The organism is Bradyrhizobium sp. SEMIA (genome assembly GCF_014844175.1).
Taxonomy (GTDB): domain Bacteria; phylum Pseudomonadota; class Alphaproteobacteria; order Rhizobiales; family Xanthobacteraceae; genus Bradyrhizobium; species Bradyrhizobium arachidis.
Genome location: NZ_CP046601.1, coordinates 8,648,072 through 8,705,742, shown reverse-complemented (window position 1 = coordinate 8,705,742; position 57,671 = coordinate 8,648,072). Strand labels below are relative to the sequence as shown.

Genomic DNA, 57,671 nt, shown 5'->3' with positions numbered 1-57,671 from the left:
GACCAGCTCGACGTGCTGCGCGATGGCCGCGAGATCACCATTGTCACCTCGGCGCGCTCGTTCCTGCACAGCCAGGTCCGTTCGATGGTGGGCTCGCTGGTCTGGGTCGGCGATGGCCGCTGGACCGCGGACGACCTCTCCGCAGCTCTCGCCGCCCGCAACCGCGCCGCCTGCGGCATCGTGGCCCCGGCGGAGGGGCTGTATCTGATGAAGGTGGATTATTAGCGCGCAGGCGCGCGCTCTCGCGTCACCCGCGGTGTCATGCCCCGCGAAGGCGGGGCATCCAGTACGCCGCGGCCCCTCGGTTCTATCGCTGCTGTCTCGGAGTACTGGATCGCCCGCCTTCGCGGGCGATCCAGTGGTGTGCTGGGCGAGAGCAGCGCCTACCCAAAATACCGCGTCAAAATCCCGCGATAGACCTGCGTCAGCTTCTCCAGATCCGTCACCGGCACGCGCTCGTCGACCTGGTGCATGGTCTGGCCGACCAAGCCGAACTCGATCACCGGGCAATAGCTCGAGATGAACCGTGCATCCGACGTCCCACCGCTCGTCGACAGCTCCGGCTTGCGTCCCGTCACCTCCTCGATCGCGGACACCGCAAGATCGGTGAACGGGCCGGGCTTGGTCACGAACACGTTGGAGTTCGAGGGCTCCCAGACGATGCGGGCCTTGATGCGGTTGCCGCAGGCCTTGGCGAGGCGCGTCTCGACCAGCTCGCGCAGGCTCGCCTGGGTGTGGTTGTCGTTATAGCGGATGTTGAATTTGGCACGGGCCTCGCCGGGGATGACGTTGCTCGCCTTGTTGCCGACGTCCACTGAAGTGAATTCGAGATTGGAGGCCTGGAACTGCGCGCTGCCATGGTCGAGCGGCTCGTCGGAGATCGCGACGATCAAGCGCGAGATATCCGGCACCGGATTGGAGGCGCGGTGCGGATAGGCGACATGGCCCTGCACGCCGTCGACATAAAGCGTGCCGGATTGCGAGCCGCGGCGGCCGACCTTGATGGTGTCGCCGAGCGTCTCGACGTTGGAGGGCTCGCCGAGCACGCAATGATCGAATTTCTCGCCGCGCTCGGCCGCCCACTTGAGCAGCTTGATGGTGCCGTTGATCGAGGCGTCTTCCTCGTCGCCCGTGATCAGGAACGAGATCGAGCCCGTCCCGTCCGTGCGCAGCTTGCCGGCATTGGCAGCGAGATGCTCCAGCACAGCTGCGACCGAGCAGGCGATGCCGCCCTTCATGTCGACCGCGCCGCGGCCGTGCAGATAGCCGTTCTTCACCTCGCCGGAAAACGCGCCGACGCTCCATGCACTTTCGTCGCCCGGCGGCACCACGTCGGTATGGCCGGCGAAGGTGATGTGCGGCCCTTCTGTGCCGATCCGCGCATAGAGATTGTCGACGTCGGCGGTGCCTTCTTCGCTGAACGTCACGCGGTGGCAGGTAAAGCCGGCGGCGGTGAGGGCTCTTTCAAGCACCCCCAGCGCACCGGCGTCGGCCGGGGTTACCGAGGGACAGCGGATGAGATCGCGGGCAATCGAGAGAGCATCGGTCATGCGTTCCGCTTAACATGCATGCCGCCGGGTGGGCTAGCGCTGGGCGGCACGAATTCGAGCTCGCTCTGCTGGTCCCAGCTTTTTGCAGGGGTGGCGGGTGCGAGGCTCTCCTCCTCGTGCTGGGCAAGTGGATCGGGGCCGAACCGGTTGTCGCCCGAAGTGCCGGGCATAATGAACATCTCTACGAGGCCCCACAGCCACAGCGCGTGGACGGCCCAGTCGAACGGCACGAACCAGCTGGCGGCAGGCAGCCGATCCGAGAAATAGAACAGCAGGTTGGGGATGAAGGCGAATGGGATGATCCACCAGCCGCTTCGGTCGCGATCGTGCAGTCGCTTGATCGCGGTCGCAAGGGAGATCCACAGGAACAGCGATGCGCCGAGAATCCGTAAGGTCAGGCTCGCGCGCTCGGTGGATGACAGCAGTCGATGGCGTCGTGGGTCGATGATTTCGAACAGGCCGTCGAAGCCAAAGTCGAAATCGAAGTCGACATTGAACTTGAATTTAACGGATTTGGCCCCGTCCGGGATACTGATGGCCTGATCGACGATCCCCAGCAACGCAGCCAGCAGCGCGACGATCAGCAGCGCCTGCCATAGCAGCGCACGGTTGATGCGGCCGTCGAAGCGGAAGAAGTACCAGGTCCAGTCCATGCGAGAGGCTCCGGGCGGAAGTAGCCGCCCGGATGTTGGTCGCGATGGGGGGAGAGAGGGTTCGACTACCAGTCCCGCCATCCTGAGGTGCGAGGCCTGCGGTGCAGCGCACCGCAGGGGGAGCCTCGAAGGATGAGCGGCCGGAATGTAGCCGGCAGCCAGGCCGTCGCCCTTCGAGGGCCGCCGAAGAGGCGGCCACCTCAGGGTGACGGTGAGAGAATGGTGCGCGTGGCCCGATTAATCCCGCAGCAGCTCGTTGATGCTGGTCTTGGAGCGCGTGCGCTCGTCGACGCGCTTGACGATCACGGCGCAGGCGGTGCTCGGGCCGATCTGACCGTTCTTCATCGGCTTGCCGGGCAGGGCGCCCGGCACCACCACCGAATACTCCGGCACCTCGCCCATGAAGACCTCGCCGGTCTCGCGGTCGACGATCTTGGTCGAGGCGCCCAGGAACACGCCCATCGCCAGCACCGCGCCCTTGCGCACGATCACGCCCTCGGCGACCTCGCTGCGCGCGCCGATGAAGCAGTCGTCCTCGATGATGACGGGCTCGGCCTGCAGCGGCTCGAGCACGCCGCCGATGCCGGCACCGCCGGAGATGTGCACGCGCTTGCCGATCTGCGCGCAGGAGCCGACGGTGGCCCAGGTGTCGACCATGGTGCTCTCATCGACGTAAGCGCCGAGATTGACGAAGGACGGCATCAGCACGACGTTCTTGGCGATGAAGGCCGAGCGACGGACGACGGCGCCGGGCACCGCGCGAAAGCCCGCATCGCGAAACCGGTTCGGGCCCCAGCCTTCGAACTTCGAGGGCACCTTGTCCCACCAGCTGGCCTTGCCCGGACCGCCGGGAATCACGTCCATGTCGTTGAGGCGGAAGGAGAGCAGCACCGCCTTCTTCAGCCACTGATTGACCTTCCACTTGCCGTCGGCGCCGCGCTCGGCGACGCGGGCCTCGCCCTTGTCCAGCGTCTCCAGCGCCTGGTCCACGGCCTCGCGCACCTCGCCCTTGGTCGAGGTCGAGATGCCGTCACGCGCGTCGAAGGCGCTGTTGATGGTGGATTCGAGGGCGGACAGGGACATCGGGCTTTCCTCTTCGGATCAGGGAATTTTTGAGGGATTGGGGCGCTTTTTCGGGATTTGGCGGGGGAGAGTCAAGGCATACTCCGCTGTCGTCCCGGGGCGCGCGAAGCGCGAGCCCGGGACCCATAGCCACAGGCCGTCGTTTGGCGAAGATTCGGAGTTGCCAGTTTCGCGCCACAACCACTCCCTGTGGTTATGGGTCCCGGGCTCGCTTCGCGCCCCGGGACGACAGCGTTAGCGTGGTGACAACCGCCCCAAAAACCCTGTCAAATCATCCGTGACGTGATCGACATGGGCGGCGTCCCGGCCCTCCAGCTCCCAATCCTCGCGCACCACCTCCTTGGTGCCGTCAGGCACCACCAGCACCGTGGTCATGCCGAGCGCGTGGGGAACGGTGAGGTTGCGGGCGAGGTCCTCGAACATCGCCGCCCGGGTCGGATCGACCGCATGGTCGTCGAGGAATTTCCGATAGGTCTGCGGCGCCGGTTTCGGCTCGAAGCCGGCCGCGATGATGTCGAACACGCCGTCGAAATGGCCGGCAAGGCCGAGGCGCGCCAGCACGGCATCGACATGGTCGACCGAGCCGTTGGTCAGGATCAGCTTTCGTCCCGGCAGCTTTGCGATGGCTTCGCCAAGCTGCGGATTTGGCTCCAGCGGCGAGTGGTCGATCTTGTGCACATAGGCGAGATAGTCGTCGGCGCGCACGCCGTGCAGGGTCATCATGCCGCGCATCGTGGTGCCGAAGCGCCGGTAATAGTCCTTCTGGATGCTGCGCGCTTCCTCCGGGCCGACATTCAGCCAGTTGCACACGAACTCGCCGATGCGTGCATCGACCTGCTGCCACAGATTGACGTGATGCGGATAGAGCGTGTTGTCGAGGTCGAACACCCAGGTGTCGACGTGGGTGAAGGCGCGGGGGGAAGTCATATCAAATCTCTATCTGCTGAGCACAAGCGCTGCTCCACTCTCTGTCGTCGTCCCGGACAAGCGCAGCGAAGCGGAGCGCAGATCCGGGACCCATAACCACAGGGAGTGGTTTGGCGAAATGCGCAAGATGGCTCCCCATTGCCGAGCGGGACCGGTCCTCTCCAGGTCATTTCCAGCGAAGCGGAGCGCAGATCCGGGACCCATAACCACAGGGAGTGGTTTGGCGAAGACTGGCAACCACCATCGTGCGCCACACTGCTCCCTGGGGTTATGGGTCCCCGCGTTCGCGGGGACGACGGCGGAGTTTGCGGCCCCAGTGCCCTGATCCTCAATCACAGCAATACCATCACGGCATCGCAAAGCGCAGCGTCTTGCCGCCGCTGCTCATATCCACCGCGCCGAACCCCGTCGTCGCAAACCCGCGCGCGGGCAATCGGTCTGCTCAACGGTCTCGAACTTGGTCTCGCGCGTGCAGAGCTGCTTGTCGCCGCCCCAGTTCAGCGGCTTGTCCTTCAGCTTGATGACACGGTTGTCGGCATCGATCGCTTCCGCGAAGCTGAAGATCTGCTTCGGCGTGCCTGTTACATCCGGGTGCAGGCAGGTCTTGGGATCGATGCGATACCAGCCGCGGCTCGTCACCGACTTGCCGTCGTCGGTGGCGACTGCCGCCATCACCTTGTGCGGCGTGTCGTTGCACCAGGTCAGGCCGCTCGACGACGGCGTCTGCGTCGCATCGACCATGGTCTTGAACAAATTCGGCGACGATACGGTGTCGGACGGCAGCCCGCGGCTCTTCAGGAATGCGGCGAGCGCTGCCTGCGTCTTCGGCCCGTCGACGCCGTCGATGGCGCCGACGTCATAGCCGATGATCACTAGGAGGCGCTGGATGCCGGCAAGGCGCGCCTGTTCGTCGTCATATTCGGAATCCTCGGCAAGGTAGGCGACGGCATTGCCGTCGTCGCCGCGCGTCGGCGTCACTTGCGTGAAGGGGACCTGCGTCTGGCCGCTGCGGCACTGCCGCGCAGCGGCGATGACGAAATTGTCCTGCGCCACGCACAGCATGTCGCTGCCGCTCTGCGGGATCGGGGAGGCGCCGTAGATGCCGAGCGCGCGCGCGTTGAGCAGAATACGGTCGGCGGTCAGCGTGCCCTGCACCACCACGCGGCAGGTGGCGGGATCGATCCTGAACCAGCCGCGCGTCGCCGTCGCCGCCTTGTCGTCAATGCCGATCGCGGCCTCGACGACATAGGACATGCGGTTGCAGATCTTGAGGTCGGCGAAGGCCGGCGCGGAGGAGAAGAAGAACGAGACGGCGGCCGCCGGGAGCGTCATCAGGACGCGGGTGAGGGGGGAGCGGCGGGGGCGCTGAACTCTCCGCTCGTCATGCCCGGGCTTGTCCCGGGCATCCACGTTTTCGCCGCGAGAAAGAGCGTGGATGGCCGGGACAAGCCCGGCCATGACGTTCTTTCGTCGCGGCGTCCAGCTCATCACTTGTGGATCAGCGTGCCCGTGCCCTGGTTGGTGAAGAGCTCGAGCAGCACCGCGTGCTGCATCTTGCCGTCGATGATGACGACGCCCTCGACGCCCTGCTCGAGCGCGTAGATGCAGGTCTCGACCTTCGGGATCATGCCGCCGGAAATGGTGCCGTCGGCGATCAGTTTTCGCGCGTCTTTCACCGACAGCTGCGGAATCAGCTTCTTCGACTTGTCGAGCACGCCGGGCACGTCGGTGAGCAGCAATAGGCGCTTGGCCTTCAGCGCGCCTGCGACGGCGCCGGCAAAGGTGTCGCCATTGACGTTGAGCGTCTGGCCGTCCTTGGAGGTCGCGAGCGGCGCCAGCACCGGGATCAGCTCATAGCCGATCAGCTGGTTGAGCAGCGTGAGGTCGACCTTCTCGGGATCGCCGACGAAGCCGAGATCGACCGCCTTCTCGATATGCGAGTCCGGATCGACGATGGTGCGCGTCGTCTTCGTCGCCTTCACCATGTTGCCGTCCTTGCCGGACAGGCCCACGGCTCTGCCGCCGGCATCGTTGATGTAGCCGACGATCTGCTTGTTGACGGAGCCGGCCAGCACCATCTCGACGATCTCGATGGTCGCAGCATCGGTGATGCGCAGGCCAGCGGCGAATTCCGAGACGATGCCGAGGCGCTTCAGCATGGTCGCGATCTGCGGCCCGCCGCCGTGCACCACCACCGGATTGATCGCGGTCTGCTCCAGCAGCACGATGTCGCGGGCAAAGTTCTTCGCGGTCTCCTCGTCGCCCATGGCATGGCCGCCATATTTGATGACGATGGTTTCCTCGTCATACTGCTGCATGTGCGGCAGCGCTTCGGACAGGATGCGGGCCTGGTCGAGCGGGGAGATGTCGGTCATGGGGCGGATCTCGCTGGCGGGACTGTCGGTGCGCGTTCTATCCGATTGGCGGGCGCGGCGCAAAGCGCTCTTCTTCCCCTCTCCCCCTGTGGGAGAGGGTGCCTCGCGAAGCGAGGCGGGTGAGGGGTCTCTCTCCGCGAGCACCCCTGTAGAGACAGACCCCTCATCCGGCGCTTCGCGCCACCTTCTCGAGCAAGGGGAGAAGAGAACGCTACTTCCTCGCCACCACCGCCGCGAGCGTCACGGCGAGCCAGCCCAAAATCATCACCGTTCCACCCGTCGGCGCCGCCATGGGAAACAGCGAGTGCCCGGCATATTGCCGCAAGGTGAGGTCGCCCGCGAACAGCGCCGCGCCGAGCACGAAGCCGAATGCGGCAATGAGCCCAATTCCGCCATGCAGAAGGCCGCGCGCGAGCAACCCAGTCACCGCAAGTATGGCAGTCGCATGAAACAGCAGCATGGCGCTGGCGGAGGCGAGGCGGCTGGCATCGGCGCCGTGGGCGGAGGCGGCGGCCAGCGCAACGGCGGCGGCGCCCATCAAACCGGCAAGCCCGATCAAGAGGCGATGCGCCACCATCACGACGCCCGCTCTTCCAGCAGCTTTGCCATCGCGGCGCGCAGCTCGGCCATGCCAGTCGAGCTGCGCGAGGAGGTCGCGAGCACGTTCGGGAAAGCGGCCGGATGTTTGGCGAGTGCAGTCTCGGTCTCGGCGATGCGTGATTGCAGCTCGGAGGCCTTCACTTGGTCGGCCTTGGTCAGCACGATCTGGTAGCTGACCGCCGAGCGGTCGAGCGTCTTCAGGACTTCGAGATCGACGTCCTTGAGGCCATGCCGCGCGTCGATGAGCACGTAGACGCGCGCGAGCGAGGCGCGGCCCAGCAGGAATGTGTGGATCAGCTCGGTCCAGGACGCGACCTGGCTCTTCGGCGCTTGGCATAGCCGTAGCCGGGCATGTCGACGAGGCGTAGGTCGCTTTTCCCGGGGACCTCGAAAAAGATCAGCTCCTGGGTGCGGCCCGGCGTATGCGAGGTGCGCGCCAGCGCATTGCGACCGGTCAGCGCGTTGATCAGGCTGGACTTGCCGACATTGGACCGCCCGGCAAAGGCGATCTCCAGCCCCGCCATCGGCGGCAGCGTTTGAATCGACGGCGAGGCCCAGATGAACTGCCAGTCGCGCGCGAAAAGCTTGCGTCCCGCTTCGATCAGCTTCGCATCATTGGCGTCGGTCATGCGAAGCTCTTTGCTCGCTGTCATTCCGGGATGGTCCGAAGGACCAGACCCGGAATCTCGAGATTCCGGGTTCGATGCTTCGCATCGCCCCGGAATGACGGGTGCTACGTCGCCTTCCGCGCGAACGTCGCCTTGAGATTGTCGAACAGCTCCACCTTCACGCCGTTGCGGCGCATGATGAAGCTCTGCTGGAGCACCGAGAGCAAATTGTTCCAGGCCCAGTAGATGACGAGGCCCGCCGGGAAGCCGGCCAGCATGAAGGTGAAGATCAGCGGCATCCAGTTGAAGATGATCTGCTGCGTCGGATCCGGCGGCGTCGGGTTCAGCTTCATCTGGAACCACATCGTGATGCCCATGATGATCGGCCAGATGCCGAGCGCGAGGTAATGGCCGAACACCGGAATCGTGGTCGGATCGAACGGGATCAATCCGAACAGCGTGAACAGGTTGGTCGGATCCGGCGCGGAGAGGTCCTTGATCCAGCCGAAGAACGGCGCGTGCCGCATCTCGATGGTGACGAACAGCACCTTGTAGAGCGAGAAGAACACCGGGATCTGGATCACCACGGGAAGACAGCCGGCGACCGGATTGATCTTCTCCTTGCGGTAGATCTCCATCATCTCCTGCTGCTGCTTCACCTTGTCATCGGGAAAGCGCTCCTTCAGCGCCTGCAGCTGCGGCTGGATCGACTTCATCTTCGCCATCGAGGCGTAGGACTTGTTCGCCAGCGGGAAGAACAACAGCTTCACGATCACGGTGACGAGCAGGATCGAGATGCCGAAATTGCCGAAGAAGCGGTAGAAGAAGTCGAGGCCGAGGAACATCGGCTTGGTGATGAAGTAGAACCAGCCCCAATCGATCAACAGATCGAAATGGTTGAGGCCGAGCTCCTTGTTGTAGCCGCCGAGGCCGGCGAACGGGAACACGCCGACCACGCCGGCTTCCTTGGCGCCAGCGAACAGCCGCGCGTTCGCGGTGGCTGTGCCGCCGATCGCGACGGTGACGGGATCGAGCAGATAGTCGGTCTGGTAGGTGTGGACGTTGCCGGTCGGGTTCGACGAGAAGCGCGCCTGCAGCTGCGCATTGGTGTCCGGCAGCAGCGCCGAAGCCCAGTACTTGTCGGTGATGCCGAGCCAGCCATTGGTGGCCTTGAAGTTCACCGTCTTGGCTTCGTCGATTTTTTTGTAGGCATATTCCTGCAGGCCATCGAGATAGCCGATCAGGCCTTCATGCAGGATGTAATAGCCCGAGACCTGCGGCGTGCCGTGGCGCGAGATCAGCGCGAACGGATAGAGCGTAACCGGCGCGTTGCCGACATTGCTCACCTCGTCCTTGATGGTGAAGAGGTAGTGGTCGTCGACCGAGATGGTGCGGCGGAAGGTGAGGCCCTCGCCATTGTCCCATTTCAGCACCACCGGCGTCGTCGGCGTCAGGCTGCCGCTGCCGTCCTGCTGCCAGATGGTCTGGGCATCCGGCATCTTCGCGGTCACGCCCGTGGCGGCCACCCAGCCGAACTCGGCGTAATAGGGTTCGGCCGTGCCCGAGGGCGAATAGAGGATGATCGGCGGCGATTTCGGGTCGACCGTCTCGCGATATTGCACCAGCGCGAGGTCGTCGATGCGGCCGCCCTTCAGCGAGACGCTGCCGGAAAGCCGCGGCGTGTCGATCTTCACGCGCGGGCTGCTGGCGGCCTTTTTGGCGCGATTACAGGTTTTTTTTGTCCCATTTTGCGTTTGGCGGCCTGCGGTGTCGCGCCCGGCGTTGCCGAGGCGGTCGGCTGCGGCGTGTTCTTCTGGAGCTCGGCCTGCACCTGCTGCTGGGCGCGCTGCTTCTCCATCTGCGGGACGTTGTAGAAATATTGCCAGGCAATCAGGACGAGGCCCGACAGAATGACGGCGAGGATGGTATTGCGATTGTCGGTCATCTCTAATGTCTCGTCATCAATCCGGTTTGCGGCTGGCAGGGGCAGCGCCCGGCTTTTCGCCGCGCCGCTTCGCAGATCCCTTGTCGGATCCCTTGTCGGATCCCCTGGCCGTATGCCGCGCGGGCTTCGTGAACGCTATGCGCAGATCGTCGAGCATGGTGGCGAAGTCGCGCGAGAGCGCGTCCCTTCGGCCGACCAGTACATAATCATGATGGGGCTGCATCGACACCGGATCGAGCCGCTTCACCAATTCGCGAAGTCGGCGCCGGATGCGATTGCGCTCGGGGGCGTTGCCGTTCTTTTTGGTGACGGTGAAGCCGACCCGGATCGGGCCAGAATCGTCGCGGCGGCGGCTTTGCAGGACGAACGCGGGACTATTCGCCCGCGCGCCATTGGCAACGGCGAGGAAATCCGCCCGCTGCCTCAGCCGATCCATGATGAAATCCCAAAAATGGGGGTCCGGCTCAGGCGCTCAGACGCTTGCGGCCGCGGGCGCGGCGGGCGGCGAGGACCTTGCGGCCGCCGGCAGTGGCGAGACGGGCACGGAAACCGTGACGGCGCTTGCGCACCAGTTTGCTGGGTTGATAAGTCCGCTTCACGGGTTTTTCTCCGCTGACCGGGCAATTTGCCTGTAGAATTGATGGTAAAGTCCGGAAGATGCGGCCCAAAACGGGCCTTTTTCGGCCCCAAGAGAGCCGCTCCCGGCGTCACACCGGGTCATCGCGGACAATTTGCGCGGCTTATAAGGGAGCGTCTTGTTTTCGTCAACGCCGCAAGAGCGCGCTGTTCCGGTGAATATCGCTGTTTGTGCGGGGTTTTTAACCCTTGAGGTAGCGACTCGCCGCGTCCGTGATTACATCCCACCTTGGCAGATTAGCGATCTGTAATTTGACCGGGCGGGGGGCGGACCGCATCCTTCCTCAGCCAGATCGTTCACCAAGCAAGTTGTTCACTCGGCAAGGCAGCGAGGACGAATTTCGTGGCAGCGACAGACCTCCAGCCGATCCAGGATGCGGATCAGCGGGACCCGGCGGCGACGCGGCCGCGGGGGCCTGCCGGGCTTGGGCTGTCGGGCAAGCTGCTGCTGCTCACTGTGCCCCTGGTGATGATCGCGGCCATCCTGCTCTACGTGCCAGCCATCGCCAACTTCTGGGTCAACCGCCTCAACGACCGCGTCGCGGCGGCCAACACGGCAGCACTGGTGCTGGATGCGGCTCCGCTCGGCATGGTCCCCGATTCGCTCTCGCGCGAGATCCTGAAGAGCATCAATGCCCGCGCCGTTGCCATCAAGATGGGCCAGCAGCGCCGTCTGCTCGCCAGCGACAATTTGCCTACCACGATCGAGCATGACGTCGACCTGCGCGACATGAGCGTGTGGGAAGCGATCACCGGCTCGTTCCAGATGATGCTGGAGACCGGCAACCAGCCGATCCGCATCGTCGGGCCCGGCGTCGGCAATGCCCAATTCGTCGAGATCGTGACCGACGAATTGCCGCTGCGGCAGTCGATGTACCGCTTCTCCCGCAACGTCGTGGTGGTGGCGCTGATCATCGGCGTCCTGACCGCGGGTCTCGTCTATCTCGCGCTCCATTATCTGTTCGTGCGGCCGATGCGGCGGCTGACCGCGAGCCTGGTCGGCTTCCACGAGAACCCGGAGAGCTCGGCGCGCATCATCGTGCCGAGCCAGCGCAGCGACGAGATCGGCGTCGCAGAACGCGAATTGTCGGACATGCAGCGCGATCTGATGTCGATGCTGAATCAGAAGAGCCGGCTCGCCGCGCTCGGTCTCGCCGTGTCCAAGATCAATCACGATCTGCGCAATCTGCTCGCCTCCGCGCAGCTGCTGTCCGACCAGCTCGCCAGCGTGCCCGATCCGCGGGTGCAGCGCTTTGCGCCGAAGCTGGTGCGCTCGCTCGAGCGCGCCATCGCCTTCTGCCAGTCGACACTTTCTTATGGCCGCGCCCAGGAGGCCGCGCCCGACCGCCGCATGATCCTGATCGAGCCCGTGGTGCTCGAGGTGCGCGAGACGGCGGGGCTTGCCAGCGACGCCTCGATCGCCTGGGTCGCCGCGATCGAGCGCGGGCTCGCCATCGATGCCGATCCCGATCAGCTGTTCCGCGTGCTGCTCAACCTCGTCCGCAACGCCGCCCAGGCGCTGGAAAGCCATTCCTCGGGCGATGGCGGCGCGCAGCAGATCCGGATCACGGGAAAGCGCGAAGGCGCCGTCGCGATTTTGGAGGTCTCCGATACCGGCCCCGGCGTGCCTCAGAAGACCCGCGAGCATCTGTTCGAGGCGTTCCAGACCTCCGGCCGCCCCGGCGGCAGCGGTCTCGGCCTGGCGATCGCCGCCGAGCTGGTCCGCGCCCATGGCGGCGACATTCACCTCGTCGAAGGCACCATCGGCGCCACCTTCCGGATCGTCATCCCCGACCGCCCCGTGGAACTCCTCTCCGTTCGCAACGAGCGGCAGAGGGCGTAGGTCGGCCAGAGGCCGAGTGAACCTGTCATTCCGGGGCGGCGCAAAGCGCCGAACCCGGAATCCAGAGGTTTTGGGCGCGAGATTCCGGGTTCTCGCTTCGCGAGCCCCGGAATGACCGGGTGGAGATCGTCATCTCCCTGCAAAATCTCCCCAACCCGGACCTTGCCAATCGGGACAAGAGCGGTTAGTCAGAGCGCTCTTTCGCACCCCTCCGGCGCTGTCCGGAGGCTGCGTGTGGGCTAAAGCCCGCACCATCAGCGAAAAACGCGCCCGTAGCTCAGCTGGATAGAGCATCAGACTACGAATCTGAGGGTCGGACGTTCGAATCGTTCCGGGCGCGCCATTTTCCGTCCTTTGGCGGTGATATCTCCCCATCCCTTGGTGCGAATGGGTGTGCCGGACAGGCTCGGCATCGCCGCGACCCGCATTCATCGGGAAGCTCACAAAGCGCTGCCGGGCAAGGACGAAACCTTTTGCCGGACGGGCGAAGCCAGCCGGAAACAAACCAAGCCTAGCCTCGCCCAAGCTGCCCCGTCCAACCCGATTTAAGGGAGGGTCTCATGAAAGCAGCACTGTTGGCACTATTGCTTCTTGGCCAGCCCGCGATCCCGATTTCAGACCGAGTGCCCATATTCAACGTGGAAGCCCTCTGCAGGGATGTTTCCGCTGACGACAAAGCGTCAGGGCTCGCCCTGGCGCAGGATGCCGGCGAATGCATGCGTGACGAGACACTGGCGCAGCAACAGCTCGGTTCGGCCTGGCTGACTGTTCCGGGGCCCGCGCGTGAGAGTTGCGAAGGCGAGGCTTCGGCAGATGGAATCCAAAGCTATGTCGATCTGCTGACCTGTCTGCAGATGTCAGGCTGGGCGAATCCGGCTTCCCCGCCGGCGACCCCGCTCAGGGGCGCGAGCAAGATGCGGAACGCCAAGCGATGAGATGAGGCTTGATTGCCGCAACGACGGAGGTGCGCTGCCTGTCGCGCACCGGCCCCCGACTCGTCAGTGAAGCTCGCACCATGTTTTCCATGTGCCGATCCATCGGCGACACACCACGGACATAGGCTTTCACATAGTTCTTCTGCTGCGTACACCGGGCCAATGTAGACATACCCTCGTGCTTGCCCGCAACATATGCACTGGACGTCAGATTTCTGAACGCTGCCGGTCGCGACAGGGTCCGGGTGATACTTGAAGCTTGGAAGGTTGCTCACCGATTGCCCTGTGAGAATAGCGGACTTGGCGATCGTAAAGTCCAAAATGGCCTGATCGCAAGCAACTCTGACCGATTAGGATGACTTGGTAAGTCAGCTCCAAAGCGTTGCCGGGATGGCTCTATCAGCCTTCGAGCATCTCTGCAAAAGCGGGAATTGCTCAGGGCCGACCGCGGCCTTGGATCGGAATTCTTGCCGCAACGTCTGGCCGGTTTCTCGAGCCAGGCTATGGCCTCCGGTCCGTCGACGACACACTCGAAGGTTTCCCAGGCTGGATCCTCGATGGTGTCGGGTTGCAGGCGTTTCGCCGCATACTCGACCAGTTCATGCAGGCCCTCGTATCCTCGTCGGCGTTCGAGGGAGTCCGCAATCGCCGGGCTGGCCCAGCCGCGTTGGGCCAGATCGACAATGCTCGGACCGTCAGCCTCGCTGAACCAGGGCGTGGCATCGAACTCGAGACAGAGGATGTTATCGGCGGTATGGCAAGTCGCGTGGATCATCATCGGATTCCTCCGTCTTGCGCTAGCATTGCACGTCGCTCATCGCTGTCTCGCACGCCCTCAGGCTTTGACCAGGTCCCCCAGCAGGTTCGCCGCCACCATCAGCTTGGCGAGCGTCAGGCCGCCGGCGGCAATCTCCTCGACGGCACGACGGATACGCGTCGCCTCGGGATGAGCTGCAAGCCAGGTCTCCGCCGCCTGCTGACCGGATTGGCCGATCGTCAGCATATCTGCGGCCAGGCGTCTTTCGGCAGCCGCGATCAGGTCGACGGCGCGGTCGATGGCGAGGCGTTCGAAATGATCGCTGGCCGGCACGTTGCGCGCAGCGGCGGTGATGCGGTCGAGACGGAAATTGGCCTCGGCGGCAAAGAACGTCGCGGCGGCATCACCGATGCTGCGGCTGGTGCGCTCGGCCACCGTTACGATGTCAGGCGCCGGGACCAGGGCATCGAGATCGGCCAGTTCGCCGGCGAGGCCGGACGGGACGCCGGCATCGGTCAGGTCCTGCCGGCGCTTGCTGCGTGCGGCCTGCATGTCCGCTGGAAGGGCCGTGTCGAGCGAGGCCGCGATCTCGCGGACCGCAGGGCCAAACCGGGCAATGACCGCGCCCAAGCCATCCCCAAAATCGACATTGCGCACATACCAGACCATGCGGGAGAGCAGGAGATCCTGGATCGCCGCGTAGAGGCTGAGCTGCAACTGCCCGTCGATTCGATTGTCGAGCGCGTCGATCGCGTCATTGAGTCGCCTGAGCTCGTAGATCGCATCCACCGCCACCTGGGCCATGACGATGGTCGAGATATCGGCGTCGGTCTCGTCGGTCAGGCGTACGATGCAGGCCGGGCCCCCGCGGTTGATCACGGCATTGACGAGACTGGTCGCGATGATCTCGCGTCGGAGTCGATGGAGCTCGACCGCGGCCGGGAATTTGTCGAGAACCTCGCGCGGAAAATACAGGGACAGTCTGCGGGCGAGATAAGGATCGTCAGGCACGCCGGTTTCGAGCAGGTCACTGTAGAGCGTCAGCTTGGCGTAGGCGAGCAACACCGCGAGCTCGGGCCGTGTCAGGGACTGCCCGCGCCTGGTCCGTTCGGCGATCGCGGCGTCGTCAGGCAGGAATTCGACGGCGCGGCTGAGCAGGCTGCGCTGCTCGAGCGACTGCATCAGGCGCGTGAGGAAGCCGGTCTCGGCCATGCCCTTGCGTTCGGCGAGCGAGAGCGCCAGCGTCTGCAGATAGTTGTTGCGCAGGACCAGCGCACCGACTTCGTCGGTCATCGCGGCAAGCAGGGTGTTGCGGTCAACCGGGCTGAGGCGTCCCTCGCGCTCGGGGCGCGCCAATGCGATCTTGATGTTGACCTCGACGTCGGACGTATTCACGCCGGCCGAATTGTCGATCGCATCGGTGTTGAGCTTGACGCCCTTCTGCGCCGCTTCGATGCGCCCGCGCTGGGTGAGGCCGAGATTGGCGCCTTCGCCGATCACCCTGGCGCGAACGTCGGTCCCGCTGATGCGGATCGGATCATTGGCGCGGTCGCCGGCCTGATCGTCGCTCTCCGCCGAGGCCCGGACATAGGTGCCGATGCCGCCGAACCACAAGAGGTCCGCGCGCGCCTTCAGGATTGCCGTCATCACCTCGAAGGGCGTTGCCTGCTCCTTGTCGAGATCGAGCAGGGTGCGCACTTCCGGGGCGAGCGGAATCGCCTTGAGCGAGCGCGAGAACACGCCGCCTCCTTCCGAGATCAGAGATTTGTCGTAGTCCTGCCAGCTCGATCGCGGCAGGTCGAACAGGCGCTTGCGCTCAGTGAAGCTGATCGCCGGGTCGGGGGAGGGATCGATGAAGATGTCGCGGTGATCGAACGCCGCAACGAGCCTCGTCGCCGGCGAGAGCAGCATGCCGTTGCCGAAGACGTCGCCCGACATGTCGCCGACGCCGACCACGGTGAAAGGCATGGTCTGAATGTCGGTGCCGAGCTCGCGGAAGTGGCGCTTGACCGCCTCCCAGGCGCCGCGCGCCGTGATCCCCATCTTCTTGTGGTCGTAGCCCTGGCTGCCGCCGGAGGCGAAGGCATCGCCGAGCCAATGGTCCTTCTCGGCCGAGATCGCGTTGGCGACGTCGGAGAAGGTGGCGGTGCCCTTGTCGGCGGCGACGACCAGATAGGGATCGTCGCCGTCATGCCGCACGGTCAAGTCGGGCGGCACCACGATGTCGCCGTCGAGATTGTCGGTGAGTTCGAGCAGCGAGCGCACGAAGATGCGATAGGCCTCGGTGCCCTCCGCGAGCCACGCCTCGCGATCGGAGGGCGGCGGCAGGCGCTTGGGCACGAAGCCGCCCTTGGCGCCGACCGGCACGATCACGGCGTTCTTGACTTGCTGCGCTTTCACGAGGCCGAGGATCTCGGTGCGGAAATCCTGCGGCCGGTCGGACCAGCGCAGGCCGCCGCGCGCGACCTTGCCGAAGCGCAGGTGAATGCCTTCGACACGCGGTGAGTAGACGAAGATCTCGTAGAGCGGTCGGGGAGGGGGCAGATCCTCGATCTTGCGCGCGTCGAACTTGAAGGAGATCACCGGGCGCGGATGTCCGTCCGGGCCAACCTGCCACAAATTGCTGCGGATGGTCGACTGCACCAGATTGGTGAAACGGCGCAGGATGCGGTCTTCATCGAGCGAGGCGACGGATTTGAGCTGCTCCTCGATCTCGGCAAGGAGAATTATCTCGCGTGCCGAACGCTCGCGATCGGTCAGGACGAGGCGCGGATCGCTGCGGGCCTGGAACAGCGCGACGAGGTTGGCCGTGATCGCGGCGTTCTTGCGCAAGGTCTCCCACATATAGTCCTGGGTGAAGGGTGCGCGGATCTGGTGCAAATAACGCGACAGCGCCCGGATGGTCGAGACTTCCCGCCAGCCCAGGGCCGTGCGCAGGATCAAGGCATTGTACCCGTCGGATTCGGCGCGATCGGTGACCACCGCCATGATCGAGGCCTCCAGGCGATGGCTGAAGTCCCGGCTGATCTCGATCGGCTGGCCGTCGCTGGTCTCGATCGTCATGTCGTGCAGCCAGACCGGCTCGGGCCTGTTGCCGGGCACGATCTGATAGGTGCGTTCGTTGACCACGCGCAGGCCGTGATTTTCGATCACCGGCACGCGGTAGGACAGCGACAGCGGCGCGGCATCCGAAAACACCTTCAGGCCGAAGCGCCTGGGATCGTCCTCCTCGAAGCGGTGAACCGAAATCGTCACCGGGCGGGCTGGCGTGAGCCTCTCGACGGTGGCGATATCGGCGATCGCCTGTTCTGCCGTGGAAGCCTCGGTATAGCCGCCGCTGAAGGCTTGAGCGTAGCGATTTGCGAGCATGCGCGCCCGCATGCCGTCGGTCGACGCAGCCAGCGCGGCCTTCAGCTTGTCGGCCCAGGTCGCGGCAATGGCGCTGATCCCGGCTTCCAGCGTAGCGCGCTCGACGGCGGGAGTCTTACCTTCATAGCGTCCGATGATGTAGTGGACGCGCGCCAATGCTCCTTCGGGGAAGGACACGTAGGAGGCCGACAGTGTCCCCTTGTAGCTCTGCGACAGGAAGGCGCCGACGCGCATGCGCACGTCGGTGTCGTATTTGTCGCGCGGAATGAACACGAGGATGGAAACGAAGCGGTCGAACTTGTCGACCCGCGCCAGCGCCCGGACGCGGGGGCGCTCATAGAGGATCAGGATCTCCATGACGAAATCGAAGAGGGTATCGACGTCGATCTGGAACAGCTCGTCGCGCGGATATTCCTCGAGAATATGCTGGAGAGCTTTGCCGGAATGGCTGTTCGGGTCGAAGCCGGCGCGCTGGAGCACCCGCGATACCTTGTGGCGAACATAGGGGATCTGTCGTGCCGAGCGCGTATAGGCACCCGAGGTGAACAGGCCGACGACGCGCAATTCACCCTCGAGCCGGCCGTCGGGCGTATAGAGCTTGATGCCGACATAATCCATCCGGATGCGGCGATGGACGCGGCTGCTCACATTGGCCTTGATGACGATGAGCAGGGTCGGCTCGCGCATGAACTCGCGAATCTCCGACGTCATCACCACCATTTCGCTGCCGCGGCGCAGGACCTTTACGTCGGGATCGCGGAGGATGCCGAGGCCCTCCGCGGTCGCGATGTCGTCCGACGCATCGCGGCCGGGCGAGAAGCGATATTCGCGCACGCCGAGAAAGGTGAAATTGTCCGCGCACAGCCATTGCAGGAACTGGTTGGCCTCGGCGACCTCGTCGATCGGCAGCGGCGGCGGATTGGACGAGAACGTCTTGACCGCGTCCTCGACGCGGTCGCGCATGGCGCGCCAGTCCGCGACGCAGGCGCGCACGTCGCCCAACGCCCTGGTGAGGCCGTCAATCAGCCTCTCGCGGTCCGCGTCGGCGTCCAGGCGGGTGATGTGGAGGTGAATCAGGCTCTCGCGCGCGCCCTTTGCCCCTTCCGGCAGTGCCTCGCCGTAGAAGCGCAGGAGCTTGCCCTGGTCATCGCGCTCCACCGCGATGATGGGGTGAGCAACGAGAGTGACTTCGATGCCCTGCTCGGTGAGCTCCGCCATGGTGGAATCGAACAGGAAGGGCATGTTGTCGTTGAGGATTTCGAGCACGGAGATCTCGCGCCCGTCCGGCATCAGCGGATTGACGACGCGGATATCGGCACGCCCCGCCGTACGCCGCTGCACATGCTCCCAGGCTTGCTCGGCCAGGAAGGCAAGCGAGGAGGCATCGTGACTGGCGAGATCCTCGACATTGGTGAAGGCGAACAGAAGCTCCGCAAAGCTTGGGGGGGCCTTTCCCGGCTGCACGCTTCCGGCTGCCTCGCGGATCAGGGTTGCCCGGGCCTTGTCGTCGCGCCATGCCATAGCGTCCTCCATGTCCCAGCCGACGAACCGCAATTACGGTCGGGCGTTGTTCTTGGAGTGCGCCTCTTCGAGCGCATCTTGTTGACCGCGTTTCAATCGCCTTGGCGAAATCGTCGGTCTTGCGGCTCGACGATATTAGCACTCCGCGGCCGTCATGGCGCGCGGAGTTGTGAGGCGCGCTTTGCGGGCGGAAAACCGGTGCCAACGACCATCGCGCCGTTGGGTGCCCTGCAAAATGACGAGGAATTTCAATTGTGTAAATGCTTTCTCGGGTCGAGCCGCACGAGGCTACTTCATGCGGTGCCGCTGCAGTAATGTGCCGACAAACATTTACGCCCCCGATGGCCCGGTGCGACACCGTCGCCCTTATCTAGCCGTCCTAATGGTCGTCTACCGCAGAGGTTCAAGTGTCGGACTTTCACTGATCAACTGATCCGTGGTTGCAACACGAATTGACCGGTTGGTGAGAAGACCGCTCCACACCCAGTTATGATGCTCGATGACTGCTGAGGCGCCGAGGTGAGGTCGGTCGCTAAGAGTATGACCATCGGCGACCACAACGACATCATGACCAAGCGAGATAGCGGACCGGACTGTCGCATCGACGCAGAAGTCGGTAGCCCAACCTGCGACAAGTATGCGGTCGGGTGCGAGCTGAGCCAAGGTCTCTTTGAGAGGAGTTCCTACGAACGGATCGTTCAGCGTCTTCTCAATAACAATGTCGTCTTGCTTGCGAACCAACTCCGGAAGGAATTCCCAGCCTTTGGCGCCTCGCTCGAAGCCATCCCCTCGTTTGCCGCAGTGCCGAATCCATACGACCCTGCCAGATCGCCCGCGGACCATTTCCGTGACCATATTGATGCGCTCGATCACCCCGTACAAATCGCGCTTGGGCGCTCCGTCTAACAACCCAACTTGCATATCGACGACAACAACCATGTCCATTATCGCCTCTCAAAGTTTCAAGCTGACGCCCCGCGCCCGCCGTCGGTAGAGGTCCCGTGGGGGGTGACATCATAGTGCCACGGCGAAAGAGTAGTGCCCATCTTTATCAGCCGTGGCGCGTCACTTAGACTAGGTACTCGCCAGAGACGCCTGGACATGTCGGTGAATACGGGGATGGCCCATGAAACTCGCGCATGACGGCATCCAGCTGTCCTTCGACATCGCCGGGGCGGGACCGCTTCAATTCCTGTTCGTCCATGGCCTCGGCGGGGATCGCACGCATTTCGCGCCGCAGATGGAATATTTCGCCCGTCAAGGTCGGGCGTTGAATGCCGAGCTGCGGGGACATGGTGAGAGCGACAAGCCGCAACAGGCGTATTCGATCGAAGGCTTCGCCGAAGATCTGGTCTTTCTGTGCAACCGACAGCAGATCACCAAGCCGGTCATCGTGGGTCAAAGCATGGGTGGCAACATGGCGCTCGAAATCGCCGCCCGCTATCCGGACTTTCCTGCAGGCCTGGTGCTGCTCGATTCAGGGGTGCTCTTCCCTGCCTCGGCAGGGACGGTGTTCGCCGGGTATCTGGAGGGCTTGAAGGGCGCGAATTTTGCGGACGAGGCGCGGAAGATCGTGGCGGACTCCTGTCTGCCGACCGACAGATGCCGCGCCCATGTCGAACAGACCTTTCTGGCGACGCCGCAGCATGTGCTGGTGTCCACGTTTACAAGCCTGTTCCCCTGGGATGTGCATCGGGCGCGTGAGTGCGCCCAGGCGTGCCGGGTCCCGGTGCTCTACATCGAGGCGGCCCATAGGCTCGCGGATCTGGATCGTTTTGCGGCGCTGTGCCCGCAACTGGTCACGGCCAAGGCCGTCGGCTCCGGGCATTTCCTGTCGCTGGAAGTGCCGGAGCAGATCAACCCGATGATCGACCGGTTCATCTCGCTCTACGTGCGAAGCCCCGGGTAAGCTTCGTCGCGGCGGGATAGCCGTACGCGAACCCGCAAGATTCATCATGGTGCCACGGCGAAAGAGTAGTGCCCATCGTCATCGACCATGGCGCGCCATTTGCGGTAGTTAGTACTCCCATGCCTCTTATCGATCGTCTGTTCTCCTGCCTCGTCCTGTTCCTTGCATTCGCAGCCGTTCCGGTGCTTCCCGCGCGCGCGGCAGAGACCTGCACGTTCATCAGCGCCCGGGAGCTCGCCGGCGCGATGCCGGCGCTCAAATGGTCGCTGATTTCAAATCAGGACGGCCGCGGCTGCATCTACCAGGCCGGGCGCGGCGACACGATGATGCTGACCGTGTTCCGCAATCCTGACAAGGACCGCGCTAGGGAATTGTACGCGACCTTCGTCAAGACGCTCGGCGAGCGCATGCAGCTTAACGCAGTCGCGGGGATCGGCGACGAAGGCCAGGGCGGGACAAGCGCCGCCGGGGCAGAGCGCCAGGAGGCTTCGGTCGTCGCCTTGTCCGGCGATACCATCCTGCAGATCAGCGTCTATCCGACCGGTCGCCGTGCCGACGACGCGCTGCTCGGACCGCTCACCGAAACAGCGCGCGTTGCCATCGCCAATGTGAGCAAGAGCAGCGAGCGGTTCGGCGATTGCGAGTGGCTCACGGCCGCGGATGCCGATGGCTTTCTCGACAAGAGCACGCTGACGGTGCAGCGGACCGGCGCGGGCAGCTGCATGATGTTCGATCGCGAGGCCAACACCATGACCGCCGCGGTGATCGCGACCTCGCGCGACACGGCGATCGGCATGATGAAACGCGCGGGCCCCTGCAAGCACGTGGCGATACCCGAGCTCGGCGGTGAAGCGTTCGGCGAGCATTCCTGCACCAAGGGCAACGGCAGTGCCGTCAACATCTATGTCTGGAAGAACGGCAGGCAGGCTTCGATCCTGTTCGCACCGGTCAAGCCGCATCCCGAATCCGGCTCGGTCGAGCGCCTGAAGGCGGTCGCCGCGCGAGTCTATGGAAAACTGTAACGGCGCCGCGTGACATTGCGGCCGCATGCGGCCCGCAGCTCAGCTGGATGGAGCGTCGGACTGCGTCCGTTCAATACGGGTCGGCCGTAGCGCCAAGTTAGTCGTCAGATTTCTGGGGCGGTCACGAGACGGGCAACACCGACAGGTCCGGTTGGTCACTTGCGTACGCGGATCTCCGACGGTGGCACGCCGTAGACGCGGCGAAAGGTGCGATTGAAGTACGAGATGTCGTTGAAGCCGGATTGATGTGCGATCTCACTGATTGATCGGCCTGCAAGGTTGGGGTCTGTCAGCATCTTGTAGGTCAAGGCGAGTCGATGATTCAGAACGAATTCCGTAAAACTCGTGCCTTCGACCTCGAAGAGCCTGCGGACGTAGGACTTCGAGATGCCCTGCTTCGCGGCGACGGCAGCCAGGCTGAAATCAGGGGTACCTGCCTGGGCGCGGATATGCGCCTTTATGCTCCGCATGCGGGCCGCTGCAACGCCGCGCAAGTCGGCCATTTCAGCCGCATCGGGAGTCGCGCCGAGCAAGAGGGCGCCTAGATCGAGCATATGGGTCACCACGGCCCGCCGCATTTCCGGCTTAGCGAGCGTCTGCCTCTCATTGACTATGCCGAGGTAATCCAGGAAGAAAGCAAGTGCTGGATTGTGCCTATCGAGAGGTTTTCCCACGGCTTGATCAAAATTCTTTACCAGCGGCGCGATCAGCGTGCGGCTGATGCGCCAGTTGATCACACGGTTCGCGCCGTGACTAATCGATGTCCCCGGTAGGCCATTGGTGGTGAGCATCGCATCGCCGGGACCGAGACGTGTCTCATGGCCGTTCTGCCTGTAGGTCGCAGTCCCCTCGAGATTAAGCACTATCACCGGATCATCGTTGTCGATCATCGACGTGGTATGGCGACAGACGATCGGAGAAACGCTCGCCATGGCTACGGACATTCCGGGCAAAGCGCGCAGGTTCATATCGACCTGGAGCGTCGTCTCGGGCAGAGGTTCGATATCCAGCTTCAGAATTTCGCGGCCATAGACCTCGTGAAAAGCTTCGGTCCTGTCTCGTTCGGCGAACGCCGAGCTGGAAAGCTCCAACGCAATCAATTCGTCGCCAATAACCAACGATCGCTCCATTGAGAGTGAGATATCCCGGCGCCCATTTGTCGCAGGAAATTGCGCGGCGTTCAAAGGCCTTTGATGGTGGCTTGCAATCGGAAGCGCCTGGATTTCAAACACGGCCGGATGCGACCATGCCATCGGATCAACGCGCCGGCTCATGTGGCAAGGCGACCACAGTGATTTGCAATCGCGAAGATTGTAGCGATCAGTCCTAGTCGGTGTAGCGCATATTCCAAGCCAGCGTGCCCCGCCCCCAGTAAAGCTCCTTTTTCAGACGCGCGCATCGGCAGAGGGGCGATGACTATCACCGGAAGACTTATTTGGGCAGTTACGCTTGGTCTTGTGTTGACGCAAGCGGCTTCCGCCGCGGATTTCCCAGTCAAGGCGACTGCGTATGAGGCAGTCTACGACTGGACGGGCTTCTATGCCGGTGTAAATGCTGGCGGAGGCTGGGGTCGTTCAAGCGTTGACGCCAGCTTCGATCCGCGCAGCCGTTTCGACACGGCCGTCGTGAACTCCACGTCGGGACGCATTAGCGGCGGGCTTGGCGGGTTGCAGGCCGGATACAATCTGCAGGTCAATCGGCTGGTCTTCGGTGTCGAGACCGACGTCCAGGCTACCGGCCAGCAGGGTAAGGGACAGTCCATCGTTTCGCTTACCTCGCTGAATCAATGTCTTGCGCCCTGCGTGCCGCCGCCACCGACAGTGACCAAAGCGCCGATCAACCATTCACAATCGCTTCCCTGGTTCGGCACCTTGCGCGGACGAATCGGGTTTATGCCATCGGACCGGTCGTTGTTCTATGTGACGGGCGGACTTGCTTTTGGGGAGATAGACGCTAGCACTACCTTGACTGTCGCACCGCAAGTCTGTCTGGCGCCGTGTACGCCTAACCCGGGTGGCTCGGTCACCAGCAATTTCGGTCAAGCCAAGTTGGGATGGGTGGCTGGTGCCGGATTCGAATCCGCCCTTGTCGGCGGATGGACCGGCAAGATCGAGTACCTTCACCTCGATTTTGGCTCGATTAGCAGCGGCCTCACCCAGGTCGCCATCCTGCCATTCGTCGGCACATTGCAAGCAAGCAGTCGCCTCACCGACGACATCGTGCGCGTCGGCATAAACTATCGTTTTGGCAATGCCGCGGTCGCAAAATATTGAGGGTGCGCCCAGAGAGGCTTTTCCTTCTCGAGAGATGCTCCTCGGCGCACCAGCCGGGCAGCCGCCGTCGGCCGACGATCGGCACGTCTGATCGTCATGGAGGATATGGGTGTCTCTTGGCCGTGGATTGTCAGCCAGACGACCAGGAGTAAGCCTTGCAAAGGATCATTTTCGACTCCTCTGCCTTGGCGGGTGAGGAAAGGTCACGGAAGGACCTTTGGATTTCGACCCTGTCGTCGGGGTACGTGCGGCTGAACGCCGACCCGGCGGCCAACCGGCCCTTCCAGGGCCAGCTCAAGATCGCAGTGATCGACAAAACGTCTGTTGGTACGATCTATGGAACGGTCAAGACGATAGCGCGGTCGGCGCGCGAGGTCGCGGCCGAGAATACCGACAATGTCGTGCTGCTCTGCAATTCCGGCACGCGTCGGATTTGCATCGAGCAGAAGGGCGTTGCCATTGACCTCGATGCCGGCGACCCGGTCCTGATCGAACAATGTGCGCCGTCCTGGATCAGGGTCGACCACGCAAACTGCAATCTGCTTGCGATCCAGGCGCCGCGTGCGCACGTGGCCGCGCTTCTACCGGAGTTAAACGATCGCTTCATGCTGCGTGCGCCCGCCCGATCAACGGCAATGGCGCTGATGAACGCATATGTCTCGGTGCTGCTGTCTCCGCAGGAGCCGGCGGGACCATTGGCGCTTCGATTTGCGTCAAGGCACATTGCCGACTTCATTGCCGCCGCCGTCGAACCAGCGGCCGCGCACACCAGCCAGGAGCATGACGGTTTGCGCGCCGGACGCATGGCCGCGATCTATCGTGCATTGGAGCAACATGCCGCGGAGGCCGATTTCTCGCTGCCCGTGCTCGGGCGCCGGCTCGGGATCACCCCCCGCTATGTGCAACGCCTGCTGGCCGAGATGGGAACATCTTTTACCGAGGAAGTGACGCGCCGCCGGCTCAACCGCGCGCGGGATATGCTCATCTCGCCGCGCTATCGGCGTCTCAATGTCACCGACATAGCCCTGGAATGCGGCTTCTCCACCGTCTCTCACTTCCATCGCCTGTTCCAGAGAGAGTTCGGAACGACGCCAGGCGCCTTGCGCTCTGTCGCGTTGAACCGGGACGAGTAGGCCGGCGGCCGGTGTCGAGGTCACGCCTCTGTTGCAACCGAAGCACATTCGGCAGCTTTTCGATGTCGCTGCGCCAGGTGGTCGCGAAAGCGCATCGCAAAGTTCGCAATCCGCGACGACGGTGCAATCGCGTCCCCCTAGGGTTTCGTTCTCTGCGCAAAATCTCTCGAGGGGTTGATGTTTCGGAAATTGATTTGGGTGCTAGCGCCCGCGGCTTTCACGTGGGTGACCGCCCCGGCTCACGCTGCGTGCGATCAGTCGGGCACCAGCGTTACCTGCAGCGGCACCGCCACGGCCGGTTTCGGCGACGGCACGCAGAATGGCTATGCCGTGACCGTTCAGCCGGACGCATCGATTGCGCTTGGCACGGGTGTTAACGGGATTTGGCTCAATCAGAACAACACCGTCACAAACAATGGCGCGATTACGACGGGCGACAGCTCTTTCGCTATTCGGGGAGAGGGCGACGGCAACATCGTGACGAATAACGGCTCGATCTCTCTCGGGGCGCAATCAAGCGCCATTCTAGTGAATGGCGTTGGAAACACGGTGACGAACAACGGTACCATTTCCTCGAGTTCTTTCCACACATACGGTCTTGACCTTTCGAGTGACGGGAGCGTTGCCACAAATACCGGCACGATCACGCTGACCGGCTCGTCGAGTAACGGCATCAATATTTTCGGAAGCGGCAACACCGTCTTCAATTCCGGAACGGTCACGGTTGGGAACAGCGCTTCGACCAACAATGTCGGAGTCTTTCTGTACATAGGCAACACGTTTACCAACACGGGTACGATCAATGCCTTGGGCAACAATTCGGTCGGCGTTGATGTGTCCGGCGACGGCAACGCCATCGTCAACAAAGGTGTGATCCGTGGCACTTCGGGGCTCTCGATCATCGGCATGAACGAGACGATCGTCAACGATGGCACCATCATCTCTTCGTCCGCCGGAGGCTCGATCATCGGTCTCATGGTCCAGAGCTCGCTGACCAACAACGGAACGATCGACGGCCGGCTGTTTGTGAACGACGTCTTCAACACGAACACGTTCACCAACGCGGGGCTCGTCACCATTACCGACCCGAACACGCCGGTGGGCACCGCTCACCTGTTTCAAGGAACGTTCAACCAGACCGCGACAGGCGTCCTGGCGCTTCGGGTGAACGCGGCGGGTGCTGCGGACACGTTCGTCGCCACGACCGCCAATCTCGGCGGCACGTTGCGTGCGGTGGTCCAGCCAGGGACCTATGCGTCGAACACGTTCTACAGCGGCATCGTCGCAGCGACCAATCCGCTCAGCGGCCGGTTTGACCAGGTCACCACTTCATCGGCGTTCTACAACGCGGTCGCCACCTACAACAGCACCAGCGTCGACCTGACTTTGACCCGCTCCGGCTTTGGTGGGGTTGTGGGGGAAACGGCGAACCAGCGCGCGGTCGGCAATGCGCTCGAAGCCGGCTATTCGCCGTCGCTCACCGGTGCGGCCGCGACGTTCTATTCCAATCTGTTGCAGGCTGGCTCGGTCCGCGTGCTCGACCAGCTTTCCGGCGAGGGCACCAGCGGCACGCAAAACAGCGCCTTTGCCGCCGGCAACCTGTTCGGTCAGACCATGGACGGCCAGATGGATGCGTGGCGCGCGGGCCATCGCGCCGATGCTGCGGGCTCGGGCGCGCTCGGTTACGCCTCGGAGCGCCCGGTGACCTCGGCCTTCAATGCTCTGAAGGCGCCGCCGCGGGTCGAGCCGCAGTGGCACGCCTGGGCGTCAGGCTTCGGCGCCGGTCAGTCGCTGTCGGGCGATGCCACGGTCGGCAGCGCCGGCTTCAGCGGCCGCACCGCGGGCGGCGCAGTCGGTGTCGATCATCTCATCGGGCCCGATCTGCTGGTCGGCATCGCCGCGGGCGGCTCCAGCGCGACGTTCAATGTCGATGATCGCTTGACCTCCGGCAGGCTCGACGGCGCCCATCTCGGCGGCTATGCGATGGCACGCTTCGGCGCGACCTACCTCTCGGGCCAACTCGCCTACGGCCATTTCAACAATTCGACGACACGCACCATCACCGGCATCGGCGCTGACGAGGTCGCCAAGGGTTCGTTCGGCAGCGACCAGCTCGGTGGACGCCTTGAGGTCGGCCGCACCTACGATTTCGGCACGGTCACGGCCACGCCGTTCGCAGCGCTGCAGGCCGCAGAGCTGTGGCAGGCGGGCTATACCGAGACCAGCGTCACCGGCGCTGGTCCGGGCGTACTCGGCCTCAGCTACGCCTCGCGCCGCGTCTCCTCGCTGCCGACCTTCCTTGGCAGCAAGTTCGACGCTCGCTTCGATCTCGGCAATGGCATGATCTGGATGCCGTTCGGAAGCCTCGCCTGGGTGCACGAGTTCTTGCCGAACCGCGACGTCACGGCATCGTTGATCTCGATGCCGGTCCCGGCCTTCACCGTCGAGGGTGCGCGTGCCGCGAGCGATTCGGCACGGATCGAACTCGGCTCGCGCCTGGTCCTGAACCGCTGGTCGGAACTGTCCGCGCGCTTCAGCGGCGAGTTCTCGAGCGCAGGCCAGAGCTACACTGGGATGGGCTCGCTCAGGGTCAATTGGTGAGGGCGGGATCCGAGAGCTTGGAAATCGGCGATGCTCTGCGTTGCGCCTTGAGCGTGGGCGCGGCCGTAGCGGGCTAGGCCCACCGCCGCGTGTGACCGCCGTTCCCATGGCGGCATCACCGGCCCGCCAGCGCCTCCTTGCATTTGGCCGCAAAGGCGTTGAGGTACGAACCGATCTCGCTCGCCAGCGCGTCGGAGCGGTCGACATTTTGCAGGCTCATGTTGAGTGCGTAGACCGGAAGCCCCTCCAGCACGATGGGCGTCGCGACGGCGAGAACGCCGGGCTGCCACGACACCGCGCAATAGCCGTCGCGTTCGACGGAGCGGATCGATGTCCTGACGTCCGCAAGCAGCGCCTTGGTGGCAGCAGTGCTGCGCCGCTTGAACAGTCTCAGCAATCGCTCGCGCTCGGTGTCTGCAATGCCGGCGAGGTAAGCGCGACCGAGCGACGTCAGCTCCATCGGGACCTGCTGGCCGGCGACCACGTTGCGCAGCGCCGCGCGCGGGCTGTAGCGGATCGACTCCAGGTAAACCATCATGGTCCTATCAGCTGCAGCCAGCCCGACGTTCAGCCGGCGCTTGGCCGACTCCGCCCGCATCATCGGGCCGATCGCGTTGAGCAGGGGTGATCCCGTCCGCATGGCGTGGCCGATGCTGATGACGGACGCGGCAAGGCGGTAGGTTCGCTCGGTGCGGACTTCGTCGAGCATCCCGGAATTGACCAGCGTGCGTGTCAGCCGGCTGACCGTCGATCGCGGCAATCCTGTTCGCTCCGCGATCTCGCCGTTGCCCAGCGTGTCGACGCCGGGCCGGAACGCCCTGAGGATCTCGATGCCCCTTTCGAGCGACCGGTTGCCGTCGACGCCGCCCGCATATCTGCGCACCTGTGCCAAATCCACCCCCTCCCGGCATTTCCACTAAGTGGAATAGGGGGATGTTCTGGGCGGTGCAAGCCGCGATACGTTCGAAACAAGGCGAATATTTCCGCCGCGCACGCCAACCACGGGCCTTGCCATGTCCTATCAGCTCATCGAATTTTCCGTCGAGAACGGCGTCGCGACCATTGCATTCAACCGTCCCGAACGGCGCAACGCCATGAGCGACGAGATGCGCGCCGAATTCGCAGGCGCGCTCGAAACCGTTGCGCGTGACAAGGCCATCAGGGCCCTGGTGCTGACGGGGCGTGGCAACGCCTTCTGTGCCGGGGGGGATATCAGCGGAATGAAGCGCCGGCTCGCCGCGCCGCAGGGCGAGGTTGCGTTCAACGGCTGGAGCCGTCAGCAGGGCGTGCATCACGTGCAGTCGTTCCTGCTGGGCCTGCCGAAGCCGACGATTGCCGCCGTCAACGGCGCCGCGGCGGGGCTTGGTGCGGACACCGCGCTCGCCTGCGACTTCGTGATGGGAACGGAGCGATCGAAATTCACCTGGTCCTACATCAAGCGCGGCCTCATCCCCGATGGCGGCGGGCTGTATTTCCTGCCGCGCCGGGTCGGACTTCCCAAGGCGAAAGAGCTGATCTTCACCGGCCGCGTCGTCGAGGCGACGAAGCGCTCGCGCTCGGCATCGTCGATCGCAAGGTGGCCTCGGCCGAGCTTCTGCCGGCGGCGCAGGCCTGGGCGGCCGAGCTGGCGCAGGGCTCTCCCACCGCGCTGGCGCTGGGCAAGAAGATCCTGAACGAGACCTTCGAGCATTCCGCGCACGATATCTTCAGCCTCGGCAGCCAGGCGCAGGCGATCTGCTACACCAGCACCGAGCATCGCGACGCCGTGACGGCGTTCCTCGCGCAATCCGCGTCGAAGGATTGAGCCATGGATGCGATCGAACGCCTGATCCGGCCGCGCAGTGTCGCGATCATCGGCGCATCCGCGGACCCGACCAAGACGTCGGGGCGGCCGGTCGCCTATCTCCAGAAGCATGGTTTTGCGGGTGCGATCTATCCCGTCAATCCGAAGGTCGCAGAGATCGGCGGTCTCGTCTGCTATCCCGACATCGCTTCGCTGCCTGATGTGCCCGATGTCGGCATTGTCCTGTTAGGTGCCGAGCGCGCCCACGTCGCAGTGCACGACTTGTCCGAGCGCGGGGCTGCCGCGGCGATCGTTCTCGCCAGCGGCTTCACCGAGACGGGGGCGGAAGGCGCCGCGCGCCAGAAGCAGCTGATGGAAGCCGCCGGATCCATGCGCCTGCTCGGGCCGAACACCATCGGTCTCGTCAATCTCACGGACAATATCGTGCTTTCGGCGTCCGGCGCGCTGGCGATGGATCACTTTCCGGCGGGCCCCATTGGCCTCGTCTCGCAAAGCGGCGGCATTTTGGGCGCCTTGCTGTCGCGCGCCGCTGCGCGCGGCATTGGACTGTCCAAGCTGGTGTCGACCAGCAACGAGGCCGATCTCGAGCTCGCCGACTTCATCGACTTTCTGGCCGATGACAGTGCGACCAAGGTCATTGCGCTCTACATCGAGGCGATCCGCAATCCGGCTCGCTTCCGCGAGGCGGTTCTCAAGGCGCAGCGCGCCGGCAAGTCCGTTGTTGCCTTCAAGATCGGGCGGTCGGAGGCGGGCGCAAAGGCGGCGGTCTCGCACACGGGCGCGCTCGCGGGCTCCGACCGCATGTACGACGCCCTGTTCAGGCAGCTCGGCGTGATCCGCGCGAGGACGTTCGAAGACCTGCTCGACATTCCTGCGCTGCTTGCGGCCGGACGGAAGCTGCGCGGCAGGCGCGTGGCGATCCTCACCTCCACCGGCGGCGCCGGCACGATCGTATCCGACAGTCTGGGCGTCGCAGGCTTCACGACGCCCGCACCCGATGCGGAAACGGCCGCGCAATTGCGAGCATTGCAGTCGGGATCGCACGCCGCACTCGATCGCAATCCGATCGACGTGACCCTGGCCGGTCTCCAACCGGATCTGCTGCGCGCCGCAATCAAGATCCTGCTCGCCAGTCCCTCCTACGATGCGCTGGCCGTCATTGCCGGCTCGTCGGCCGTGGGATCGCCGGCCCTGATGGCCGATGCCATCCACGATTGCCTGCCGCTCAGCGACAAGCCCGTCATTGCCTATGTGAGCCCCTACGCGCCCGACGTGGTCTCCGTCCTCACCCGGCGCGGCGTCCCGGCGTACACCTCCGCCGAGAGCTGCGCTGCTGCGCTCGACGGGCTTTTGCAGGCCGGAATGCCAAACGAGGTCCAGACCTCCGGCTCGATCGCGGCGACGGCCGATGTCAGCGACTTCCCGGCGGGATCGCTGGATGAGGCGCAGGCGAAAGCACTCTTCGCCCGCTTCGGCGTTCCGATCGTGGCGGAGAAGGTGGTCGCAACGCCAGGCGAAGCGGAGCAGGCTGCGCGAGACTTCGGCGGCCGGGTCGTGCTCAAGATTCTCTCGCGCGAGATCGCGCACAAGAGCGACGTCGGCGGCGTCGCGGTCAACCTGACCGCTGATGCGATTGGCGCCCGCCTGACGGCGATGGCTCACGAGGTCGAGTCCAGGACCGGGAAGCGACCCGAACGGTTCCTGGTTCAGGAAATGGTGTTAGGCGGCGTCGAGATCATTCTCGGCATGCATCGCGATCCCCTGGGCACCGCGATCCTGCTCGGAATGGGCGGCGTCACCGCAGAACTATTCAAGGACACGACGATGCGCCTGCTTCCCCCCGAGGGCGGCCTCAGCCTCGTCGAAGCTTCAGCGATGGCGCGCGATCTCGTCACATGGCCGTTACTGGACGGTTTTCGCGGCCGGCCGAAATGCGATGTCGAAGCGCTCGCGAAGGCGATCGTCGCTTGCTCGCGCATGGTTGCGCAGCTCGGCGACCGCCTCACTGAAGCCGAGATCAATCCGGTCTTCGTTCTGCCCGCGGGCCAGGGCGTGAAGGCAGCCGATGGATTGGTTGTTCTCAATGTCTGAACAAGAAACGAGGGAGGCCCAGATGGCCATTGGCGATATCATCGATCATGATGGCGCACGCGGGAAGGATTTCGCCATGCGGCGCCGGCTGAACCTCGCCATCCTTGCCTGCGCCGTCCTGCCGGCCGTCGCCGGGCTTGGAGTTGCGCCGGCGCGCGCCGAATATCCCGAGAAGATCATCAAGATCGTGGTGCCCTTCGCGGCCGGCGGCGGGACCGACATCATCGCGCGAACGACAGCGCAGGAAATCCAGACGGACCTCGGCAAATCCGTCATCATCGAGAACAAGCCGGGCGCCGGCACCATCATCGGCACCCAGACGGTCGCCACCAGCGATCCCGACGGCTATTCGCTGCTGATGGCGACCTTCGCGCACGCAGTCAATCCGAGCCTGTACAACAAGCTGCCGTTCGATCCGCACAAGGATTTCGCGGCGGTCTCGCTGATCGCGCGATCCTTCAATATCGTCGTCGTCAACCCGGCCTCCAAGATCAACTCGATCGCCGATCTGATCGCGGAGGCCAAGGCCAATCCGGGCAAGCTCAATTTCGGGACGTTCGGCACCGGCACCTCGGCCCATCTCGCCGGCGAGCTGTTCAATTCCATGGCGAAGGTCAAGATGACGGCGGTGCCCTACAAGGGCGCGGCGCCTGCGATCAGCGATCTCCTGGGCGGGCAGATCGACGTGATGTTCACCACCGTTGCAAGCGCGGCCTCGCTGGTGGCCGCAGGTCAGCTCCGGGCGCTGGCTGTCACCTCCACCGAGCGTTCGGCAGCGTTTCCGCAACTGCCGACCATCGCCGAGGCCGGCGTGCCCGGCTACGCCGCCGAGTCCTGGTACGGATTGTACGCTCCGGCCAAGACCCCCGCTCCGGTGATTGCGCGGCTGAACCAGGCGGTCGCAAAGGCCGTCAAATCAGGTGGTTTCAAGCAACTCGAGGCAAACGAAGGCCTCATCATGGTTGGCAGCGCTCCCGAAGAGCTCGATCGCTACGTCGGGCAGGAGGAGGAGCGCTGGCGCAAGCTGGTCAAGGACGCGAACATCGAGGTGCAATAGGTTCAGCACTCCGAGCTGGTACTCGCTTCGGCGCCCGGGTCAGCTCCACGCTGCCGCCAGCGTTCAGCGCAGACCCTGTTCGTCGATCAGAATGCGATGGATCTCGATGCGCTCCGGCAGTTCGATCAGGAATTCCGGATCGCGCGCGAGATGATGCACCTTGGTCGGCTCGCCCTTGGTGAATGCCGTCATTGCCATGATATCGGCCCAGTAGGAGATGGTCGTGAACCACGTCTCCTCATCACGGTCCTCGCGCAACTACTGCACGCCGAGCGCCGTGTTCATCAGCGGGGGAATGCCCTCGGCTTGCAGATAGGCCTGGTAGGCGTCAGCGACGTCGCGGCGGGTCCGGCCGCGCCAGATGCGCGCGATGGTCGGCTTGGTTGGCATATGAATTCCCTTCCGTGCGTGGAACCCGAGGGCCGATCAACCTAAAGCATGATCCGGAAAAGTGCGCAGCGGTTTTCCGAAAAGATCATGCTCAAACAACAACCTAAAGCGCGATGACGATTCATCCTGATCTCATCGCGCTTCAAGCCAAATGCCGTAGCCCAGCACCAGTTCACATCGTCCGGTGCAGTGTTTCGTCGCAGTCCCAAGGTGAGGACGGCAGGGGTGGAGATTTCCGGCGCCACGCGGGAACTTCCCACTTTTTCCCGACGTTGATCATGCGGCTCCCAGAAGCCGTTGGCCCGACGCGATGAAAAACTTTTCCAACGCCGCATTTTCCCCCGAGGTGATCGAGCTCATGACCGCCGCCCTGGAAGCTGCGGTTGCGACCCTGCCGGAGCCCGTGCATTCCTCGCATGTCAACGCGCTCGCCGAATCCATCCTGCGCACGGCAAGTGCGGGCGAACGTAACGTCGCTGATCTCCAGAGGATCGCCTTGATGGAGCTGCAGCTGGCGCCGCGCAAGTGATGAAGCCGACATGAAGACGACAGCTGCGGTCACCGCAGCCGGCTGAATCCCTGGTTGCTCCGGCTATTCCGCTACGGATCGCGGGTCAGCTCCACGCCGTCGACCACCATCTTCCATGTCCCTGCATCCTGATGAGGCGGCGTCGACACCTCGAAGGTCGTCGAAATGAATGGAATTCCGACGACGAAATTGTCGCCCTCGAACCGCCGCAGCGGGGCCTTGATGGTCGTCGTGGCCTCGCCGATCGCGGTGCCGTGCCTGACGCGCTTGTAGCGGACCATCCCGTCCTTGGTGAGCTCGACATCCATCGCCGGCGCATGCCACTCGCCGACATAAGCGGCCTTGTCCTCCGGCACCGGCTGTCCGCACGCCGTCAGCATCGGCAGTGCCGCAACCAGAACCACCACGGAAATTTGCTTTCTCATGTTTCGCTCGACCACGGGAGGTGTCGCGGAAAATGCGACAGTGCCCATCTTCGTCGGCCAGCGCGCCATTCGGGTTCAAGAGCGACGGTCGCCGTTCGCCGTACATGCCGGCCTCGAACCGCGATCGGGATGAAGCGTTCGCGCGGTTACGGTTGTCGTTTGCGCATGATCTCTCGCAAAACTGCGTCGCGCTTTTGCGCTGACGCGGCCCTTCAGGCCCGGATCACGCTTTAATGCGGGCTAGGTTCAAATGAGCTGGCCCGTGTCCGCAATTCGTCCCTGATACGATCGAGCACGCTCTCATACTCACGCGTTTCGGTCTGCCGGAACAGCCGCATGCTGGGGTACCAGGGGCTGTCGGTGCGGTCGAGCAGCCAGCGATAGTCGGGCGTCCATGGCAACAGAAGCCAGGTTGGACGGCCAAGGGCGCCGGCCAGATGGGCGATGCTGGTGTCGACGGTGATCACGAGATCAAGACAGCTCATCAAGGCGGCGGTCTCGGTGAAATCGGTGAGCTCGGCGGTCAGGTCGACAATGTCGTTTCTTTCCCGCAGCACCGCGGCGTCGCTCGGGCGCGGCCCCTTCTGGAGGCTGACAAAGGTGGCATCGACGTCGAGGATACGGGACAGCGTCCGCAGCGGTATCGAGCGCGCGTGATCGTTGACGTGGGTCGGATCGCCGGACCAGGCGAGACCGACCCGGAGCCTGGTTCGAGGACCAAGACGATTGTCCCAGGCCTGAATACGGTCGTCCGGTGGCGAGGCCAGATACGGCATGTCCGCCGGGATCGTATCGAGGCGGGTGCCGAAGGCGAGCGGAAGGCTGGATATCGGGCAGTGCAAATCGAAATGCGGCAGCGCGCCTGCAGCCGACATCGGGACGTGGTGGGATACGCCGCTCAGACCCGACATCAGCCGACGCAGCGGGTCCTGAACGGCAAGAATAACGCGCGCCCCCCGCGCCGCCAGCATGGGGACGTAGCGGACGAAGTGAATGGTGTCCCCCAGTCCCTCGTCCGCAGCGACCAGGATCGTCTTTCCTTCGATGTCTTCGCCACCGAGCCACATCGGTTGCGCAAAGCGGGCGTATTTTGCCGAAGGCAGTTTCAATCGGGTCTGGTGCCCGCGCCAGCCGGCTTCGAAATCGCCTGTCAGGAGATGAGCCAGGGCCACATTCCAGTCTGTCACCGTATCATTCAGCCCGAGCGCCTTCATGTGATCGGACAGCGCGAAGACCTCGTCGAAGCGATGCAGCTGGAACAGCGTGGTCAGCTTGTTGTTGAAGGCGGCCAGCAGGCGCGGCTCTATCGCAATGGCCTTTTCGAACCATGCCAGCGCCTCTTCATCCCTGCCGAGCCGGCGCAGCGAAAGGCCGAGATTGTTGCAGGTGTCGGCCTTGTCGGGAGCGAGCTGGTGCGCCCGCTTGCCCTCGGTCGCGGACTCCTCGAACCGCTTCAGGCTGTAGAGGATCCATGCGCGCGCGTGCACCGTCGGGGCATGGTTCGGGAACAGCCTGTCGCTGAGGTCCAGATGCGCGATGGCTTCCTCGTCCCGTCCGAGATTGTGGAGAAGAATCCCGCTCTTGCGCAGGGTGTCATGATGCTGCGGATCGAGCTTGAGTGCGTGCTCGAAGCTCGCCAGGGCTTGATCGAGGCGCGAGAGCTGAGAGAGGATGTCGCCGCGCTGACGCCACAAGCCGGCGTCGTCAGGCCGAAGCTGGATCGCCTTGTCGAGGACGTTGAGCGCCTCCTCGAAGCGCCCGTGCTGCTGCAATGCCGTTCCGAAGCTTGCAAGATATTCGGGCTTGGGCGCTCGACGGATCGCGCGGACGATCCACTCCAGGGCGTCATTGTAGTGTTTGTCGTGGAGAAACAGCAGGCCCATCAGATGCTGGGCGTCCGTGTGCTCCGCATCGATCGTGAGGGCCTGCTCGCAGCAAGCACGCGCGTCGAGATGCCGTCCGGCCCGGAGATGCTGAAGGCCCGCTTCACAATAAGCGGCTGGTGTTTCCATCACTGGCACGTTGCGGGCTGTCATTGAGCTCTTGCTGGCGGCGCGGCGCTAGCGATGTCCGGCCAATTCATGAGTTTCGACGTTGAGGCCGGCAAAAATGCATGATTCTGGTGATGGTAGAAAGCTGGGCAGCCGACGGTTACGATCTCCTTCACAAGCCTCGCGCAAGGAGACTGACGCGTGATCGAACACATTCTCAGATTCATGACGCTCGGCACGGTCATCGTCGGCATGGCGGCGATCTATGCGGCGCTTCATACCAACAACCGGCGCCTGGGCGCGGACATCTTCCTGCGATACTCCGACCGGGTCTCCGACCTGCGGCGCCGCCTTCCGGTCGCAGTGTTCCTCGAGCGAGGGGCTGCCGGCGACCTCGAGATCACGGCGGAAGAGCACCGGGCCGTACATGAGATCATCCACGCGATCTTCGAGCTCTACGAGCTCAAGGTGCATGGCTTCTTTCCGGCGGAGATATGGAAGATCAGGGAGCCCGACATCGAAAGGCTGCTGTCGCTGCCGGTGTTTCAGCGGGAGCTGGCAAGCCTGCAAGCCCGATATGCCAGACATCCGCGCCTGGCGGCCTGGCTCGAGAAGATCAGGAGGCAGTCAGAGATGGCCTGACCTGTGTGTCGGCGATTGCCTCACCGCCATCCGAGCGCCGGCGCGACATGGGTCAGGATCGCCTCGAGCGCATGTGCGCAGTAGGCGACACCGAGCTGGTTCGGAATCGTCAGCAGCAGCGTGTCGGCCTCCGCGATCGCCTCGTCCTGCCGCAGCTGCTCGATCAGCACGTCGGGTTCGGCTGCATAACTCCGGCCGAAGATCGCGCGGGTGCGCGGATCGATGAAGCCGATCTGGTCTTCGCCGCCGCGTTAGCCGCCGAAATAGGCGCGGTCGCGATCGTCCATCAGCGCGAAGATGCTGCGGCTCACCGACACGCGCGGCTCGCGGCTGTGGCCGGCTTCCTTCCATGCGGCGCGGTAGCTACGAATCTGCGCGGCCTGCTGAACGTGAAAGGCTTCGCCGGTCTCGTCGTTCTTCAGCGTCGAGCTCTGTAAATTCATGCCGAGCTTGGCCGCCCACACCGCGGTCGCGTTCGAGCCGGCGCCCCACCAGATGCGCTCGCGCAGTCCTTGCGAATGCGGCTCGATGCGCAGGAGGCCCGGCGGATTGGGGAACATCGGCTGCGGATTGGGTTCGGCAAAACCTTCGCCGCGCAGCAGGTCGAGGAACACTTCGGCGTGGCGGCGGCCCATGTCGGCATCGCTCTGACCCTCGGCCGGGCGATAACCAAAGTAGCGCCAGCCGTCGATCACCTGCTCGGGCGAGCCGCGGCTGATGCCGAGCTGGAGCCGCCCGCCGGCGATGAGATCGGCGCTTCCCGCGTCCTCCACCATGTAGAGCGGGTTCTCGTAGCGCATGTCGATCACGGCCGTGCCGATCTCGATCCTGCTGGTTTTCGCGCCGACGGCGGCGAGCAGGGGGAAGGGCGAGGCCAGCTGACGCGCGAAGTGGTGCACGCGAAAATAGGCGCCGTCCGCGCCCAGCTGTTCCGCCGCGACCGCAAGCTCGATCGATTGCAGCAGCGTGTCCGCCGCCGAGCGCGTCTGCGATTGCGGCGAGGGCGTCCAGTGCCCGAAGGAGAGGAATCCGATCTTTTTCATGGGAGCAATTTAGGGATGGTCGCGGCGATTTGCGATGGGCCTCTCGGAGGAAACCTGCTCACGATCTGGCCCGTCGCCTGCGTCGTGGTCCCGTTCGGGGGTGCCCAGGACGCGCCATTGCCTTGGCGTCATTCCGGTCCAGCGCTTGAAGGCGTGAGTGAATGCGCTGACTTCTCCGTAGCCGAGCAGCCAGGCGGTTTGCGAAATAGGCAGTTCATCGTTCTTCAGATAGCTCTTGGCGAGGTCGATCTTCATCTCGTCAAGGATGCCGCTGAAGGTCAATCCCTCCAGAGCGAGGCGCCGCACCAGCGTGCGATGGCTCATGCCTAAGCGGCGGGCGATCTCTTCGACCCGTGCCTCACGATGCGGGAGCAATGGGGCGATTGCATTCTCGACGCTCGATCTGAGCGAGACTCCGCCGGATTTCCGGTGTGCAAGTGCCTGCTCGCAATACGTCACCAGCAGGTCGTTCAGATAGTGGTCAGCACTTTCGATCGCCATCGGTCCCACGGATACCGGGAAAGCGATCTCATCGACATCGGACCCGAACTCGATCTCGCAGCCCAGGAACGACCTGACCTCCGTGGGCGTCGTTCGACGGCGATGCACCATTTTGAGCCGGCTCGGGATCAGGCGGCGATTGGTCAGGACGCGGTTCATGCGAATGATTGAGGTCAGCCAGAATTCGATCTGGTGCCGATCCGAGCGCCGTTCCACACCGACATATTTCAGCGTGATCGTCATCTCTTTCGCGGCGAATTGCAGCGAAATCCCCTCGTTGGCGAGACGGCAATAGCGCTCGGCCTTTGCGAAGGCTTCCGCGATCGTCCCGGAGGATGCGGCCACGTAATAGAGCAGGCCAATTTCACGAAGGTCGAAGTCGCGTGCCAAGTGGAAACCGAGGCTGTCGTCCTGCAACGCCTCGGCCCCAAGTTCCAGGAACCTGATCTGGCTCTCGGCGCTCAGGCGAGCCTTGCGATCCTCGATCTGCTTGAGAGTCAATCCAGCCTTGGACAAAAGACTGTTTGCCTCGATGCCGGCGTCGTGCAGGCGTGCCCATACTAGGCGGGCGATTCCGCCGGTCGCACTGGGCATTGTTTCAAAATGGGGCGAATGGGCAGCCGGCACACCGAACCCTTTCGTCGTTGCCGCTGCGGGCCTCGCGCTTTGGGCTCGCCGATCGTGATGGCGGCATGAAAAATCAACTTATTGGCTCACGATAACAAGAAACCCGGGGGGCGTGTGACTTAAATCGCTTGTCTACCCCGAGACTGGTCTTGCGTTCTCGGGGCAGCCCCCTTTCCCCGAAAGCTACGATGGCCTTGATGTCCAGCAGTGACGGCGTCGCGCCGCCCATCAACGTGAAGATATTGCGAGGGTACGGAAAGTTGCTCGGACTTCCCAATATCGCCCATGGCTCGCGGGTGGTTGCGCTCGAACGTGTCGGGGACTGTGAGATCAGCATGTTCGAAGCGCTGGGAGCGGGCTTGCCCGAGAGCCCGTTGTTCTGGATAGAGCTGTTCGACCTTCGCGTTCATGCGTCACGCGACAGTCGCGGCTGCCATAACATGAGCGATGCGGTCGCAACGTTCGAGGATTTTGCCTCGCAAGCGCACCGTTTGGCGGAGCCATCGCTGTGTACTGCCGTCGAAACGGCAGGCTGACAATTGCCGCGTCCACTGGGAGTTCCCGACAAAGCCGTGCCGCTGACCCGCGGCCGGCCTCTGCGGTACGACGCCAAGCGAATGGCATTCCTGTTTACGATGATGCACGGCGCAAACATCGTCGATTGCGAGATCAGCAGCAGTGCGCTGGATGATCTCGACCACACGAAAGGCACGCTGCCGGGCGAAAGGCAGGCCCAGTTCATGCGCCTGCGCGAAACGGTCGAGCGCGTTGCGTCAGTCGCGTTCGAGCAGGGCAAGCGCAAGGGCGAACCGGTGCGCATCTTTTCCAAACAGTCAAGGCGCTGTGACGACCGATGGAACGCCGCAGCGTTTTTGAAGCCGCCGGCCTTCAGGCGTACGCGACCCAGCCGCGGAAGGTGAAGCCCGTGTAGAACAGGGATGCGCCCGAGAAGCCGGCCTGACGCAAGATCAATTCATCCTGCTCCGGCGCCAGAATGCTCAATTGCCCATCGACCGCTTTTCGCGCGGCCACCGCCTTGTCGGGTTCGACGCCGGATGCGGCGAGGTAAGCGGAATATCGCGAGAGCCAGATCGGCCGCTCATCGTCGCCGTCGGGAATGCTGAAATGGGCCGCTACGAACGGAGCGCCCGGCTTGAGCCGGCGGCGGATTTCGGAGGCGATGCGACGCCGTTCCTCCGAGCGCACGAAGTGCAGGGTCAACAGGCAGGCGGCGCCGTCGAACGGCCCCGCCGGCGCATCGTCGATATAGCCTTGATGCAGCTGCGCGCGCGACGCAAGCGGACCCAGCGTTTGCCTGGCGAGATCGAGCATCGCCGCCGACGGGTCCACGCCGTCGAAATTCCAGCGCGGCTGCGCCTGCGCAAAGGCCCTCAATTCCAGGCCGCCGCCGGCGCCGAGAACGAGCACCTTTGCATCTTCGGGCGCGCGCTCGGCCAGAAGGATCGCCGCCATGGACAGCATGGAATTGTAGCCGGGAACGAACCGCGGCGGTCCTTCCGTATATTTCGCCACCATTTGCGGATCGGCGAACGCGCTTTGAATGTCGGTCACGATGCTGTCCTGTTGAATGGAGTCCATCACGCGTGCGCGCTCATGCCCTGATGCTTCCGCGACCCGAGGCGCTTGCGCAGATCGTCGCTCAACATCGCCAGCGTCACCTCGCCAAAGCGCGCCAGCAGCAGCGTCTCGGCATCGCCAAAGGCTTGATCGAGCGCGGCATTGACGGCCTGCTCGACGAGGCAGCCGGGCGCCTCCGTCCGATTGCCCATGGCGAGAAGCGAGGGACTGCCGAGCGCGGTGTAGACGTCGCGCAGTGTCACCCTCGAAAGGTCGCAAGCGAGCGTCCAGCCGCCACCATGCCCCTTCTCGGACCGCACGTAACCGAGGTCCCGCAACCCCGCCATGATGCGACGGATCACCACCGGGTTGGTGTCCATCGCCTTCGCCAGGGTCTCGGACGTGAAGGGCCCGGGCTGTTGCGCCATGTGCAGGAGCACGTGGAGTACGCCGGATAGACGGCTATCTCGTTTCATGTAACTTCATATGTTACATGATGACGCCGGCGTCAACCGGTTTCCGCGCGTGCTCTGTTCGTGAACGAGTATGGCTGGTGGCACGGGCCGAAAGGCACGTCCGTCGGATCAATCGCAACGGCAGTCGCTTGATCTACGACGAAACAACCAGTGCATGCGATGATGCCATTCTGCACCTGTTTTGCCCGACGGGTCAATCGATTTGGTAAAACCCGAAAATGCGCAACAACGACTTTCCTGAAGGGGCACGGTACGCAGCTAACAAGCGAAGACGAGCTAACAACTGATCCCAAGCTCGTCGCGCTTCAACTCGTTGATTTCGCTGCCCCCGGGCCACTGTGCATGGGGGTTGTTTTTATTTTGGATCACCAAAGTGACGGGCTCCCGTCCGCTACTTCATCACCCGCAGGCCCTTGGTCGTGAAGCGCTGCGTCTTGCCGCCGGGGCGCAAAGGTTTGCTTCGTGCCCGCAGCCTTGCCGGTGCCGGGCGGCTGGTGCGCGGGCACGAGCTGGTGAGGCTGCGAGCCGATCAGGTCGTGGCGGCCCATCTCGATCAAGGCCTCGCGCAGCACTAGCCAGTTGTCGAGGTCGTGATAGCGCAGGAACGCCTTGTGCAGGCGGCGCTGGCGCAGGCCCTCAACGTGGGGTCAGGTTCTGGCGTGTCGGTCGGAGAGGCAGTTCTTCGGTCAAGTCAGAAGGATTTTTGCGGGACATTCGCCGGTGATTTCGGCAAAGATTGTCGCTTGTGAAGGCCTCGGGATCATCGACCAGCCATGGACCGTAACCCTGACGAGCGACAAGTCGCGGACGAACGTCGCAGCCTGTTAGGGCTCGCGGCGATCGCTCTCATCGTAGGAGCAGCGACTGGATGTGTCGGGGCGATCTTCCGGCTTTTACTCGTGCGTGCCGACGGCCTGCGCGAGGCGATGATCGCCTGGGCCCATGGCCACGCAATCTGGGGGTTCTTGACTGTCGTCGGCGCGTGCGCTGTCGCGACCCTGGTTGCCGCGTGGATGGTGCGGCAATTCTCGCCACACGCTTCAGGCAGCGGCATTCCGCATGTCGAAGCTGTCCTGCGCGAAGAGATCCCACCGGCTCCGTTTGCTCTGGTGCCAGTGAAATTCTTCGGCGGAATACTGGCGATCGGCTCCGGACTAGCGCTGGGCCGCGAGGGGCCGACCGTCCAGATGGGCGCCGGTATCGCGGTTTTCGCTGCAAGCGTCTGCCGGCTCCGTTGGGCGGATGCCCAGGTGTTGCTGGCGGCGGGCGCGGGCGCCGGTCTTGCAACGGCATTCAATGCGCCGATAGCCGGGCTCGTGTTTGTGCTGGAGGAACTGGTGCAGAGGTTCGAGCACCGTGTTGCCGTCGCGGCCCTTGCGGCGCTCGCAACGGCGATCCCGGTCGCAAGGCTGCTGCTCGGTGACGCGCCCGACTTCCAGGTCGCGCCGCTGAGCTATCCCAGGGCTGAGTCCGCCCCGCTGTTCCTGGCTCTGGGCGGCATCGCGGGTCTGCTGGCCATCGCTTACAATCGCACCCTGCTCGCGACCATCGCAGTTCGCGACCGATTTGGACGGCTACCGATGGAGCTCCGCGCCGGCTTGATCGGCGCAGGCGTCGGCATATTGGCCTGGTTCTCGCCCGAACTGGTCGGTGGCGGAGATCAGATCACGCAGCGCGCGTTGATCGGCCACGAGAATATGTGGATCCTCGGGTTCGCATTCCTGATCCGATTCGGGCTCGGCGCTCTCTCCTACGCGGCCGGCACGCCCGGCGGGCTGTTCGCACCCTTGCTCGTGCTGGGAGCCCAGTCCGGGCTGCTGTTCGGAGAGGCTTGCCGCGCTGCATTCCCGGTGCTCGCGATCCAGCCGGAAGCATTTGCATTGGTGGGCATGGCCGCTCTCTTCACCGGCGTCGTGCGCGCGCCGGTGACCGGCATCGTTCTCGTCGCCGAAATGACCGGTAACGTGACGATGCTGCTGCCGATGCTGGGCGCCTGCTTCATGGCGATGCTGCTACCCATGCTGCTGGGCAACCCACCGATCTACGATTCCCTGCGTGAGCATACGCTGCGCCTGGAGCGGCAAATCAGACAGAGATGAGCAACGACTTTTTGCCCGACGGGTCAACGTCTTCGCAGGACGTCTAAGCCATTGATCCCGCTAGGGCCGGCTACTGTGCATGGGGTTGTTTTCGATTTTTATTTTGGATCACCAAAGCAACGGGGTCCCGCCCGCTACTTCATCACCCGCAGGCCCTTGGTCGTGAAGCGCTGCGTCTTGCCACCCGGGCGAACGGGGCGCTTCGTGCCGGCCGCCTTGCCGGTGCCGGGCGGCTGGTGCGCGGGCACGAGCTGGTCGGGACGGGAGCGATCAGGTCGCGGCGGCCCCATCTCGATCAAGGCCTCGCGCAGCACCGGCCAATTGTCAGGGGTCGTGATAGCGCAGGAACGCCTTTGTGCAGGCGGCGCTGGCGCAGGCCCTTGATCGCATCGACCTTGTCGCTGCCGCCGTGGCGCACGCCACGCAGCGGGTTGACGCCGGTGTGGTACATCGCCGTCGCGGTCGCCATCGGCGAGGGCAGGAAGGTCTGCACCTGATCGGCGCGATAGCGGTTCTTCTTCAGCCACAGCGCGAGGTTCATCATGTCCTCGTCTGTCGTGCCCGGATGCGCCGCGATGAAATACGGGATCAGATAATATTTCTTGCCGGCCCGCTCCGCCGCTTCATCGAACATCCGCTTGAACTTGTTGTAGGCGCCGATGCCCGGCTTCATCATCTTGTCGAGCGGGCCGCGCTCGGTATGTTCAGGCGCGATCTTGAGGTAGCCGCCGACGTGATGGGTGACGAGCTCCTTGATGTATTCGGGGCTCTCGACCGCGAGGTCGTAGCGCACGCCGGAGGCGACCATCACCTTCTTGATGCCCTTGGTCTCGCGCACCTTGCGATAGAGCCGGATCAAATCGTCATGCGAGGTGTTGAGGTTCGGGCAGATCTCGGGGAAGACGCAGGACGGCCGCCGGCACGCCGCCTCGACCTTCGGGTCCTTGCACGCCATCCGGTACATGTTGGCGGTCGGGCCGCCGATGTCGGAGATCACGCCCGTGAAGCCCGGCGTCTTGTCGCGGATCTTTTCGATCTCGCGCAGGATCGAGCCTTCCGAGCGGTTCTGGATGATGCGCCCCTCGTGCTCGGTGATCGAGCAGAAGGTGCAGCCGCCAAAGCAGCCGCGCATGATCGTCACCGAGAACTTGATCATGTCCCAGGCCGGAATCTTCGCATCGCCATAGGACGGATGCGGCGCGCGCGCGTAAGGCAGGTCGTAGACCGCGTCCATCTCATCGGAAGTCAGCGGGATCGGCGGCGGGTTGAGCCAGAGGTCGCGATCGCCATGACGCTGCACCAGCGGCCGCGCATTGCCGGGATTGCTCTCCCGGTGCAGCACGCGTGACGCGCGCGCATAAGCTTCCTTGTCCTGCTCGACCTGCTCCAGCGCCGGCAGCCGGATCACGGTGGCGCCCTTCTGGCGCGTTGCGCCCTCGTCGGCGGAATCGAGATCGTCGGCGTGCAGCTCGGCATAGTCTTCCGGCACACGGCGGAACAGCGCGACGCCCCTGATGTCGTCGAGCTCGCGCGGCGCTTCGCCGGCGGCGAGCCGCTGCGCCACCTCGACCACGGCGCGTTCGGCATTGCCGTAGAGCAGCAAGTCCGCCTTGGCATCGGCCAGCACCGAGCGGCGCACCTTGTCGGACCAGTAATCGTAATGCGCGATCCGGCGCAGCGAGGCCTCGATGCCGCCGAGCACGATCGGGGTGTCCTTGAATGCCTCGCGGCAGCGCTGCGCGTAGACGATGGTGCAGCGGTCCGGCCGCTTGCCGCCTTCGCCACCGGCCGTATAGGCATCGTCGCTGCGGATGCGCCGGTCCGCGGTGTAGCGGTTCACCATGGAATCCATGTTGCCGCCGGTGACGCCGAAGAACACCTTTGGCTTGCCGAGCGCCTTAAAGGGCTCGGCCGAGTGCCAGTCCGGCTGCGCGATGATGCCGACCCGGAATCCCTGCGCCTCCAGCAGCCGGCCGATGATCGCCATGCCGAAGCTCGGATGGTCGACATAGGCGTCCCCGGTCACCAGCACGATGTCGCATTCATCCCAGCCCAGCGCGTCCATCTCGGCGCGGCTCATCGGGAGGAACGGCGCCGGCTTGCGCGGGCGCGCCTGAGCCATCAGGGGCTTTTCGGCGGTGATGATCTGGGTGTCCATGGCGCTTACGCATAGGACTCCCGGCCCGCGAATACAACCGACGGACGCGTGAAAGATCGCGGTTCCCGGCTCGTTCGGGCGCGTTAACCGTTCGCGAGCACCCGCCGGACCTCAGCCGTCGTGGCTGGCTCGCCGCCATGCTCGCAGACCATCCGCACGGCGTCCTCGACCAGGCGGAGATTAGTCACTGTGGAGCCCAGCAGGGCATCCTCGAGCCCGACGCGGACATGGCCGCCACGCACCGCGCGCTTCTTCCTCCGTCAGCGTGACCAGCGCTGCCAGGCCATATGGCTTCGGCGGAAAGCAGAAGGCGAATTGCTGCGAGAACATGAAGCGGTAGACGGGCGTCTTCACGCCGCTCGCGCGCGCCAGCGCTGCGCCGGCGCGGATGAAGCCCGGCTCGTAGATGGCGAAGGCGGGGTGGATGTCGTGGCGTCTGGCGACGTCGAGCCCGTGGCGGATATGGGTCTCCGGATTGAGATAGGTCTCCGCCGGCTTCGCCTGCGCCTTGGTCGCGGTCAGCGTGAAATTGACGCTGCCGGGATCGACCACCGCGAATTCGAGCAGGCCGCGTTCGGCCAATGCCTCGATATGGGCGAAGCGCGCTTTGGGGTCGGCGACATTGCCGCGCGCATCGAGGCCGGGGATGGAGGGGTAGACAGGCACGTCGATCTTGGCGCGAATGCCCTCGATGATGCGGGCGTAGACCTGCCCGTCGAACGTCTGCGGTCCGCCGCCGTCATAGGCGTGAGTGTGAATGATCGCCGCGCCGGCTTCCGCACAGGCGATGCCCTCGGCGACGATCGCCTCGATCGTGTCGGGTATGCCGGGCTGAAGCGCGCGGCTCCACGGTCCATTCAACGCCGCCTCGATCCAGACCTTGTGCATGGCGCGCTTCCTCATTTGCCCGAATGACGGTGCTTGTTTTGCAGGACCGTATCACGCCCGCATTGCGCGGACAGCGCCCTCAAATGTGTGATGCCGTCCACATACCTGCCGCGCGGGCCCCAGCATCCTCCCATCAGTTTCATGGGAGAGAGTCATGTTCTTTCTGATCGATGCGCTGCTGATCCCCGCGATGTTGTTTTTCCTGCTTCTGCCGATCACTGATCGAAGGACGGTGCGGATGAGGCTCTGCATGGTCTGCGCGCTGCTGGCGGTGTTCTCGGTCTCGGTCGCCCGCACCCATGTGGCTCCGGTGCAACTCGCGGGCATGGTCACGGCGCGGTGAGCGCTGAATTCGTCACATGTGTTCAGCATTGTGGTTCGCTCGCAGGAACCAACCGCCTCCGCGAACATTCTGACCTAGGCGCCCGCGCGAGCCGTGCTCGCGCGCGCCTCGACGATTCCGGCGCCTGTGACCGGACTTTTGCCCCGATGCTCGCTTCGGGGCGATGGGGGAGCTGTGAGTACGGTCATAGAGAACTTGCTGGCGCGAAAGCAGAAGCTGGTGGAATTGCTCGAAAAGGCGCAAGCCGTCGAGGATCGCGACAAGATTGAGCATCAGCTCGAGCAGATCAATACCGCGCTGGATTTTCTGGACAGGCCGGGATCGAGGGACGCGCGGTAGGCGCGCTCAATCCACCTTCAAGGCCTTGGCATAGATCACGCCCGAATTGGTGATGTGCGTCGTCATCAGCGCCTCGAACGCCGCGAGCTCGCCGCGTGCGAACAGATCGAGCAGCCTGCGATGCTCGTCGAAGGACGAGCGGGTGCGCACGTCGATCGGCGAGGTCAGATTGGTGCGCAGCGCGGCGACGCGCCCGGAGACGAGCTGGTAGGACTCGGCGAGGTAGCGGTTGCCGCAATGGGTGAACAGCGTCTCGTGAAAAGCGGCGTCCGCGCGGCCATAGGCGATGTTGTCTTTGGCCTCGACCGCGGGCTCCATCGCCGCGATCGCATCGCTCATTGACGCAATTGCACCATCGCGATCGTGGCGGAAGGCGAGCCCGGCGGCCTTGGGCTCGAGCGCCACGCGGAACGTGCAGAGCGCATCGATGTCCTCCGCGCTCGGCGTGAACACGAAGCTGCCGACCTGCGGCGGATCACCACGAGACCCTGCGCCTGCAACTGGCCCATCGCCTCGCGCACCGGCGTGCGGCTGACGCCGAAGGAATTGGCGACCATCTCCTCGGAGATTGCCGCACCCAGCGCGAACTCGCCGTCGATGATGGCCTGCCGCAGCCGCTGCATCACCCGCTGCGACAGCGATTTCGGCGTATCGAGCTTGAGCGATCGCATGCGCGCTCCCGCTCAGATCACCTTGCCGGGATTGAGCAGATGATCGGGATCGAGCGCGGCCTTCAGGGTGCGCATCAGCGCGATCTCGGCCTCGCTCCTGGCATGACCCAGCCACTTCTTCTTCAGCGTGCCGATGCCGTGCTCGGCGGAGACGCTGCCACCGAGCTCGCGCACGAGACCATAGATGATCGCGTCCATCTCCTCCTTCGGCTGCTGCTCGACGGAGAGGCCCGTGACCCAGGAGACGAGATGCAGATTGCCGTCGCCGATATGGCCGTAATAGACGCTCTCGCAGCCCTTGATGCCGGAAGCGAGCGCCGCCTTGCAGCGCGTGGCGAACTCGTCCATGCGCGCCACCGCAAGGCCGATGTCGTAGGAGATGTGCGGCCCCAGCACCTGGCCGAACTCGGCGCAGATGTCGCGCACGCGCCAGAACGCCTGCGCCTGCGCCAGCGATTGCGCCACGGCCGCATCGGCCAGCAGGCCGCGCTCCATCAGCTCTTCGAGCCAGGCCTGAAAGCGCGGCGCGTCGATGCCCTCGTCGGTGCCTTGCGCTTCCACCAGCACGTAGAGGCCGTGGCCTGCCGCGACCGGCGGCTTCACGCCGGCGCGCGTTGTGATGACGTCCCAATAGTCCGGCCACATCACCTCGAACGCTGACAGCAGCGGGCCGACTCCGCTGCGCGCGGCACCGAGCAGGTCGATCACCGCGGCATAGTCCTTCAGCGCGCAGAGCGCGGCCACGGTCGAACGCGGCTTCGGGAACAGTTTCAGCACCACGCGGGTGATGATGCCGAGCGTGCCCTCGGAGCCGATGAAGAGATGCTTCAGATCATAGCCGGCATTGTTCTTCATCAGCTTGTTGAGGCTGGTGATGATGGTGCCGTCGGGTAGAACGACTTCGAGACCGAGCACCAGCTCGCGCGTCATGCCGTAGCGGATCACGCGGTTGCCGCCGGCATTGGTCGAGAGATTGCCGCCGATGGCGCAGGAGCCGCGCGAACCGAGGTCGAGCGGGAAGAAGAAACCGGCCTCGTCAGCGGCCTTCTGGATCGTCTCCAGCGGTGTGCCTGCCTTCACCGTCATCGTCATCGAGGCAGGGTCGATCTCCTCGATCCCGGTCATGCGCTCCAGCGAGATTGCGACCCAACCCGCTTCAGGCGATGCGCCGCGGCATAGCCCGGTCAATCCGCCCTGCGGCACGAACGGCAGGCGCGCCTGCCGGCAGGTCAGGATCGCGTCCGCAACGCCCTGCGCGTCGAGCGGACGGATCACCGCCAGCGGCGTCTGCGGCAGGCTCGCGCTCCAGTCGTTGCAATTGCGCGCGGGCACATCCGCGCCGGTCAGCACCGCCGCCGCGCCGAGCTTTTCGCGCAAGGCGCCGAGCAATCGGTCGGGATGCTCGATGGGGGTCACCATGTTCATGCGAGACCTCCTCTAAATTCAGCTGCGCCTCATGCGCGCCGTGAGGGTGGAAAGGGTTTGCGTCTGTCTTGTATGTAAGGTACAAGATGGAAAGTAAAGCAAAAACAAGGCTCGGGAAAGCCTCCTCGGATCGTTTGGGGATCAGGGGGCTCGGTCCGGGATCGAAGAATATGAAGGGGTTGTGAGATGGCAGAGGCAATTCGCGGGTTCTGGGTGGCATCGGCGACGCCGCTGGCGGCGGACGGCAGCGTGGACTGCGCCAAGCTCGCGGTCCATGCCAAGCAGCTCTTCAGCAAGGGCGTCGACGGCGTCGTGCTGTTCGGCACCACCGGCGAGGGCACCTCGTTCAACGTGACCGAGCGCGTCGCGACCATCGAGGCCATGCTCAAGGCCGGGGTTGCGGCGGAACGCATCGGCATCGGGGGCGGCTTTCCCGCCATCAGCGACAGCATCGCGCTGACGCGCGCCGTGCTCGGCCTCGGCCTGCGACACGTCCTGATGCTGCCGCCCTATTTCGATCGCAGCGTCACGCCCGAGGGTATCGAGGACGCGTTTGCCGCGATCATCGACGGTGTCGGCGACGATCGGCTGCGCGCCTATCTCTATCACATCCCGCAGGTCTCGGGCGTCGCGATCCCGACCAGCGTCGCCGCGAACCTGCGCAAGCGCTACGGCAAGGTGGTCGCGGGCCTGAAGGACTCCAGCGGCGACTTCAAGCAATTCCAGGCGTTCCGCGCTGCTGCTCCCGAGCTCGCCATCACTGTCGGCAATGAAGCCGACATCGCCCGCGCGATCGCCGCCGGCGGCGCCGGCACCATCTGCGGCATGGCCAATGTCGTGCCCGAGCTGGTCAAGGGCATGATCGACGGGCGGGATGTCGAGGCGCGCATGCAGGCCGCAATCGACGTCGTCGTGAAGACGCCGTCGTTCCTCCCGACGCTGAAGGCGATCCTGGCGGCGCAGACGGGTGACGCAGCCTGGCTGCGTGTGCGCCCGCCGCTTCGCGCGTTGTCCGACGGCACCGCATTCAAGCGGAAGCTCGACGAGCTGATCGCTCCTGCGATCGCGTGAGATCGCGCAATTTCGCGACATGCTGCCTGAAATTCTCGTGCAGCGTGTCGCGCCTGGTGCGACGGCAATTGGTGATTGCCGTAACGCCGCGATCTGCTCTTAGAATGATTCAACACTAGAGCGATTCAATCCCGCCTACGGTTCTCTTCACGTCCGGCGACTGTTAGACGCGCCAGCTTCAATGCTGTGTCTGACTTGGAAGTGAATCGAACGTGCGTGCTCATCTGGATGGCCGCGACAGCGGCCATCGAACCGGTGCCTGCAGGAGCCGTGCAGGTCTTCTCATTGGCGCAGCCGTGCTGCTCGCCGAATGCCCCTCCAACGCGAGCGCGCAGGCGCAATCGACACTTCCGCCGGTGACGGTGGATGCCCCGGTGCAGCGGCCGAAGCCGGCGCGTGCATCGAGCCAAGCTTCGCGGCGTGCGCAAGCCGTTGCGCGCCGTCAATCCGATCGCAATCCCGCACCTGCAGCGCCGACATTGTCGGAACGCGCGGCGTCTGAAGCGGCCGCACAACAGGCGGCCAAGCTCGGTTACCGCGCGATGCCGAGCTCAACCACGCTGCGCAGCGGCGCCTCGCCGCTCGATACCTCGCAGACCGTCAACGTCGTCCCCGCGCAGGTGCTGAAGGACCAGCTGCCGCGCAACATCGACGACGCGCTGGTCAATATTTCCGGTATCACCCAGACCAATACGCTCGCGGGGACCCAGGACGCCGTCATCCGCCGTGGCTTCGGCGATAATCGCGACGGTTCGATCATGCGCAACGGCATGCCGCTGGTGCAGGGCCGCAGCCTGAACGCTGCGGTCGACAGTGTCGAAGTGCTGAAAGGGCCGGCTTCGCTGCTCTACGGCATCATGGATCCCGGCGGCATCGTCAACACCATCAGCAAGCGGCCGGAGCTCTACCAGCACGGCTCGGTGACGCTGCTCGGCTCGACCTACGCCAACAACCGCAGCGGCGCCGACGGCACGCTCGACATCACCGGTCCGATCGGCGACGGCGGTCTTGCCTATCGCTTCATCGGCTACGGCGTCAGCGAGGATTATTGGCGCAATTTCGGCCGTCACCGGGAGATGCTGGTGAACCCCCGTCGTTGGCCTGGTACGGCGACACCACGACGGTTCAGCTCACCTACGAGCACCGCGAGTTCATCACTCCGTTCGATCGCGGGACGGCCTTCGTCAACGGCACGCCGCTGGCGATCCCCAAGGAGCGTCGGCTCGATGAGCCCTTCAACAATATGTGGGGCACCTCCGACCTGGTGCAGGCCTCGGTCGAGCAGAAGCTGGACGACAATTGGAAGGTCACGGCGGCCTACAGCTACAACACCGAAACCTTCAGCGCCAATCAGCTTCGTATCACCGGCGTCAATGCCAAGACCGGCGTCGAGACCCGCAGCAATGACGGCACGCAGAATTCGCTGAGCAATGCCAGCTACGGCACCTCCTACCTGCAGGGCGACGTCTGGGTGGGCGGCTTCCGCAACGAGATCCTGTTCGGGGGCGAGGCGCTCTATCGCACGATCGATCGCCACGATTTGATTCGCCAGGCGACGCCGAGCTTCAATTTCTACAATCCCGTCTACGGACTCGTCACACCAGGCACGACCGTTTCGGGGGTCGACAGCGAGCAGACCGACAAGCTCGGCACCCGCGGCTTCTTCGCCCAGGACACGTTCCACGTCACCAACTGGCTGTCCGTGGTCGGCGGCGTGCGTTGGATGGAATACGAGCAGCTCGCCGGAAAGGGCCGGCCGAACTTCATCACGAACACCAATCTGGCGGGTGACAAGGTGCTGCCGCTCGGCGGCGTCATCTTCAAGCTGAGCGATCAGCTCTCCTATTATGTGAGCTACACGCAGTCGCTGAAGCCGACTTCGACGATTGCGGCATTCACCACCGGCTTCGTCGTCGATTCCACCATCGCGCCTGAGGAGGGAACGCAGTGGGAGACCGGCCTGAAGTTCGACGTCAACAAGCGGCTGTCGGGCACCCTGGCGGTCTACGACATCGAGAAGAAGAACGTGCTGGTGCTGGACGATATCGGTAACGGCAAGTCGGCGGCGCGCGCGTCCGGTGCGGCGCGATCGCGTGGCGTCGAACTGGACGTCACCGGCAGGCTGACCGATGAATGGAGCATGATCGGCAGCTACGGCTATACCGATGCACGCTTGATCAACGATCCCGTCAACGGCAACGCAAAACTGCTGAATGCCGCGATGAACACGGCCTCGCTCTATCTCGTCTACGATTTCGGCGACAGATTGCCCGGCCGTCTGCGGCTTGGCGGCGGTGCGCATTATGTCGGCGACCGGCCCGGCGATTCCGCGAACACCTTCTTCATGCCGGCCTATACCGTCGCGGATGTCTTTGCGACCTATGACACCAAGGTCGACAATCTGCCGGTGACCTATCAGTTCAACGTCAAGAACCTGTTCGACAAGGTCTACTATACGTCCACCACCGGGAGTGCTCTGGCCGTCGCGATCGGCGATGCGCGGCGCTTCTCGCTGTCGGCCACGGTGAAGTTCTAGCGATGGCGGCGCGGCGCAACGCCTTCGCGGTCCGGGTCGCGCTGGCGGCTGCCTGCCTTGCCGGCACAACTGCGAGCCGCGCCGAAGACGTCACGCTATATTCGACTAGGGAGGCTGCCCTGGTCGAACCTGCGGCCGCTGCTTTCGCGGAAGCCAGCGGCATCAAGGTGAAGATCGTCTTCGTCGAGGACAGTCTCGTGAAGCGGCTCGGATCGGAAGGCGAGACGTCGCCGGCCGACGTGCTGCTGACGATCGGTCTGGACAAGACCACGCAACTTGCTGAACTTGGCTTGACCCAGCCCTTTGCATCCGGGCCTATCGCACACGCGGTGCCGGCGAATTTGCGCGACGGCACCGCGCAATGGTTCGCCCTGTCGATCCGGCCGCGCGTCGTTTTCGTGCGCAAGGACAGCACGCTTGCTTCGATCAATTATGAGGACCTCGCCGACCCCAGATGGCGCGGCAAGCTCTGCATGCGCACGCCGCTGCATCAGAACAATGTCGCACTGGTCGCGGCCTATCTCGTCCATCACGGTGAAGCGGCGACGGCGGCCTGGCTCACTGGCCTGAAAGCCAATCTCGCCCACAAGCCTGATGGCAAGGACAACGACGTGATCCGCGAGATTGCGCAAGGCACTTGCGAGATCGGCATCGGCAACACCGTGGCGCTGGCGCAATTGCGCGACGGACGCGAAGGCGCCGGCTGGCGTGCATGGGCAACGGAGGTCAAGGCTGTCCCGACGGCCTTCAGGGGCGGCGGTGCGCATGTGAACCTCACGGGCGCCGCCATTGCGAAACACGCGCCGCATCGGGAAGCTGCGCAAGAACTGCTCGAGTTCCTCGTCACGCCGGCAGCACAGAAAATCTTTGCCGCCGCTGAACTCGAATATCCCGTGCTTGCCGCAGCGGAGCGGACTCCGATCGTTACCGACATCGGTGCGTTCGCTGCCGATGCGTTGCCGATCGACCGGATTGCCGCCCAGCGGCAGGCCGCGATCGCCTTGATCAGGAAGGCCGGCTTCGATGAATAGGGTGGGGCATAGCATCAAAGCCGTCCTGCTCCAGGTCCATTCGATTGCGGGCCTCGTGCTCGCACTGCTACTTGCCCTGATCGCGCTGACCGGCGCGATATGAGTTTCGAGGACGAGATCGTCGAGCATCTCAACGCCGGCCTCATGCATGTCGTGCCGCGCGAGAAGCCGGCGCTCACGCCAGACGAACTGGTCGCGCGGCTGAAGGCGGGGCAGGACGTCGGCCAGGTCTCGGCCGTCATGCTGTCGAGCGATCCGACTGCCGCGGTACGTGTCCGCTTCGCCCGCGACGAGCAGGGCACGCGGCCGACATCACTCTATGTCGATCCCTATGATGCGCGCGTGCTGGGCTCGCCGCGTGGCGAGGAGTTTTTCGTGACCGTCCGCAGGCTGCATCGCTGGCTGCTGATCCCCGGCGACGCCAAGGGGTGGGGCCGCCAGATCACCGGCATTGCCGCGCTCGGGCTCATCGTCATGCTGGTTTCGGGGCTGGTACTGCGCTGGCCGCGTCGCGCCACGAGCGTCAAGATGTGGCTGAAGCCGAACCTGGCGCTCAGCGGACGCGGCCTGCATCGATCGCTGCACGCCGTGATCGGCACCTGGGTGCTGCCGATTTATGTGGTGATGACGCTGACCGGCCTCTGGTACTCGTTCGACTGGTACAAGGACGGCGTCGCCTGGCTGCTGGCGCGCCCGGAGATCGCCGCTGCCAAGATGCAGCCAAAGATGTCTGCAAAGGCACCGCGCGACGCCGTTCGTCACGAACCGACAGCGGCGATCGGATTCGATCAGGCATGGACCACGTTGCGTCGTGAGCAGGGCGACCGCTTCTCCAGGGCTCTACTGACACTGCCCGGCGGCCCCGGGACTGTGATCCGGATCCGGTCGTGGCCGAAGGACTCGACGCTCGATACCACGCGCGACGAATTCCGCGTCGATGCGGTCACCGGCCAGGTGGTCTCCGCGGAGCGCTACGCCGACAAGACGTTCGGCGAGAAGATCATCGCCAACGTGCTCGACATCCATCGTGGCGCAGTCCTGGGCTGGCCCGGCAAGCTCGCCTTCATGATCGCGGCAGCCCTGATGCCACTGTTCTCGGTGACAGGCATTCTGCTTTATCTGTCGCGCCGCAAGCTGCGGCGCCCGGCGCAGCCACCGCTCGGGCGGCTTGTTCCGGGCGAGTGAGTAGCCGCGAAGGCTAGCCAAGCGCGCAACAATCGTTCAAAAGCCCTTGGCTTGTCCTCGCCAAGGCCCACGCCATGAAACTCCCGACCGCCACCCCCGCCGACATCCGCCGCGCGCTGCTGCTGCGGGAGGAGATCGCGCTGCTTGATCTCCGCTACGAGGCGGGCTTCGCCACCGGCCATCCGCTGTTTGCAGCCAACATGGCCGCGGACCGGATCGAGATCGAAGCCGAGCTGAGGCTGCCGCGGAAGGACGTGGCGATCGTGCTTTATGACGACGGCGAGGGCTGGTTGAGACCGGCGCCGAACGTCTTGCCGCGCTCGGCTACACCAATGTCAGCGCGCTCGACGGCGGGCTGAAGGCGTGGCGGGCGGCGGGCTATCAAACGTTCGAGGACGTCAATTCCTATTCCAAGGCCTTTGGCGAGCTGGTCGAGGCGCGCCGCCACACGCCCTCATTCAGTGCCGACGAGGTGGCAAAGCTGATCGCCGACAAGGCCAACATCGCCATCCTCGACGTCCGGCGTTTCGACGAATACGCGACCATGAACATTCCGGGCTCGGTCAGCGTGCCCGGTGCGGAGCTGGTGCTGCGGGCAGGGCAGGCCGCGCCCGATCCCGACACCACCATCATCGTCAACTGCGCCGGCCGCACCCGCTCGATCATCGGCACGCAGTCGCTGATCAATGCCGGCGTGCCGAACAAGGTACGCGCGCTGCGCAACGGCACCATCGGCTGGACGCTGGCGCGGCATACGCTCAACCACGGCGCGGACCGGCGCGGTGCGATCGGACCGTTCGAAGGCGGCCCGGCCAATGCCCGCGATGTCGCCTATCGCGCCGGCGTCCGCCGCATCGGCGCGAGCGAGATGGCGGTGCTGCTCGCAGACCGTGATCGCACGCTCTATCGCTTCGACGTACGCGATGCCGAGGAATACGCGACCGGGCATCTCCCCGGCTTCCGCCATTATCCCGGCGGCCAGCTGGTCCAGGAGACTGACATGGCCGCGCCGGTGCGTGGCGCGCGCATTGTCCTGTCCGACGACAAAAGCGTGCGTGCCGACATGACGGCGTCATGGCTCGCGCAGATGGGCTGGGAGGTCTATGTGCTCGAAGGCGGCTATGACGGCGCCCTCGAGATCGGCCCGCCGCGCGTGCTGCCGAAGCCCGACCCGGCGCATCGCTACCGCCGCCCCTATGAAGGCACGGATGTCGCGGAGAAGGCGATGCAGGCCTATCTCGATTGGGAATATGGTCTTGTCGAGCAGCTTCGGCTCGATGGCACGCATGGGTTTTATGTGATCTGAGACGAGTGGCCTATCGCGCCTGAGCAATACTCTATCTCCGTCACCCTGAGGTGGCCGCTTCTTCAGCGGCCCTCGAAGGGCGACGGCCCGGATGCATCGGGGGCCGTCGTCCTTCGAGGCTCCCGATGGGGCGCTACGCGCCCCATCACTCGCACCTCAGGATGACGGGGCGGCGATTGTGTGCGGGGAGGGCGGGGCTGGTGGGATGCCAAGCACATCTCTCGCTCCGCCATCTTCTCCCCGTATCCAAACCCTATTGTGCTGCGCCTCGTCCGCGGTCTAAGAGCTGCGGCAAAGCCGTCACCTATGGAGATTTCATGTCAGCCCCAGGCCAAAGCCCTGAGCGGAGCGCGAAGGCGCTGCTGCTCGAAGGCGTCAATGACAGCGCTGTCGACCTGTTCAAGAGCGCGGGCTTCACCAATGTCGAGCGGCTGACCAAGGCGCTGGACGGCGAGGACCTGCGCCGGGCGCTCAAGGGCGTGTCGCTGCTCGGCATCCGCTCGCGCACCCAGATCACCGATGAGGTGCTCGCGGCAACGGACGGGCTGCTCGCGGTCGGCTGCTTCAGCGTCGGCACCAACCAGGTCGACCTGCTGGCGGCGCGCAAGCGCGGTATTCCCGTGTTCAATGCGCCGTTCTCCAACACTCGCAGCGTCGCCGAGCTCGTGATCGGCGAGATCGTGATGCTGCTGCGGCGGATCTTCCCGCGCTCGGTCTCGGCGCATGACGGCGGCTGGGACAAGTCGGCGACCGGCAGCCGCGAGGTGCGCGGCCGCACGCTCGGCATCATCGGCTACGGCAATATCGGCTCGCAGCTCTCGACCCTGGCCGAGGCGATGGGCATGCGCGTGATCTATTTCGACCGCACCGACAAGCTCCGCCACGGCAACACCGAGCCGGTCGAGAAGCTGGAGGAGCTCTTGGCGCAGAGCGATGTCGTCAGCCTGCACGTGCCCGAGACGCCGGAGACGGCAGGCATGATCGGCGAGAAGGAGCTGCGGGCGATGAAGCCGGGCTCGTTCCTGATCAACAACAGCCGCGGCACCGTGGTCGATCTCGACGCGCTCGCGCGCTCCTTGCGCGATGGCCATCTCGCCGGCGCCGCGATCGACGTGTTTCCGGTCGAGCCGTCGTCGAACGCCGACCGCTTCAAGAGCCCAGTGCAAGGCCTCGAGAACGTCATCCTCACCCCGCATATCGGCGGCTCGACCGAGGAGGCGCAGGAGCGCATCGGCGGGGAGGTCGCGCGCAAGCTGGTCGACTATTTCATCACGGGCTCGACCATGGGCGCGGTGAACTTCCCGGAAGTGCAATTGCACTTGCGTCCGTCCGGCGCGCGCTTCAGCCATGTCCATCGCAACGTGCCGGGCATGCTGCGGCGCCTGAACGAGGTGTTCCTCCAGCGCGACATCAACATCGCCGCGCAATACCTCGAGACCGCAGGCGACCTCGGCTATGTCGTGCTCGACGCCGACCTTGCGGGACAGGATTCCGGAACCCTGCTTCAGCAGATCCGCGGCCTCGAAGGCACGGTGGGCGCAAGGCTGGTGTTCGAGCACTAAAGCATGATCCGGAAAAGTGCGAAGCGGTTTTCCGGAAAGATCATGCGCAAACAACAACCTAAAGCGCGATGACGGTTCATCCAAATCTCATCGCGCTTTAGGCGGGCCTACGTTCCGGTTGCATTTCGCGGCCTCCGCTCCCTAAACTGCCGTCATCGTCGGC

Annotated in this window: 41 protein-coding genes, 1 tRNA gene and 12 pseudogenes (1 of these 54 cut by a window edge); 25 read left to right on the top strand and 29 right to left on the bottom strand. The window is 64.3% G+C overall.

What is annotated here, in order from left to right; all coding sequences use genetic code 11:
- Positions 1–225, top strand: the final stretch of a protein-coding gene (truA, locus tag FOM02_RS41655) for a tRNA pseudouridine(38-40) synthase TruA (protein ID WP_027561555.1). 513 nt of this gene lie to the left of the window's left edge; the window shows 225 of its 738 coding nt (coding positions 514–738); the start codon falls outside the window, past its left edge; it ends in the stop codon at positions 223–225.
- Between the two features lie 158 nt (positions 226–383).
- On the opposite strand, the gene dapE is transcribed toward truA, so the two are convergent.
- The 11 genes and pseudogenes from dapE to rpmH form a co-directional block, all read right to left on the bottom strand.
- Positions 384–1,550, bottom strand: coding sequence for a succinyl-diaminopimelate desuccinylase (gene dapE, locus FOM02_RS41650; RefSeq protein WP_265441034.1), 1,167 nt, complete (start codon positions 1,548–1,550; stop codon positions 384–386).
- The gene (locus tag FOM02_RS41645; RefSeq protein ID WP_027561553.1) at positions 1,547–2,203 is read right to left on the bottom strand and encodes a DUF805 domain-containing protein; all 657 of its coding nucleotides are present in this window, start codon (positions 2,201–2,203) and stop codon (positions 1,547–1,549) included. Before FOM02_RS41645 ends, dapE begins: the two co-directional genes overlap by 4 nt.
- 237 nt (positions 2,204–2,440) lie before the next feature.
- Positions 2,441–3,286: a 2,3,4,5-tetrahydropyridine-2,6-dicarboxylate N-succinyltransferase gene (gene dapD / locus FOM02_RS41640; protein ID WP_027561552.1), complete on the bottom strand. Its 846-nt coding sequence runs from the start codon at positions 3,284–3,286 to the stop codon at positions 2,441–2,443.
- Between the two features lie 234 nt (positions 3,287–3,520).
- Positions 3,521–4,213 (bottom strand): pyrimidine 5'-nucleotidase, encoded by a 693-nt coding sequence (locus tag FOM02_RS41635; RefSeq protein ID WP_027561551.1) that lies wholly within the window; start codon positions 4,211–4,213, stop codon positions 3,521–3,523.
- Between the two features lie 346 nt (positions 4,214–4,559).
- Positions 4,560–5,545, bottom strand: a pseudogene (locus FOM02_RS41630) (DUF1036 domain-containing protein).
- Between the two features lie 155 nt (positions 5,546–5,700).
- Positions 5,701–6,588: an acetylglutamate kinase gene (argB, locus tag FOM02_RS41625; RefSeq protein WP_027561549.1), complete on the bottom strand. Its 888-nt coding sequence runs from the start codon at positions 6,586–6,588 to the stop codon at positions 5,701–5,703.
- 211 nt (positions 6,589–6,799) lie between these two features.
- Positions 6,800–7,165, bottom strand: a complete 366-nt coding sequence (locus tag FOM02_RS41620) for a DUF423 domain-containing protein (protein ID WP_027561548.1) — start codon at positions 7,163–7,165, stop codon at positions 6,800–6,802.
- Positions 7,165–7,817: pseudogene (yihA, locus tag FOM02_RS41615) on the bottom strand (ribosome biogenesis GTP-binding protein YihA/YsxC). Before yihA ends, FOM02_RS41620 begins: the two are co-directional and overlap by 1 nt.
- Positions 7,818–7,921: 104 nt before the next feature.
- Positions 7,922–9,676 carry a membrane protein insertase YidC gene (gene yidC / locus FOM02_RS41610; protein WP_265442266.1) on the bottom strand — a complete coding sequence of 585 codons (1,755 nt, stop codon included), beginning with the start codon at positions 9,674–9,676 and terminating at the stop codon, positions 7,922–7,924.
- Between the two features lie 81 nt (positions 9,677–9,757).
- Positions 9,758–10,177: a ribonuclease P protein component gene (rnpA, locus tag FOM02_RS41605; protein WP_027561545.1), complete on the bottom strand. Its 420-nt coding sequence runs from the start codon at positions 10,175–10,177 to the stop codon at positions 9,758–9,760.
- A gap of 28 nt (positions 10,178–10,205) precedes the next feature.
- Positions 10,206–10,340: a 50S ribosomal protein L34 gene (gene rpmH, locus FOM02_RS41600; protein ID WP_008542748.1), complete on the bottom strand. Its 135-nt coding sequence runs from the start codon at positions 10,338–10,340 to the stop codon at positions 10,206–10,208.
- 380 nt (positions 10,341–10,720) lie between these two features.
- On the opposite strand from rpmH, the gene FOM02_RS41595 reads away from it, so the two are divergent.
- The 3 genes from FOM02_RS41595 to FOM02_RS41585 all read left to right on the top strand — a co-directional run bounded on the left by FOM02_RS41595 (position 10,721) and on the right by FOM02_RS41585 (position 13,155).
- Complete coding sequence (locus FOM02_RS41595; protein WP_027561543.1) at positions 10,721–12,220, top strand: sensor histidine kinase; 1,500 nt, start codon at positions 10,721–10,723, stop codon at positions 12,218–12,220.
- A 266-nt stretch (positions 12,221–12,486) separates the two neighbouring features.
- Positions 12,487–12,563 (top strand) — tRNA-Arg (locus tag FOM02_RS41590).
- A gap of 217 nt (positions 12,564–12,780) precedes the next feature.
- Positions 12,781–13,155 carry a hypothetical protein gene (locus tag FOM02_RS41585; RefSeq protein ID WP_027561542.1) on the top strand — a complete coding sequence of 125 codons (375 nt, stop codon included), beginning with the start codon at positions 12,781–12,783 and terminating at the stop codon, positions 13,153–13,155.
- Here FOM02_RS41585 and FOM02_RS47415 read toward each other — a convergent pair.
- The 3 genes from FOM02_RS47415 to FOM02_RS41575 form a co-directional block, all read right to left on the bottom strand.
- Positions 13,047–13,430, bottom strand: coding sequence for a CbrC family protein (locus FOM02_RS47415; RefSeq protein ID WP_231164356.1), 384 nt, complete (start codon positions 13,428–13,430; stop codon positions 13,047–13,049). The two genes, FOM02_RS41585 and FOM02_RS47415, sit on opposite strands and share 109 nt — an antisense overlap.
- A gap of 560 nt (positions 13,431–13,990) precedes the next feature.
- Positions 13,991–18,814: an NAD-glutamate dehydrogenase gene (locus FOM02_RS41580; protein ID WP_027561541.1), complete on the bottom strand. Its 4,824-nt coding sequence runs from the start codon at positions 18,812–18,814 to the stop codon at positions 13,991–13,993.
- Positions 18,815–19,192: 378 nt separating this feature from the next.
- Positions 19,193–19,747, bottom strand: coding sequence for an isochorismatase family protein (locus FOM02_RS41575; RefSeq protein WP_027561540.1), 555 nt, complete (start codon positions 19,745–19,747; stop codon positions 19,193–19,195).
- Between the two features lie 181 nt (positions 19,748–19,928).
- Here FOM02_RS41575 and FOM02_RS41570 point away from each other — a divergent pair, with 181 nt between their 5' ends.
- A complete protein-coding gene (locus FOM02_RS41570) occupies positions 19,929–20,711 on the top strand; it encodes an alpha/beta fold hydrolase (protein ID WP_027561539.1) in 783 nt (260 codons plus the stop codon).
- A 119-nt stretch (positions 20,712–20,830) separates the two neighbouring features.
- Positions 20,831–21,733, top strand: coding sequence for a hypothetical protein (locus tag FOM02_RS41565; RefSeq protein WP_027561538.1), 903 nt, complete (start codon positions 20,831–20,833; stop codon positions 21,731–21,733).
- A gap of 155 nt (positions 21,734–21,888) precedes the next feature.
- On the opposite strand, the gene FOM02_RS41560 is transcribed toward FOM02_RS41565, so the two are convergent.
- The gene (locus FOM02_RS41560; RefSeq protein ID WP_051378261.1) at positions 21,889–23,007 is read right to left on the bottom strand and encodes an AraC family transcriptional regulator; all 1,119 of its coding nucleotides are present in this window, start codon (positions 23,005–23,007) and stop codon (positions 21,889–21,891) included.
- Positions 23,008–23,145: 138 nt separating this feature from the next.
- Here FOM02_RS41560 and FOM02_RS41555 point away from each other — a divergent pair, with 138 nt between their 5' ends.
- The gene (locus FOM02_RS41555) at positions 23,146–24,006 is read left to right on the top strand and encodes an outer membrane protein (protein WP_084334592.1); all 861 of its coding nucleotides are present in this window, start codon (positions 23,146–23,148) and stop codon (positions 24,004–24,006) included.
- Positions 24,007–24,161: 155 nt separating this feature from the next.
- The gene (locus FOM02_RS41550) at positions 24,162–25,139 is read left to right on the top strand and encodes an AraC family transcriptional regulator (RefSeq protein ID WP_141263103.1); all 978 of its coding nucleotides are present in this window, start codon (positions 24,162–24,164) and stop codon (positions 25,137–25,139) included.
- Positions 25,140–25,531: 392 nt separating this feature from the next.
- Here the strand turns inward: FOM02_RS41550 and FOM02_RS41545 are convergent, their stop codons facing one another.
- Positions 25,532–26,065: a hypothetical protein gene (locus tag FOM02_RS41545; RefSeq protein WP_159073945.1), complete on the bottom strand. Its 534-nt coding sequence runs from the start codon at positions 26,063–26,065 to the stop codon at positions 25,532–25,534.
- Here FOM02_RS41545 and FOM02_RS41540 point away from each other — a divergent pair.
- Entirely contained in the window at positions 26,046–27,740 is a 1,695-nt protein-coding gene (locus tag FOM02_RS41540) for an autotransporter outer membrane beta-barrel domain-containing protein (RefSeq protein WP_265441033.1), read from the top strand. The two genes, FOM02_RS41545 and FOM02_RS41540, sit on opposite strands and share 20 nt — an antisense overlap.
- A gap of 115 nt (positions 27,741–27,855) precedes the next feature.
- On the opposite strand, the gene FOM02_RS41535 is transcribed toward FOM02_RS41540, so the two are convergent.
- Complete coding sequence (locus FOM02_RS41535) at positions 27,856–28,632, bottom strand: IclR family transcriptional regulator (protein WP_027561533.1); 777 nt, start codon at positions 28,630–28,632, stop codon at positions 27,856–27,858.
- 121 nt (positions 28,633–28,753) lie between these two features.
- Here FOM02_RS41535 and FOM02_RS41530 point away from each other — a divergent pair.
- From FOM02_RS41530 to FOM02_RS41520, 3 genes and pseudogenes are all read left to right on the top strand, one after another.
- Positions 28,754–29,544, top strand: a pseudogene (locus FOM02_RS41530) (enoyl-CoA hydratase/isomerase family protein).
- Positions 29,545–29,547: 3 nt separating this feature from the next.
- Positions 29,548–31,635 carry an acetate--CoA ligase family protein gene (locus FOM02_RS41525; RefSeq protein WP_027561531.1) on the top strand — a complete coding sequence of 696 codons (2,088 nt, stop codon included), beginning with the start codon at positions 29,548–29,550 and terminating at the stop codon, positions 31,633–31,635.
- A gap of 22 nt (positions 31,636–31,657) precedes the next feature.
- Positions 31,658–32,692: a tripartite tricarboxylate transporter substrate binding protein gene (locus tag FOM02_RS41520; RefSeq protein WP_027561530.1), complete on the top strand. Its 1,035-nt coding sequence runs from the start codon at positions 31,658–31,660 to the stop codon at positions 32,690–32,692.
- A gap of 63 nt (positions 32,693–32,755) precedes the next feature.
- Here FOM02_RS41520 and FOM02_RS41515 read toward each other — a convergent pair.
- Positions 32,756–33,082: pseudogene (locus FOM02_RS41515) on the bottom strand (hypothetical protein).
- Positions 33,083–33,392: 310 nt separating this feature from the next.
- Between FOM02_RS41515 and FOM02_RS41510 the strand changes: the two are divergent.
- Positions 33,393–33,611, top strand: a complete 219-nt coding sequence (locus FOM02_RS41510) for a hypothetical protein (RefSeq protein ID WP_265441032.1) — start codon at positions 33,393–33,395, stop codon at positions 33,609–33,611.
- Between the two features lie 71 nt (positions 33,612–33,682).
- Here FOM02_RS41510 and FOM02_RS41505 read toward each other — a convergent pair whose 3' ends face one another.
- Both FOM02_RS41505 and FOM02_RS41500 read right to left on the bottom strand, forming a co-directional pair.
- Positions 33,683–34,036: a hypothetical protein gene (locus tag FOM02_RS41505; protein WP_027561528.1), complete on the bottom strand. Its 354-nt coding sequence runs from the start codon at positions 34,034–34,036 to the stop codon at positions 33,683–33,685.
- 230 nt (positions 34,037–34,266) lie between these two features.
- Positions 34,267–36,072, bottom strand: coding sequence for a tetratricopeptide repeat protein (locus FOM02_RS41500; protein ID WP_027561527.1), 1,806 nt, complete (start codon positions 36,070–36,072; stop codon positions 34,267–34,269).
- 156 nt (positions 36,073–36,228) lie between these two features.
- Here FOM02_RS41500 and FOM02_RS41495 point away from each other — a divergent pair, with 156 nt between their 5' ends.
- Positions 36,229–36,669, top strand: coding sequence for a hypothetical protein (locus FOM02_RS41495; protein WP_027561526.1), 441 nt, complete (start codon positions 36,229–36,231; stop codon positions 36,667–36,669).
- A 20-nt stretch (positions 36,670–36,689) separates the two neighbouring features.
- Here the strand turns inward: FOM02_RS41495 and FOM02_RS41490 are convergent.
- Positions 36,690–37,712 (bottom strand): annotated as a pseudogene (locus FOM02_RS41490) (LLM class flavin-dependent oxidoreductase).
- Positions 37,713–37,721: 9 nt separating this feature from the next.
- On the bottom strand, positions 37,722–38,807 hold the full coding sequence (locus tag FOM02_RS41485) for an AraC family transcriptional regulator (RefSeq protein WP_035730464.1): 1,086 nt from the start codon (positions 38,805–38,807) through the stop codon (positions 37,722–37,724).
- A 230-nt stretch (positions 38,808–39,037) separates the two neighbouring features.
- Between FOM02_RS41485 and FOM02_RS41480 the strand changes: the two genes are divergently transcribed.
- Both FOM02_RS41480 and FOM02_RS41475 read left to right on the top strand, forming a co-directional pair.
- Positions 39,038–39,376, top strand: a complete 339-nt coding sequence (locus FOM02_RS41480) for a hypothetical protein (protein ID WP_231164184.1) — start codon at positions 39,038–39,040, stop codon at positions 39,374–39,376.
- Positions 39,377–39,412: 36 nt separating this feature from the next.
- Entirely contained in the window at positions 39,413–39,760 is a 348-nt protein-coding gene (locus FOM02_RS41475; RefSeq protein WP_051378259.1) for a DUF1488 family protein, read from the top strand.
- On the opposite strand, the gene FOM02_RS41470 is transcribed toward FOM02_RS41475, so the two are convergent.
- From FOM02_RS41470 to FOM02_RS41460, 3 genes and pseudogenes are all read right to left on the bottom strand, one after another.
- Positions 39,729–40,439: a class I SAM-dependent methyltransferase gene (locus tag FOM02_RS41470; protein ID WP_035730462.1), complete on the bottom strand. Its 711-nt coding sequence runs from the start codon at positions 40,437–40,439 to the stop codon at positions 39,729–39,731. The genes FOM02_RS41475 and FOM02_RS41470 overlap by 32 nt on opposite strands.
- Positions 40,439–40,894: an Rrf2 family transcriptional regulator gene (locus FOM02_RS41465; protein WP_027561522.1), complete on the bottom strand. Its 456-nt coding sequence runs from the start codon at positions 40,892–40,894 to the stop codon at positions 40,439–40,441. The genes FOM02_RS41470 and FOM02_RS41465 overlap by 1 nt, the downstream gene beginning before the upstream one ends.
- A 391-nt stretch (positions 40,895–41,285) precedes the next feature.
- Positions 41,286–41,535, bottom strand: a pseudogene (locus tag FOM02_RS41460) (DUF3362 domain-containing protein); the annotation flags it as partial.
- Positions 41,536–41,667: 132 nt separating this feature from the next.
- On the opposite strand from FOM02_RS41460, the gene clcA reads away from it, so the two are divergent.
- The gene (gene clcA, locus FOM02_RS41455; protein WP_035730459.1) at positions 41,668–42,993 is read left to right on the top strand and encodes a H(+)/Cl(-) exchange transporter ClcA; all 1,326 of its coding nucleotides are present in this window, start codon (positions 41,668–41,670) and stop codon (positions 42,991–42,993) included.
- 134 nt (positions 42,994–43,127) lie between these two features.
- On the opposite strand, the pseudogene FOM02_RS41450 reads toward clcA, so the two are convergent.
- Positions 43,128–45,151, bottom strand: a pseudogene (locus tag FOM02_RS41450) (YgiQ family radical SAM protein).
- An 83-nt stretch (positions 45,152–45,234) separates the two neighbouring features.
- Positions 45,235–46,039: pseudogene (locus FOM02_RS41445) on the bottom strand (3-keto-5-aminohexanoate cleavage protein).
- A 154-nt stretch (positions 46,040–46,193) separates the two neighbouring features.
- Between FOM02_RS41445 and FOM02_RS41440 the strand changes: the two are divergent.
- Together FOM02_RS41440 and FOM02_RS41435 are read left to right on the top strand one after the other, a co-directional pair.
- Positions 46,194–46,382 carry a hypothetical protein gene (locus FOM02_RS41440; protein ID WP_027561519.1) on the top strand — a complete coding sequence of 63 codons (189 nt, stop codon included), beginning with the start codon at positions 46,194–46,196 and terminating at the stop codon, positions 46,380–46,382.
- A 174-nt stretch (positions 46,383–46,556) separates the two neighbouring features.
- A complete protein-coding gene (locus tag FOM02_RS41435) occupies positions 46,557–46,721 on the top strand; it encodes a hypothetical protein (RefSeq protein ID WP_167336543.1) in 165 nt (54 codons plus the stop codon).
- A gap of 6 nt (positions 46,722–46,727) precedes the next feature.
- On the opposite strand, the pseudogene FOM02_RS41430 reads toward FOM02_RS41435, so the two are convergent.
- Both FOM02_RS41430 and FOM02_RS41425 read right to left on the bottom strand, forming a co-directional pair.
- Positions 46,728–47,392 (bottom strand): annotated as a pseudogene (locus FOM02_RS41430) (GntR family transcriptional regulator).
- A 12-nt stretch (positions 47,393–47,404) separates the two neighbouring features.
- Positions 47,405–48,817 (bottom strand): FAD-binding oxidoreductase, encoded by a 1,413-nt coding sequence (locus FOM02_RS41425; RefSeq protein WP_027561517.1) that lies wholly within the window; start codon positions 48,815–48,817, stop codon positions 47,405–47,407.
- Positions 48,818–49,003: 186 nt separating this feature from the next.
- On the opposite strand from FOM02_RS41425, the gene FOM02_RS41420 reads away from it, so the two are divergent.
- The 6 genes and pseudogenes from FOM02_RS41420 to serA all read left to right on the top strand — a co-directional run bounded on the left by FOM02_RS41420 (position 49,004) and on the right by serA (position 57,508).
- The gene (locus FOM02_RS41420; protein ID WP_027561516.1) at positions 49,004–49,888 is read left to right on the top strand and encodes a dihydrodipicolinate synthase family protein; all 885 of its coding nucleotides are present in this window, start codon (positions 49,004–49,006) and stop codon (positions 49,886–49,888) included.
- 212 nt (positions 49,889–50,100) lie between these two features.
- Positions 50,101–52,424, top strand: a pseudogene (locus tag FOM02_RS41415) (TonB-dependent siderophore receptor).
- A 2-nt stretch (positions 52,425–52,426) separates the two neighbouring features.
- Positions 52,427–53,455 (top strand): extracellular solute-binding protein, encoded by a 1,029-nt coding sequence (locus tag FOM02_RS41410; RefSeq protein WP_027561514.1) that lies wholly within the window; start codon positions 52,427–52,429, stop codon positions 53,453–53,455.
- Positions 53,448–54,640: pseudogene (locus tag FOM02_RS41405) on the top strand (PepSY-associated TM helix domain-containing protein). Before FOM02_RS41410 ends, FOM02_RS41405 begins: the two are co-directional and overlap by 8 nt.
- A gap of 74 nt (positions 54,641–54,714) precedes the next feature.
- Positions 54,715–55,946: pseudogene (locus FOM02_RS41400) on the top strand (rhodanese-like domain-containing protein).
- Positions 55,947–56,263: 317 nt separating this feature from the next.
- Positions 56,264–57,508, top strand: a complete 1,245-nt coding sequence (gene serA, locus FOM02_RS41395) for a phosphoglycerate dehydrogenase (protein WP_027561511.1) — start codon at positions 56,264–56,266, stop codon at positions 57,506–57,508.
- Positions 57,509–57,671: the final 163 nt, after the last annotated feature.

What these genes read in the sequence shown, in the direction of transcription:
- FOM02_RS41440 (WP_027561519.1), top strand. Translation starts at nt 46,194, where the DNA reads ATGTTCTTTCTGATCGATGCGCTGCTGATCCCCGCGATGTTGTTTTTC.
- FOM02_RS41510 (WP_265441032.1), top strand. Translation starts at nt 33,393, where the DNA reads ATGAAAAACTTTTCCAACGCCGCATTTTCCCCCGAGGTGATCGAGCTC.
- FOM02_RS41465 (WP_027561522.1), bottom strand. Translation starts at nt 40,894, where the DNA reads ATGAAACGAGATAGCCGTCTATCCGGCGTACTCCACGTGCTCCTGCAC.
- clcA (WP_035730459.1), top strand. Translation starts at nt 41,668, where the DNA reads ATGGACCGTAACCCTGACGAGCGACAAGTCGCGGACGAACGTCGCAGC.
- FOM02_RS41520 (WP_027561530.1), top strand. Translation starts at nt 31,658, where the DNA reads ATGGCCATTGGCGATATCATCGATCATGATGGCGCACGCGGGAAGGAT.
- FOM02_RS41585 (WP_027561542.1), top strand. Translation starts at nt 12,781, where the DNA reads ATGAAAGCAGCACTGTTGGCACTATTGCTTCTTGGCCAGCCCGCGATC.
- FOM02_RS41645 (WP_027561553.1), bottom strand. Translation starts at nt 2,203, where the DNA reads ATGGACTGGACCTGGTACTTCTTCCGCTTCGACGGCCGCATCAACCGT.
- FOM02_RS41470 (WP_035730462.1), bottom strand. Translation starts at nt 40,439, where the DNA reads ATGGACTCCATTCAACAGGACAGCATCGTGACCGACATTCAAAGCGCG.
- FOM02_RS41525 (WP_027561531.1), top strand. Translation starts at nt 29,548, where the DNA reads ATGGATGCGATCGAACGCCTGATCCGGCCGCGCAGTGTCGCGATCATC.
- FOM02_RS41410 (WP_027561514.1), top strand. Translation starts at nt 52,427, where the DNA reads ATGGCGGCGCGGCGCAACGCCTTCGCGGTCCGGGTCGCGCTGGCGGCT.
- FOM02_RS41555 (WP_084334592.1), top strand. Translation starts at nt 23,146, where the DNA reads ATGACTATCACCGGAAGACTTATTTGGGCAGTTACGCTTGGTCTTGTG.
- FOM02_RS41620 (WP_027561548.1), bottom strand. Translation starts at nt 7,165, where the DNA reads ATGGTGGCGCATCGCCTCTTGATCGGGCTTGCCGGTTTGATGGGCGCC.
- FOM02_RS41570 (WP_027561539.1), top strand. Translation starts at nt 19,929, where the DNA reads ATGAAACTCGCGCATGACGGCATCCAGCTGTCCTTCGACATCGCCGGG.
- FOM02_RS41425 (WP_027561517.1), bottom strand. Translation starts at nt 48,817, where the DNA reads ATGAACATGGTGACCCCCATCGAGCATCCCGACCGATTGCTCGGCGCC.
- FOM02_RS41540 (WP_265441033.1), top strand. Translation starts at nt 26,046, where the DNA reads ATGAACGAGACGATCGTCAACGATGGCACCATCATCTCTTCGTCCGCC.
- FOM02_RS41500 (WP_027561527.1), bottom strand. Translation starts at nt 36,072, where the DNA reads ATGACAGCCCGCAACGTGCCAGTGATGGAAACACCAGCCGCTTATTGT.
- FOM02_RS41635 (WP_027561551.1), bottom strand. Translation starts at nt 4,213, where the DNA reads ATGACTTCCCCCCGCGCCTTCACCCACGTCGACACCTGGGTGTTCGAC.
- dapD (WP_027561552.1), bottom strand. Translation starts at nt 3,286, where the DNA reads ATGTCCCTGTCCGCCCTCGAATCCACCATCAACAGCGCCTTCGACGCG.
- FOM02_RS41420 (WP_027561516.1), top strand. Translation starts at nt 49,004, where the DNA reads ATGGCAGAGGCAATTCGCGGGTTCTGGGTGGCATCGGCGACGCCGCTG.
- argB (WP_027561549.1), bottom strand. Translation starts at nt 6,588, where the DNA reads ATGACCGACATCTCCCCGCTCGACCAGGCCCGCATCCTGTCCGAAGCG.
- FOM02_RS41485 (WP_035730464.1), bottom strand. Translation starts at nt 38,807, where the DNA reads ATGCCCAGTGCGACCGGCGGAATCGCCCGCCTAGTATGGGCACGCCTG.
- FOM02_RS41575 (WP_027561540.1), bottom strand. Translation starts at nt 19,747, where the DNA reads ATGGACATGGTTGTTGTCGTCGATATGCAAGTTGGGTTGTTAGACGGA.
- serA (WP_027561511.1), top strand. Translation starts at nt 56,264, where the DNA reads ATGTCAGCCCCAGGCCAAAGCCCTGAGCGGAGCGCGAAGGCGCTGCTG.
- FOM02_RS41560 (WP_051378261.1), bottom strand. Translation starts at nt 23,007, where the DNA reads ATGAGCCGGCGCGTTGATCCGATGGCATGGTCGCATCCGGCCGTGTTT.
- FOM02_RS41505 (WP_027561528.1), bottom strand. Translation starts at nt 34,036, where the DNA reads ATGAGAAAGCAAATTTCCGTGGTGGTTCTGGTTGCGGCACTGCCGATG.
- FOM02_RS41565 (WP_027561538.1), top strand. Translation starts at nt 20,831, where the DNA reads ATGCCTCTTATCGATCGTCTGTTCTCCTGCCTCGTCCTGTTCCTTGCA.
- dapE (WP_265441034.1), bottom strand. Translation starts at nt 1,550, where the DNA reads ATGACCGATGCTCTCTCGATTGCCCGCGATCTCATCCGCTGTCCCTCG.
- rnpA (WP_027561545.1), bottom strand. Translation starts at nt 10,177, where the DNA reads ATGGATCGGCTGAGGCAGCGGGCGGATTTCCTCGCCGTTGCCAATGGC.
- FOM02_RS41480 (WP_231164184.1), top strand. Translation starts at nt 39,038, where the DNA reads ATGTCCAGCAGTGACGGCGTCGCGCCGCCCATCAACGTGAAGATATTG.
- FOM02_RS41580 (WP_027561541.1), bottom strand. Translation starts at nt 18,814, where the DNA reads ATGGAGGACGCTATGGCATGGCGCGACGACAAGGCCCGGGCAACCCTG.